Origin of the sequence: Peptoniphilus stercorisuis, from assembly GCF_017874395.1 — a bacterium.
GTDB lineage: Bacteria > Bacillota > Clostridia > Tissierellales > Peptoniphilaceae > Anaerosphaera > Anaerosphaera stercorisuis.
In genome coordinates this window covers 1-45,500 of record NZ_JAGGLJ010000014.1, presented here as the reverse complement: position 1 = coordinate 45,500, position 45,500 = coordinate 1, and the positions used below count along the sequence as shown (strand labels likewise).

Here is a 45,500-nt window from a genome sequence, read left to right as displayed (position 1 = left end):
ACATGTTTTCCCATAAAAAAATAACACCTCCAAAGTTTTCTAAATTAAGTATATTATACTTTTTATTTAGTGTGTACTCTAGAGGTATTATAATCTAGGACCTCTTTTATTTTTTCATCTTTTCTTTTAAATCAAGAGTTGCATATACACATCGTCCAGCAACTCCCATTAAATTAAAATCATTTGATATTTCTACAACATCTTCATTAAAACTTTCCTCTTGAAACCAAACATATTTAATATCTTTTTTATCTACTTCTTCTAAATATTTTTTAGTTAAGTTAGGATTTACTACAAAATTTACAACATCTATATCATCATCTATTTCAAGAAGTGAATGATAAATTTTTTCACCTTCTATTTCATCATAATTTTTATTTACAGGATATACATTATATCCATTTCTAAGTAATATCTTCCAAATTTTATAGCTTATCTTATCAGGATTATTGCTTACACCTATTACTGCCCAATTTTTAAGACTTAACAACTTATCTTCATTATTCATAAAACCACCTCATTTAGTATTTTAAATGTACCCTGTCATTATTTCTTAAATCAAATTAGTGAAAATAAAATGTAAAGGACTTTAGTGCATCTACTATAAAAATTATTCCAACTAAAACATTAAAATTAGATTTTTGAATAAATAAAAGCATAATTGCAAGTCCAAAAACTAATATATTAATAAATAAATTTAAATAATAAGCTCTCCCCTTATATTCATAAAAAACTGATAAATTAAAATCAAAAATAGAAACCATTATAAACCAAATAGCAGTTATGTAAATAATTACACTATTTAAAAGTGTTGATTTAGAAATAAGTAATATACCAAATATTATAGATAAAATTCCAAATACAATATACATTATGTCTTGTAGTTTATAATTTTTAATTAATTTTTCATATATTGTAAAAAATAAAATCCCCCTTACTATTACAGCAAGTCCTAAGACTGAAGATATAATATTAAAATTTTTGTGAGAATAACATACTACAATACAACCTAGTATAATCAAAATAATCGAAAGAATTATATTAATAACTTTTATACTTATTTTTTTCAAATATTACTCCCTCCATTAACTATTAAAAAGGGACAATCTAAAGACTATCCCTTTATTTTTTATTTTATTAATCAATTACCTTTATAGATAAGGACCAAATAATTGATGAAATTCCATCAACTATTAAAAGAAGCCCTATTAAAAGCGACATACTTATTGCAACTGAACTTGGATTAAATAATATTGATACTCCTCCTATAATAAGAAAAATATTCAATATTATATTTAAAATATATAAAGCCTTATTATATTTATAAAATACTGAAAAATTAAATCCAAGTATTGAAAGCATAATAAACCAAATTGAAAGTAAATAAGTTATTATTGCTGCAAAAACACTTGGCTTATAAATAAATAATCCACCAAATATAATAAGTAGAATTCCTGCTACAAGTGTTGTTCCTGCTCTAATTGAAAAATATTCTCTCACCTTAAAGAACATTACAATTAGCATAATTCCCTTTATTATTGATGCTACTCCAAGGATTTTAGACATTGCAATAAAAGAATTTGTCGGATTTTTTAAAAAGATTATGCCTGTTATTGTTAAAATAATACCAAGTATAATTGTCGAAATTTTAATATTTTTAACATTCATAAATATCCTTCTTTTATATAACATCTCTTGTATTTAAAAATATACCCTATTAACCTCTCATAAATCTTTATGTAAAATTTAATCTTTAAAATCTAAGAATTTGTTAAGTTTTTGATTTTTCTTTGAAATTCTTTAAATACTCGGGTATATTAATATTGATTTGAGGTGAAGACATGAAAAATAAAATATTTTTAATTTTTACTATGATAAGTTTACTTTTAGTTTCAGCATGCTCTAATACTAATAATACAAATAATCCAACAATTAATGATGCTAATATGGCTAAAGATCAACTAGAAGATCAATATGAAAGCCTTGGATTTAATCAATTTGATTTTTCTGCAACAGCACTTGATTCAATAGAATACAATAAAAAATACTTCGAAAATTCTAAAGTTACAATGATTAATTTTTGGGGAACATTTTGTGCACCTTGTATAAGAGAGATGCCTGAACTACAAGAACTATCAACAGAATATGGAAAAGAAGATTTTCAAATTTTAGGAGTTATAGTAGATACTTTTGAGGGAACTGATACAAATTTAGACAATGCCCGTGCGATTATTGAAAAACTAGGTGTTACTTACTTAAATATAATACCTAATGAAAATTTATATGAAAATTATCTTAAAAATGTTCAAGCAGTTCCAACTACAATTTTTGTAGATAAGGAAGGTAATTTAATAGGAAATATCGTATCTGGATCAAAGGATAAAGAATATTTCAAAGAAATTATTGATACTTTAATATCTGAACAATAAAAAAAGACCATATAATATGGTCTTTTTAATTTGCTTTTAATCTTTTATATCTTTCTATATTTTCATCACTTAAAAAATCATAGGCATTATTTATTTCTTGGAATTTTTCAGTAGCTCCTTCATCTTTATTTAAGTCTGGATGATATTTTTTTGCCATTTTTTTGTAGGCAAGTTTTATTTCATATTTATCAGCACTTGCACTTACACCAAGTTTATTACAAGCCTCTTCATATTGTGATTCAAAAGATGCTCCTCTAGGAGAACCTTGATATCCTCTTTGTTGAGAACCTCCATAATTTTGGCCATTTTGTGAATAATATCCACCTTGATTTGCATTTCTAAAAAATTCTTCAAAGTCCGAAAAGTCTCCAAAGCTCCAATAAGTTCCTGAGCCTCTATTTTGCTCTTCATATCTCTTTTTCCACTCTTCTTCTCTTCTTTTTCTCTCTTCTGCTTCTTTTCTAAGTCTTTCTGCTTCTTGATCTTTTTTGTATTTTTCGCCATAGTCCTTAATATTTTCATAAGATGCTTTTCTACCTAATAGATAATTATCAGCCTTATCATAAAAATACTCTGTTGCCATATAGTGAATATACTTTAAATAAGATACTGCAATTTTTCCAATAATTGGTATTATTATTGAAAGTGATAATACAGTAACGATAAAAGGATTTCTAAGTATAGGTCCTAAAATAAATGGATTTACTAAAAAAAGTATAATTAAACATCCACCCATTGAAACAATATATCCAAATAATTGTCTTACTGATGAAAATACACTTACTAGCAAATCTACTATGAAAATTACACCTCTTAAAACATAATCTATAATTGTACCTATAAATTTATTTAAGTATCCAAGGAATTTATTCATTTTCTCTCCTTATATATCTTTCAAGTTCTTCTTCATCTTTAATTTCTAATCCACGTTCTCCTGATAAGTACTCTAAATGATGAGTGAATTCATGATATAAAGTATGTTTTATTAATTCTTTAAATTCATCACCTGGTTTATCCCAATACATTTCCATAAAAGAACCATAATACATTATTATACTATTTCCAAGCATATCTCTTTTATATGCTCCCAAACAAATTATATCATCTTTTTTTGACATTGGATGATACATTACTTCCTCTTCTATAATTACCCCACCATTTAAACTTTGAAAAAGTTCCTCTGGTATTTCACTACATAATTCTTCTAAAATCTCTTCAAATTCATCAATTCTATCTATAAACATATTTACCACCTATAAATAAAAAAGCAGCTCTAGCTGCTTAAATATCTAACCCTAACCTTTTCATTTCCCCTTTTAATGTTGGTAAAATCCTTGGTAATAATAAAGGAAGTACTATTAATTTTATTACAAGATTCATCACTTGAAGTGGCACTCTTGAAATAAGTTTAACTATAAAAGGGTTTTTTGTCATTATCGATACCCAAAGTGTATTCATAAGCGCATTTGGAATCAAAGTAACAAGTACTGATGCAATTACTATGTCTTTAATTTTTAGATCATCTTTATGAAGAAAATATCCATAAATAAAACCTGTTACAGCAGCTGTTAATGTAAAACCTGGAAAAAATCCAAACTTACCAAAAAGTCCATTTCCAATAATATCAGAAACTACTCCTGCAAGTGCTGCAAACCAAGGGCCAAACAATGCTCCCATAGTTGCTGTAACTATAAAGGTAAAGCTAAATTTTTTATCAATAAATTCAACTGACAAAAATCTAGATGCAATAATTTCAAGCGCAACAAAAAGCGCCAACATAACTAATCTTTTCGTACTTTGTTTTGTATTCAATTTTATTCTCCTTCTATGCATACAATCAACTTTAAGAAGGATTGTAGCGGATGCGGCAATAGTATCGTGATTTCTCTTCGTCCAAAGACAACACCCCATTCTTTGGCACTTAACGCACTAAGCCTACTCTAAATTTATAACGTTTTTCAAGTAATAATTATATCATAGTTTTATTTCTTGTAAATGATATTACTCCTTAAAAATTTTTACACTAGAAAATCTATCATCAAAAAATTCCTCAGCTGATTTATAAAAAGCTATTCTATAATCACTTGTATAATACTTCACTTTTTGTCTATTAGAAGCTAAATGTCTTAAATCATCTTTTAAATAATCTCCTACATCTTCTAATATAAAATCTTCTAATGAATATACTTTTAAGTTTTTATTATAATTTAAAAAATAATCTTTAAATAATAATAAATTGCTGTCAAAAAGTATTACTTCTTTTTTATCTTTTATATACTCAGAGATAAGTTTCGTAATAATATAATAATTTTTATCTCCATCAGTAGCTAGATTAATAAGCATTTGAGCATCTACTTTATCAATATTAAAACCCAGTCTTTTTTCTAAAAGATTTAAGCTTAATTTTGAACCAAGGACTAATGAATTTTTATAATTTAATTTTTCAATAGATCTATTTATTCCATCTATTATCTTAATATCTTCCTCTTTTAAGGACATACTTATTGCAGGATTTGTAATAACTAAAAGTTTTAAATCTTCTTTGGATATATTTTCAAAAGAATTTTTTGCAAGTTTTTCTGATGATAATTTTTTTAGTCCATAGGGATATTCCTTTAGATCTGCAAAATATATGAAATTTTCATTTGTATATATTTCTTTTAAGGAATTTAGTACTTTAATTCCTCCAATGGAATCATCTAAAATCCCTATCTTTTTAAAATTCATCTTCTCCTCCTACTGTATAAGTTTTATAAGTTTTAGGATATATATTCTTAAAATAATTATAAGCCTTATTTAAATCTTTTTCACTATCAAAAAGTCCAAATACCGTTGCTCCTGATCCACTCATTAATGAAACCGAATTAAATTTTTCCATTTTATTTTTTATTTCAAAAATTTCTTTATGATTAATAAATACAGACTCTTCCATTTTATTATATAAAAGTGATTTTAATTTTTCTGCACATTTATACTTTAAATTTTTAGAAATTTCTACAGTTTTTATCTTCTTTTCACTTAATACTAGATTTTCATAGACTTCTTTTGTAGAAATTCCATATCCAGGATTTACTATTAAAACTAATACATTAGAAAAATCATCAAGTTCTTCTAACTCTTCTCCAATTCCCTTTGCAAGCATAGTTTTTCCTGAAATCATATAGGGAAAGTCAGCTCCTAATTTAAGGGAGATTTTCATTAATTCATCTTTAGTTAAATTTAAATTATAAATTTTATTTAGAGCCTTCATCGTTGTAGCTCCATTACCAGTTCCACCAGCTAGACCTGCTGCTACTGGAATATTTTTTTTGACATTTATTTTAATTGGAAGATCTCTTTTTGTATAATCGCATAATAATTTCCAAGATTTATATATTAAATTATCTTCTAATTTTCCAACTTCTTCATCTATATTTAATACTAAACCACTATGTATTTTTTCAAACTCCATAATATCGTGAAGTTCAATTTTTTGCATTATAGTTTCTATATTGTGATATCCATCTTCTCTTTTTGACAAAACATCTAAAGACAGATTAATTTTTCCATAAGATTTAAGCTTCATATTACACCTCAAACTTATTATAGCATAGTTTAAAACACTAAAAAAAGAGAGCTTATGCTCTCTTAGATAAAATTAAGATATTTTCTTTTTTAAGTCCTGGAAGTTCACGTCGTCATCTAATATTGTAACTTTTACTGTTTTAGTAAGTACATCAGAGTAAGTAAAAGTTGCTGTTGTAATTTCTGATCCGTTTTTCACATCTACCTTAAATAAGCTTGGGTATACTTCTTTTAAGATTCCATATCTAGTTACGAATTTTTTTCTACCTCTATTAGCTTTGAGGATAACTTTCTTTCCTAAATGTTGTTGCAGTTCATTTTTAATAATTTCCATTTGGTTCATATTATTTATCCCTTCCATCTACTACATAATAAAAGCTATCTTCAATATTATACTATTTTTTATAAGAAAAGTCAAATAAACTTATATAGTTTACTATCAAAAAATCAATTTGTCAACCGATTATAAAATTTTTTATATACTTATTTCTTATACTAATGATACAACTATTTGAAATAAAAAAAATAACTAAGAATTAACTTAGTTATCTTATTTTTAAAGCCTGTCTTATTCTTCTATCAGAATCTCTTTTTGCAATAGTTTCTCTTTTATCATAGAGTTTTTTACCCTTTGCAACAGCAAGTTCTACCTTTACCATTCCTCTAGTTAAATAAAGTTTTAATGGAACTAGTGTATATCCCTTTAAAGATACTTCTTTTTCTAGTCTTCTAATTTCACTTTTATTAAGAAGTAATTTTCTAGATCTCAGTGGATCTACATTATATATATTTCCCTGTTCATAGGGGCTAATATGCATATTTTCTATAAAAACTTCTCCATCTCTTATTTCTGCATAGGCATCTGATATATTTGCCTTTCCTTTTCTAAGTGATTTTACCTCTGTACCCTTTAGGACAATACCTGTTTCCATTGTATCTTCTATAAAAAAGTCATGTCTTGCTTTTCTATTTGTTGCAAGTGCGTTATTATCCGTTTTTTTTGCCATTTAATCACCTACAAATTCAAAATCAATAGTTCCCTTCGTAACATTTGTATTTACAACTCTTATATTTACTCTATCACCCATATGATAAATTTTATTTGTGTCTCTTCCTACTGCTGTATATTCATCTTCATTAAATTCAAAATAATCATCCATAGAATTATATCCAATTAAACCTTCTATAGTATTTTCAAGTTGAACAAATATTCCAAAACTTGTAATACTTGAGATTATTCCTTCATATTCTTCGCCAATTCTATCTTTCATATATTCAGCCATCTTTATAGATTCAACAGTTCTTTCTGCTTCTTGAGCAAGTTTTTCTGTTTTTGAAACATGATCTGCAATATTTGGCAGTTCCGATTCTAAATAGTCAACTTTTCTATCATTTAGTTTTGAATGTATTATATCTTTTATTATTCTGTGAATTGTAAGATCTGCATATCTTCTAATTGGAGATGTAAAGTGTGAATAATATTTTGAAGCAAGTCCAAAATGTATATCTTGTTCTGCAGAATATTTCGCCTTTCTAAGACTTCTTAAAACAAGTGTTGATACAAATAGTTCTTCTTCTTTTCCCTTTACTTCATCTATTAGAGATTGAACATCTCTTGAATTCATATTTTGTGTATTTAATTTATATCCAAGATGTCTAATAGTTTTATTTAAGCTATTAATTCTCTCTTCTTCAGGCTCTTCATGAATTCTATATAAAAATGGAACTTCCATCCAAAAATGTTGCTCTGAAACAACTTCATTACATAAAATCATAAATTCTTCAATTAACCTGTTGGCAACTCTTCTTTCTTCCTTTAAAATATTCACAGGATGACCAGATTCATCAACAATTATCTTAGCCTCTGGAAAATCAAAGTCAATAGATCCTCTTGCTTGTCTTTTCTTACTTAAAATTTCTGCAAGTTCTGCCATATTAGTAAGTTCTTCTTCAAGACCTTCAATACTTTTATCCTTAGCTTTATTTTCTATAAAATCTGATACATTGTCATAAATAAGTCTTCTATGAGAATTAATAACAGACTCTACAATAGAATTATTTACAACACTTCCATTTTTATTTACTTCCATAAAGACAGATAGTGTAAGTCTATCTACACCTTCATTTAAAGAACATATACCATTTGAAAGTTCTTTAGGTAGCATTGGTATTACCTTATCTACTAGATAGACAGAATTACCTCTTTTATAGGCTTCTTTGTCAAGTTCATCCTTTTCCTTTACATAATGCGAAACATCTGCAATATGAACTCCTAAATAGAAATTGCCATTTTCTAATATTTCAATAGAAACAGCATCATCAAAGTCCTTAGAGTCTGCTCCATCAATTGTAAAAGTTTTAAGATCTCTTAAATCTGCTCTATGTTCTAACATTTTTTTAGTAACTTCTTGAGGAATTTTTTTAGCTTCACTAATTGTTTTTTTAGTAAAGGACATAGGTAGATTATAAGTTGCTGCAACTGATAATATCTCTACTCCCTTTTCGCCAGGAAATCCCAATATTTCTAAAATTTGTCCTTCAGGTTTTTTGTCTTTTTTAGGCCATTTGTCAATTTTTACTAAAACTTTTTGCCCATTTTTTGCATTTTTCATAAACTTCTTAGGAATGAAAATATCATAGGCAATTTTACTTTCATCTGGAACTACAAATCCAAAATTTCTTTGATCTTGTAATGTTCCAACAATTTTTTCATTTTTTCTTTCAATAATAGCAATTACTTCACCTTCATCACTATTTCCAGAAGATTTATCAAGTAATTTTCCTACTACTGTATCTCCATTCATTGCAGAATTCATATGATCAGCAGATATAAAAATATCTCCATCTTCTTGTAATAAAAATCCAAAGCCTCTTTCGTTACCTTGGATTTTTCCTGTTACAAAATTTTCTCCATCAATTACAAAATATTTACTACTTTGTTTATCTAAGAAAATTTCACCTTCTTCTTGAAGTTCTTCAATTAATTTATAGAAGGATTTTTTTTCTTTATTTTTGATTTCAAATAATTTTGCAATTTGCTCTTTACTCATAGGTTCACTATTTTTAAGAACATCTAAAATTTTTTCTTTTATCATTATAACTTAGCTCCATAAGTAGTCTTTTTTAATAAATCCGAATTATAGGAATATATATTATTAGACTTTTGTTCATATCTTACCTTAGAAAGTTCAATAAGCTTTGTTATTAATTCATCAAATTTAATTCCACTTGCTTCCCAAAGATAAAAAGCTATTGAACCAGGAAGAGTGTTAATTTCGTTCACATATACTTTGTCGCCATCTAGTAGAAAATCTACTCTAGCATCTCCCATTGCATCTATTGCTCTAAAAGATTTCTTAGCAAGAGATTGTATTTCTTCTCTAATATTATCAGGAAGATCTGCTGGTAAATTTTTCTTTTGATTTTTCATTCCAGTTCCCTTAGAATTTTTTCCACCGCTTATATATTTATCTTCATAGCTTAAGAATTCTTTCCAACCAACTGGTTCTTCACATTCTGAAGCTATTAGATCATCTTCATATCCAAGAACTGCAACATTTATCTCACGAGGATCCTCAACTGCTTTTTCTACTAGAACTTTTCTGTCATAGTTAAGTGCAATTTCTACTGCATTTATAAATGAATCTCTATCCTTTGCTTTAGATATACCCACAGATGATCCTAAATTTGCAGGTTTTACAAATAGTGAATATCCAAGCTCTTCTGCACGTTTTATAATCTCTTCTTTATTCTTCCATTCATTCTTATAGAAGTAGAAATATTCAGTTACTGGAATACCTTCAGTTTTGAATATTTTTTTCATAGTAACTTTGTCCATTCCAACAGATGCAGACATAACTCCACATCCAACATAGGCAATATCCATAAGTTCAAATAATCCTTGAATACAACCATCTTCACCATAAGTTCCATGAAGAGCTGGAAATATAACATCTATATTTGCAAATACCTTTACATCTTTTGATTCCTTTGAAAATAATCCAGTCTTTTCCTTTGTAACTGTATATAAATTATGATCCTTTGCATTTGGTTTAAAAAATACTTCAACAGCATCTTTAAAATCATTGCGTTTATATACAGAAAAATCTTTAAGAGCATCTCCTGATAAAAACTTTCCTTCTTTTGTTATATATAAAGGAATTGGATTATATTTAGATTTATCCATATTTTCAATAATTTGCATTCCAGTTATAACTGAAACTTCATGTTCAACACTTCGTCCTCCAAATACAACTGCTATATTTTCCATTAAAACCTCTCCTTATTCTTCACTATATGTGTCAGGTAAGTCATTTTCAAATAATACTACATCTCCAGATCTTGTAATACTACCAAGAACTTCAGTTGCTTCATTTAATGAATTTACTACAAAAGTATTATCTATATTATAAGATGCATCTTTAAGTCCTTTCATTATAGGCTCTGTACGTTTTTTGCCTACAAGAATTACATAATCACAAACTTTTGCAATTTCTTTACCTATTTTATAATTTTCGTCTTCTTCCATATCTCCAAGCTCAACCATTCCAGGAGTTATTATTATTTTTCTGCCATTTTTAAATTCATCTATAACACTTAGTGCCGCTCTAAATCCAACAGGATTAGAATTAAAAGCATCATCAATTACAATTACACCAGTTCCAGAATCAACAATATTAAGTCTATGTTCTACTGGCTCTACTTTTTCAATTCCAGAAGCTAAAGATTTAAGATCCATTCCAAGAACATATCCTGCACTTGCAGCTGCAAGAAGATTTGAAATATTGTGTTTTCCTAGAAGTTTAGTAGAACATTTAACTTCTCCAAGTTCTTTTATTACTAAAGTAAATTCTGAACCTTTTTCTGAAACTTCAATATCCTTTGCATATACATCTAGTTTTTCAATATCTTCCATACCATATCTAATAGTTTTTTTCTCAGTCTTATCAGCAAGAACTTTTACATATTCATTGTCATAATTAAATATTGCAATACCATCTTCTGGTAAATCTTCAATAAGTTCATATTTTGTATTCATTATATTTTCAATTGTCTTAAACATATGCATATGAGTAGGTCCAATTGCTGTAATAATTCCAATATCAGGCTGAACAAGTTGCGCAACCTCATCTATTTCACCCTTCATTTTAGCACCAAGCTCTGCTAAAAATACCTCATGACTTTCATTTAAATCATTATTAATAACCTTTGAAAGTCCCATTGGAGTATTATATGAAGATGGAGTGTTCTTTACATTTAAACTCTCAGATAAAATTGTATCTGCAATAAATTTTGTAGATGTCTTACCAAAAGATCCTGTAATTCCAAGTACTTTTAAATTATTATTTTCTTTTAAATTTTTGATTTTTCCTTGAGCTTCTACAAAAAATCCCATATTGATTTTTTCTTCTCTTGGAACTGAAATTTTATTTGAAATAAGAATTACTCTATATTCAAAATAATATAAAATCAAACAAAGAATAACTAATACAATTGTTGAATAATAACTTTTAGTATTTGCATAAATTATATCTGTAATCATAATAAATCCTACTAAAAAAGCTAAATTCACATGATCATGTATTTTAAAAAGTCTCTTAGCACGATCAGTCCAAACAAGTGGAGTCTTCTCTTCTGTTTTTTTATATACAAACTTACTTACCTTAGATTTGTTGTTTTTAATCCAAGTTTTATAATCTTCATTGTTATACCCTTCAAGTTGTAACATATGAAGAGGATAATTACTTCGTATTACTGAAAAATAATAAGAAGTAGCAACTATTACAAACTCAATAATTAATAAAATTACCATATTATCTCCTAATCTAAAAATGAATTTATTACAGCAGAAAAAGTGCCATAATCATCAATATAACTAAAATGTCCAGCTTTTTCAAAAACAACAAGTCCTGAATTTTTTATTTTACTCTCAAAAACTTTTGCCATATATACTGGAGTTGCATCATCAAGCTCTCCCCAAACTAAGAGAGTTTCTGCATCAATATCCTTAAAACATTCTTCAGTTGATTCATTTACTACCTTTACAAAGGTTTCTCTCATAACACCTTGTGAAGCCTGATAATCATCAGATCCAAACTTCTCATAAAACTTTTTAATACCATCTGTATTATTATTCCAGAAGAAAAGCTTTGTATATAAAAACCTTAAAAATTTAAAAATATAAACTTTAAAATAATAAGAAAAAGTTCTCTTTGGAATAACTCCTGATGCATCAATAAGTACAAGTTTTTCAACCTTATCTTTATTTTTAGCCGCAAAAATACTTAGAGTTTTTCCACCAAAGGAATGCCCTATAAAAGTAGCTTTTCCAATATTTTTCTTTTCTAAAAACTCCTCTAAATAAAGTTCATAATCCCAAGTTGACAAAGCACTTTTAGGCTCATCACTATCTCCAAATCCTGGAGCATCATAGGCATAAATTTTATATCCCTTTGGAATTGAATTTACAATTGGCATAATAGACTCTATATTTGCTCCCCATCCATGTAGAACAACTAAAGGCCTTCCTCCTTCATCTCCAAGTTCAATATATTTTATATTAGTACCTAGAAGATTTATATCTTTTTTTTCCATTTTTCCTCCAACTACTTTAGTTCATTATCATCTATATATATAGTATCATCTTTATTTTCATTGTATTCTGATATTTTATTTATATATCCTGTATAATAGTCATCAGATTCCTTAGAATATGAAGTAAAGTCATCAGTTTTAGTTTTTAGTGCCTCTATTTTTGCAATAGACATATCTATTTCTTTTAGATAATTACTAATTGGTGTGTCTTCACTATCACCTAGTCTTTTGTGAATTTCATAATACTCTTTTCCTATTTTTCTATACAAATCATTTAATTTCTTTTCTTCCTTTGCTAATTCCAATTTTATCTTAGCTTGTTTTTTTATTTCTTTTGAATTTTCAGAAATTTTTGCAGATGCAATTTTTAAATTATCTTTTAAATCAGAAATATTATCTTGAAGCTCATCAAATAAACTCATCTTTTCACCTCTAATCTATGCTATTATACCAAAAAAACACCGAACTTTAAATGTTTAGATAAATACCCTCAGGGTAAAATTATTATATATAGGAGGTTATTATGGCAAATTTAAATTTATATATTGGAACATATTGTCCATTTTGTAGAAAAGTAGAAAACTTTATAGAAGACAACAATATTAGTGGTGTTAATTATATTAATATTGATAAAGATAAAGAAGCACGTGAGCACTTAGTAGAAGTTGGTGGCAAAAAACAAGTACCTTGTTTATTTGTAGATGAAAAGCCAATGTATGAGTCTATGGATATTATTAATTATCTAAAAGAAAATTATCTATAATAAAAAGACCTAAGAAAAAACTTAGGTCTTTTTTTATTTTCTTATTTACACTATTGGCAATAATTTAACTGCTAAGCTAAAGTAAATCATTAAAACAACAGTATCTATTATAGTTGTTATAAGTGCTGATGCCATAATAGCAGGGTCAATATTCACCTTTTTCGCAAAAAGTGGAAGTGCCGCACCTAAAAACTTAGACAGTACAACTGTTATAAACATTGTAAATGAAACTAAAAATGCAATTTTTAATTGTACCTTTGTAATAAATACTATTCTTAAAAAGTTTACAAAGGACAAAATTCCACCAGCAATTATTCCAACTGTCATCTCTTTTACCATTACTTTTAAACTATCAGAAAGTCCAATCTCTCCAGTTGCAAGTGCACGAATAACAGTAGTTGATGATTGTGAACCAGAGTTTCCACCAGTATCTGTCATCATTGGTATAAATGTAGATAGTATTAAGTATTGTGCAATAATATAATTATATCTATCTATAATTCCACCAGTAAGAGTAGCTGAAATCATAAGAACTAAAAGCCATGGAAGTCTATTTTTTGCAAGTTGCCAAGGAGTTTGATCTAAATACTCATCCTCAGAAGGTGCAATAGCTGCCATCTTATGAAAGTCCTCTGTTGCCTCAGATTCAACAACATCCATAATATCATCAAAAGTAATAATACCACAAAGTCTATACTCTCCATCAACTACAGGTAGAGCAATATATCCATATCTTACAAATTTATCTGCAACTTCCTCTTGGTCCTCTAAAGTGTTTACACTTATTACATCTTCAACCATTATATCTTTAATAAGCTTGCTTTCATCTGAAACTACTAAAGTTCTTAAAGATACAAATCCTATTAACATTTTATATTCATTTTCTACATAACAAGTATAAATAGTTTCCTTATCCATACCTATTTGTTTTATATGTTCTAAAGCATCCTTAACATTCATTTCAGGTTTTAAGACTACATATTCAATAGTCATTATAGAACCTGCAGAATCCTCAGGATATCTTAAAAATTCATTTATAAGTTTTCTTTCATTAGCTGGAGTATTACCTAAAACTTTTGTTACAACATTTGCAGGCATTTCCTCCAAAACATCAATCATATCATCAAAATCAAGTTCATCTATAATTGAAGTAAGCTCAGTATCTGTAATAGAATTTATAATTCTAAGTTGATCATATCTTTCCATATAAGAAAAGACTTCAGCACTCATTTCCTTTGGAAGCATTCGAAATACCAAGAGCATCTCTTTATCATCCATGTCCTCTATTATTTCTGCAATATCTACTACATTTAATTCGCTAATTGTCGTTTTAAGTTCTTTTAAATTTTTTGTATCAATTAGTTCTTTAAAATACTCTCTATATCCCTTATATTCTTGATATTCCATACACTCACCTCTTCTTAATAATAACATATATACATATCTATTTAAAATCTTTAGTTTTTATATTTAAATAAATAATTACTCCACTATACTAAGATATCATCTTTAATAACTTTTATAAATACAGATTTCACAAATATGTCTTTATAAATAAAAAATAACACTAATTTTTAGTGTTATTTTTATTTATTTCATCTTCAATTATATCCTTAACAAGATCTTTTGATATCTCTGCACCATTTTTAAATTTTTGCCCTAAATCTTTTAAGTCAATTTCTACATTTAATTTACCATCTTTTAATTTAAATGATTTTTTCTTTAATTCATTTTTTATATCATCATCTTCTAAAACTTTTTTTACAGCTTCTTTTATTTCTTTTTTAGTAAATTCATCTTTTATTTCAAAATATCCATTTTCTTCTAGGATTTTATTTAAAAATTCATCAGTTTTATCTTCACTATTATCTATTTTCATTTCTTCAGCCTTTTGATTTTCTAAAGCAAGTTTTTCCTCTTGTCTTGCATTATATCTATCATAAGCTAAAAACCCAACAGCTATTAAAAGCGCCACTATTAATATATCTTTTATCTTCATTTTTTCCCCTATTTTAGTATTACATAAAATTCTTCATTTTTTCTAAATAGTTTATTAAATTTATCTAAAGAATTATATTACTTTTTAATTTTTCCAATTAACTTGTTTATTTCACTTGGTCTAAAAATTAAAAGTGAAATAATATAAGATATTCCTGCTACAACTATTGCAATTATAAGTGATAAATTTGATCCTAAAGAATTTAATATAGCATTAAATGCAAACTTTGATAAAACCGCCATAATAATAGTAGATATAATTATTTTAAAAATATCATAAGTTGTAGTTTTTGTAATTATAGATCCAAGTTTTTTCTTAAGAGATAATACTATTAAAATAGCACCTACTATAAAAGATACACTTGTTGCAAAGGCAAGTCCTTTAATCCCCCACATTTTCGCAAAACTAATACTAAGTACAATATTTAGTACAACCATTATAACTGAATTTATAACAGGTCTTTTTGCATCCATTATTGTATAAAATACTCTTGAAATTATTTCTCTAATTCCTATTCCTATTATTCCAATTGCATAAAATGACAGTGCCAAAGCTGTAACCTTAGCATCATCAACTGAAAATGCTCCACCTACAAAAAGAAGTTTTACAATAGGTTCTGCAAATATAAAAAGCCCAACACTTGCAGGAATTACAAGAAGTGCCATTGTAAATATTGCCTCTGATGTCTGTTTTCTTAGTCCATTATAATCCTTTAAAGCACCTAGTCTTGCCATTTCTGGATAAACAGCTGTTGTAATTGATGTAATTACAATTCCTGTTACAAAACTTTGAAGTTTGTAAGCATAATTAAGTGTTGAAATTCCACCTTCAAAAAGTGATGATGCAATAGACTTTGAAATAATAAAATTAAGCTCTATTACAGAAGTTGAAATTAATACAGGAACTATAATCTTAAGCATTGCCTTTAAATTTTCATCTTCAAAATCAAATCCAAATTTATGTCTATAACCTGACTTTTTAATATATGGTAAAAATATAATATATTGAAATACAAAGGCTACTAAAATTCCAATTCCAAGATATATATATCCAAACTTTGAACTAATCCACATTGAAATTATAATTATTATATTCATAACTATTGCATGAGCAACTGATACAATAAATTTTCTCTCTATTTGAAGATATGCCTTAAATATTGAAAATACAGAAGTTGCTCCAAGTGATAACATTGCAATTCTTGTAATTAAAACACAAAGTTCAAGTTCCTCAGCCTTAAATCCAATAGCCATTACTTTTACAAGAGGTCTTGCAAAAACAATCCCAATTATAGAAATTATAAAAGATACTACAAAAATTATATTTGTAAGATTACTTGTAAATAAATCAGCATCCTTCTTTGAACTAGATTGTTTTACCTTATCATATATTGGAATATATCCATTTGCTGTTGCTCCACTTATTACATTTGTAAAAGTCATTGGAATTTGAAAGGCAACTAAAAAAACATCAGCTAAAATTGCCGTTCCGAAAAAATAAGCAAGAGCCTTTTCTCTTAAAAGCCCAAATAATTTTGCAACAATTGTTACAATCATAAGTATATAAGATGTTTTCATTATCAATCCTCTTTTTCTTTTTAATAATTCTATTATATCAAATTAATGGACATTTAAGAATAATTCTAAGTTTTCTTAACTAAATTTTAACTTTTACAAAAAAGAGATGGATTTCTCCACCTCCTTTTATTATTTAAATACTGCTACAATTTCGCCATAATATCCTTTATAAAAACTTTTATATTTACTGATTTAAAGTTATCTTATGTATTAAACTCATAATTATTAGAAATTTCTATATTATTTTTAAATTAATGACATTATAAAATAAAAAAAGAAGTAGAATTCAATCTACTTCTTAATTATTATTATATTTCTAAAATATGAATTGAACCTCTACTTATATTTAATAATTTTTTAGTTTTATCATATATTGCCTGTGATATATAGGGCTCATGAGTTACTAATATATAAGCATTACAATTATCTTTTTTAAGTTCTTTTTCTAGTTCTTCTATTGAAAATCCTGCAAGATAATCTTTTATTTCAAAGTCTTCTCCTAGTTTATTTGAAAGAATTTCTGCGCTTTGTACTGCTCTTACAAGAGGTGATGAGTATATTAAATATTCTTCTTCATCAAAAATTTTTGCAAATTCACGAAAAGTGTCATTTAATTTAATCTTTCCCTCTAGTGTAAGTTCTCTTTGAAAGTCAGAGTCTGCAAAGGCTTCAGCTATTCCATGTCTTATAAAATATATTTTCATTATTTTAAGTTATATAAACTTTTAATTCCATTATATTTTGCAAGTTTTCCAAGAGAATCTTCTATTCTTAAAAGTTCATTGTATTTTGCAACTCTTTCTGATCTTGCTGGAGCTCCTGTTTTAATAAGTCCTGCATTTGTTGCAACTGCAAGGTCAGCTATAAATGAGTCTTCAGTTTCACCTGATCTATGAGATATAACTGCAGTCATATTATGTCTTTTAGCAAGTTCAATAGCATCTAGAGTTTCTGTTAATGTTCCTATTTGATTAAGTTTAATTAAAATAGAATTTGAAACTTCTTTTTCAATTCCCTTTTGAAGTCTTTCTGTATTAGTTACAAAAAGGTCATCTCCAACAAGTTGAATTTTATCTCCAAGTTTGTCAGTTAGTTTTTTCCAGCCGTCCCAATCATCTTCATCAAGACCATCTTCTATTGAAACAATTGGATATTCTTCTACTAAATTTGCATAGAATTCTATCATTTCATCAGCGCTGTATTTTACACCCTCGCCCTTTAGATTGTAGATTCCATCTTCATACATTTCTGAAGCTGCTACATCTAGTGCAAGAACTACATCAGCACCTGGTTTATATCCTGCTTTTTCAATTGCATTTACAATTACATCAAGAGCTTCTTTATTTGATGAAAGATTTGGAGCAAATCCACCTTCATCACCTACTCCTGTTGCAAGAGATTTTTCTTTTAGTACATTTTTAAGATTATGATATACTTCTGCGCCCATTCTAAAAGCTTCTTTAAAAGTTTTTGCACCAACTGGCATTATCATAAATTCTTGAATATCTACATTATTGTCTGCATGTTCTCCACCATTTAAAATATTCATCATAGGAACTGGAAGAGTTTTAGCATTTACACCACCAATATATTGGTAAAGATTAAGTCCAAGCTCATCAGCTGCTGCTCTTGCTACTGCTAGTGAAACTCCAAGAATAGCATTTGCACCAAGTTTTCCCTTATTATCTGTTCCATCTAAGATTTGTAAATATTCATCTACACCTACTTGATCAAAACAGTCAAAATAAATAAGTTCTTCTGCAATTATACTATTAACATTATCTACTGCTTTTTCTACACCTTTTCCAAGATATCTTTCTTTATTTCCATCTCTAAGTTCTACAGCTTCATGAGCTCCAGTTGAAGCACCACTTGGTACAGCTGCACGACCAAATCCACCTGCTTCAGTTTCTACTTCAACTTCAACTGTTGGATTTCCTCTTGAATCTAAAATCTCTCTTGCATATACATTATTAATTAAACTCATATTTCCTCCCTTATTTTATTAAGCTTTCTCCAGTCATTTCTTTCGGTTTTTCTATATTCATAAGATCAAGTATTGTAGGAGATAAATCACAAAGTTTTCCATCTTTTAACTCTACATTTCCTGCTCCATATAAAAATAATGGAACTGGATTTGTACTATGACTTGTAACAATACTTCCATCTTTATTTCTCATAAGTTCACAGTTTCCATGATCTGCTGTAATAAGAGCTGCTCCACCTACTTCATCAAGTGATTTAAGAATATCACCTAGACAAGTATCTACTGTTTCTACAGCTTTTTTTGCTGCTTCTATTACTCCAGTATGCCCTACCATATCTGGATTTGCAAAATTCAAAATAATACAATCATATTCTTCTGATTTTATTCTTTCAATTACATTTTCTGTCACTTCTATAGCAGACATTTCAGGTTGTAAATCATAAGTTGCAACCTTAGGAGATGGTATTAAAACCCTATCTTCTTTATCAAACTCATCTTCACGTCCACCATTAAAGAAAAATGTAACATGTGCATATTTTTCAGTTTCTGCAATTCTAAGTTGTTTTTTGTTATTTTTTGCAAGAACTTCTCCAAGAGTATTTTCTGGAATATTTTCACCAAAGGCAATATGAGTATTTGGAATAGTCTTGTCGTATTCAGTCATAGTTGCTATATATAGTTTTGGTGATGATTTTCTTTCAAATCCATTAAAATCTGGATCTGCAAAAGCTCTTATAATTTGTCTTGCTCTATCTGGTCTAAAGTTAAAGAATATTAAAGAGTCATTGTCCTTAATTTTTCCAATAGCTTCATTGTTTTTTGTAATAACACCTGGAATTACAAACTCATCAAAAATCTTTTTATCATAATTTGATTTTATTAAGTCACTAGGATTTTCAAACTTCTCTCCCTCGCCTAAAGTATAAGCGTCATAGGCTTTTTCTGTTCTATCCCATCTTTTATCTCTGTCCATTGCATAATATCTTCCTGAAACTGATGCAATTTCTCCAATTCCAATTTCTTGTAATTTTTCTTCAAGTTCTTTTACATCTTTAAGTCCAATATCAGGAGGAACATCACGTCCATCTAAAATAACATGAACAAATACTTTTTCTACATTTTCTTTTTTCATAAGTTTTAATAGTGCAATTAAATGATCAACATGTGAATGAACTCCACCATGAGATAAAAGTCCCATTAAATGAACAGCTGAGTTATTCTCTTTTGCATTTAAAACAGCATCATTAAAAGCCTTATTATTATAAAAATCACCAGTTTTTATAGATTCTGTAATTCTTGTTAAGTTTTGATATACTACTCTTCCTGCTCCAATATTTAAATGTCCCACTTCAGAATTTCCCATTTGTCCCTCAGGAAGTCCAACAGCAAGACCAGAAGCTTCAAGTTTTGACTTTGGCATATTTTTACATAAATTATCAATTACAGGAGTATTTGCAATAAATGCAGAATTTGTATCTACTTTCTCTCCAATACCAAATCCATCTAAAATAATTAACATTACAGGTTTCATTTTTTTATTCTCCAAAATTAACTAAATCCCTAAAATCCTCTGCTTTAAGGCTTGCTCCACCTACAAGAGCTCCGTCAATATTTTCATTTTGCATAAGTTCTTTTACATTTGCAGGTTTTACAGAACCACCATAAAGGATTCTAATTTCATTAGATTTTTCTTTATCAAAAATATCACTTAATATTTCTCTAATAAATAGACACATTTTTTCAGCATCTTCAGGATTACAAGTCTTTCCAGTACCTATTGCCCAAATAGGCTCATAAGCAACTACAACTTTTTTATAATCCTCAATATCTTTTAGAGATTTTCTAAGTTGATTTTCTACAACTTTTTCGTGATTGTTTTCTTCTCTATCTTTTTCTTCCTCACCAACACAAAGAATAGCTACAAAATCTTCATCAATAGCTCTTTTTATTTTGGCATTTACTATTTCATTACTTTCATTATAGTAAGTTCTTCTTTCAGAATGGCCTAGAATAATATACTTAACATCTAAATCTCTTAGCATATTAGTAGATATTTCTCCAGTTCTTGCACCATCTTCATATTCACTTACATTTTGAGCTCCTAATAAAACATTAGAATCTTTTAAAATTTCCATTGCAGGATATAGTGAAGTAAAAGTTGGGCAAATTAATGCATCAACCTTATTATCTAAATCCATTTTAACAAGTTCATTTAACATTTCTTTTGTGTCAGTAACATTTAAGTTCATTTTCCAGTTACCTGCTATGAGTGGTTTTCTCATATATCCTCCTATTTATCATTAATACATGCTATTCCAGGAAGAACTTTCCCTTCAAGCATCTCAAGACTTGCTCCGCCACCAGTTGAAATATGTGACATTTTATCACTAAGACCAGCTTGTGCTATTGCAGAAGCAGAATCTCCTCCACCAATAATTGTAATAGCATCTAAATTTGATAATGTCTTAGCTATTTCAAAAGTTCCATTTGCAAAAATCGGAATTTCAAATACTCCAGCAGGGCCATTCCAAATTACAGTCTTAGCATCTTTTAACTCTTCATTAATAAGTTTTACACTCATAGGTCCAATATCAAGACCTTCAAGATTTGTTGGAATATTCATAGCAGGAACAACTGCAGTTCTAGCATCCTTTGAAATCTCCTCAGCAACAACAAAATCAATAGGAAGAATAATTCTTACATTTTTTTCATCTGCTTTTTTAAGAATATCTCTAGCTACATCAAGTTTGTCATTTTCAACAAGAGACTTTCCAACAGCTATACCTTGAGATTTTAAGAAAGTATAAGCCATTGCTCCAACAATTATAATCTTATCTACCTTATCAAGTAAATTGTCAATTACACCAATTTTGTCAGATACCTTAGCTCCACCTAGAATTGCAACAAAAGGTCTCTTTGGATCTTCTAAAGCACCTTCAATATATTTAACTTCCTTTTCAATTAGAAGACCTATTGCAGATGGAAGATAAGCTGAAACACCAACATTTGAAGCATGAGCTCTATGGCTAGTTCCAAAAGCATCATTTACATAAATATCAAAGTTTTTAGCAAGTTCTTTAGAAAAATCTTCATCATTTTTCTCTTCCCCTGCAACAAATCTAGTATTCTCAAGAAGAGCAACCTCTCCTGATTTTAAATTTATTATTTCCTCTTGAACCTTATTAGAAATAACAGACTCATCATCTAAAAATTTAACATCTTTATTTAAAAGTTCAGAAAGTCTTTTAGATACAATTTCTAAAGACATATCCTTATTATATTGTCCCTTAGGTCGTCCAAGATGAGACATTAATACAACAGATCCCCCATTTTCTAAAACATAATTTATAGTAGGAAGACTTTCAACTATTCTATTGTCATTAGTAATAACTCCATTTTGAATTGGCACATTAAAATCAACTCTAATTAAAACCTTTTTATTACTAAAATCATAATCCTTTAATGTTTTTTTCATAATACCTCCAATTAAAGACTAAGCGAAAACCCAATATGAGTTTTCGCCTAATATCTTATAGTGATTTTGCTACTTTGTTAGTTAGGTCAACAACTCTTTGTGAATAACCCCATTCGTTATCATACCAAGATACACATTTAACAAGTCTGCCATTTACAAGAGTAAGTTTAGCATCAAAGATTGAAGAATGTGGATTAGCAATAATATCTGAAGAAACAAGATCTTCTTCTGAATATTCTAATACACCTTTAAGTTCATTTTCAGCTGCTTTTTTCATAGCTGCATTTATTTCTTCAACAGTTGCATCTTTTTCAATTTCAAAAGTAACATCTACAATAGATCCAGTAATAACAGGTACTCTCATAGCCATACCAGTTAAAATTCCATTAACTTCTGGAATAACTTTACCAACAGCTTCAGCAGCACCAGTAGTAGTTGGAATAATATTTTCAGCTCCAGCTCTTGCACGTCTTAAATCTTTGTGATTAGCATCATGGATTTTTTGGTCATTAGTATAAGCATGAACAGTTGTCATAAGACCTTTTTTAATACCAAAGTTTTCAAGAATAACCTTAGTAACAGGTGCTAGACAGTTTGTAGTACATGAAGCATTTGAAATAATATTATGAACTGCAGGATCATAATTTTCATCATTAACTCCAAGAACAACAGTTAAATCTTCTTCCTTAGCAGGTGCTGAAATAATAACTTTTTTAGCACCAGATTTAATATGTCCTTCTGCAGCATCTCTTTTTGTAAATACACCAGTAGATTCAATAACAATATCTACACCAAGTTCTTTCCAAGGCATTTTGTCAGGAGTAGCTCCATTTATAAATGTAACTTTTTTACCATTTATAGTAAATCCATCTTCAAGTTCTTCAATTTCACCAGGGAAAGTTCTGTAAATTGAATCATATTTGAATAAATGAGTAAAAGCATGAACATTGTCTAAAGCATTTAATTCAGCTACATAAGCAATTTCATAATCCTTATCATCTCTTAAAGCCCATCCACGTAATACATCTCTACCAATTCTACCAAAACCATTAATAGCAACTTTAACTGTCATATTAAATTGACCTCCTAATATTTAAAATCTCATTTGCTGCACTCTCATCTATTACAAGAATCATGTCCTGCCTTAAAGATGAAATACTAATAATACTATCAGCCTTTTCACATCCCCCAGCAACACCAATAATTCTTGGAATCTTTTTAAAATCTTCTATAGTAATCCCAATACTTTGAGATCTATAAACCTCATTACCCTCAATATCAAAATAATGTCCAAAAGCTTCAGCAACAGCCTTATTATCTAAAATCTCATCCTTAATATCATCACTAATCCTACGCCTATCAAGCATAACATCAGCCCTTCCAATACCAAAAATTAAAATATCTAAAGACTTAAGCATATTATAAGCTTCCTTTACCTCTTCATTTTCCATTAACATTTTCATAGCTTCAGCAGAAGCAGTATCAGGAACAGGAAGAAGTTGGTACTCACCATTTAGCTTTGTTGCAATCTTTGATGCAATAGAATTTGCCTGAAACTTAGCACTTCTGCCAAGAGAACCCCTAGCAGGAATCACAGTAATATCTAAATCCTCTTTAGATTTTTCCATCTCATCACCAATAGAACTTAAAGTTCTACCACCAGTAACACCTAAAATATCTCCCCTAGAAACAACATTTTTAATAATTCTAGCCGTTTCAGCACCAAGATTAATATAAGTGTGTTCAGACTTTTTCGTATCACCTTTTACAACAAAGACATCATTGACATTAAGCATTAAAGCAATTCTCTTTCCTAAATCAGTTAGATTATTTAAATCTCTATAAATAGTTGAAAGATCCTTTAACTTTATTTTACCCTCTTTTGTAATACTTATTCCTGCAGCGGAAACATCTACGCAGTCCATATCTCTTAAAATAGATATCTCATCTCTAATAATTCTCTCTGAAATATCCATCTTACTAGAAAGAGTCCTTCTGCCCAAAGTTCCCTCTTTATTTAGAAACTCTAAAATCTCATATCTTCTTATGAAAATATCTCTAAACTCAGGAACAAAATTAGTAATATTCTCTATATTCATAAAATCACCTGTGGACTATTTCTATCCCATAGTACAGTTTTTGTTCCCACTGTAATAAAAAATTTTTCTTACACTTAAAATATACCCCTTATTAGACCATTTGTCAAATCTATATTTTATAAATAGTATAACATTAATATTATATGATATATCACTTATATATTAAAACTTTCCCATAAAATAGCCATTATTTCAATTTATTTTATTACATTAATTAAATATATACATAATAAAATTAAAAAAAAGTAGATATTTCTATCTACTTTTTTATTATTATCTTAAGTTTTCTGCTTCATCTAATCTTTTTAAAATTTCTTCTTTTCCAAGTAGACAAATTATATTTTTAAGTTCTGGTCCATGAACATTTCCAGATATTGCTGCTCTTACTGGCATATAAAGATTTTTACCTTTTATACCTGTTGCCTTTTGGATTTTTTTCATTACTCCTGATGCAAAGTCCATATCAATTTTTTCAACTGAGTTTAGTTCTTCTTTAAAAGCTTTTATAAGTTCTGGAACTTGTTCTTTTTTAAGTTCTTCTATTGCTGCTTCTTCTGTAATTTCAAGATCTCCAAATAGGAAAGAAACTTTTTCTGGAACTTCTTCTAGTCTGTCTAGTGAATCTCTTACTGTGTCTATTAGCATTAGATATTTATCTTCATCTGCTTTTATTTCTTCTTCTGTTATAAGTCCTGATTTTACCATATATGGTATTGATAGTTTTGCTATTTCTTCTAGTGAATATTTTTTGATGTAATGAGAGTTAACCCAATCAAGTTTTTCTTTATCAAATATTCCTCCAGCTTTGCCAACTCTATCAAAGGTAAATTTCTCTATTAAGTCTTTCATTTCCATTATTTCTTCGCCATCTTCTGGTGACCATCCAACTAATGCAAGATAGTTTACTAGTCCTTCTGGTAGATATCCTCTTTCTCTAAAGTCTTCTACTGATACATCACCTTGACGTTTTGAAAGTTTTTTTCTGTCTTTGTTTAGTACTGTTGGAAGGTGGACAAATGTTGGTGCTTCCCATCCAAAACATTCATATAAATATACATGTTTTGGTGTTGATGGTAGCCATTCTTCTCCTCTTACTACATCTGTTATTCCCATTAAATGATCATCTACTACTACTGCCATGTGATATGTTGGGAATCCATCAGATTTCATTAATACTTGATCGTCCATTTCATTAGTATTAATTGTAACTTTTCCTCTTACTGCATCATCAAAGGATATATCTCTATTGTGAGGAAGTTTAAGCCTTACTACATATTCTTCACCATTTGCAATTCTTTTTTTAGCTTCTTCTAATGGGATTTCTCTACATAGTCCATCATATCTTGGTATTTGACCTTTTATTTTTTGTTCTTCTCTTACTGAGTCAAGTCTTTCTTTTGTACAGAAACAATAATATGCTTTTCCACTTTCTATTAGTTCATCTACATATTTTTTATAGATATCTAGTCTTTGAGATTGAATATATGGTCCATCTTCACCTTTTTCTACGATTTTTCCATCTTCTACAAAGACACCTTCATCATAGTCTATTCCTGCCCATTTTAATGATTCAATTAAGTTTTCAATTGCTCCATCTACATATCTTGTTCTATCTGTATCTTCTATTCTAAGTATAAATTTTCCATTGTTTTTTCTTGCATATAAATAATTGTAAAGTGCTGTTCTTAGTCCACCTATGTGTAAAAATCCAGTTGGACTTGGTGCGAAACGAACTCTAATATCGCTCATATTATCCTCCTATATTATCTCTTTTACTATTTTTTCAAAAAAAGATACTATTAAATTATTTATTATTAATAATACAATTGTAATAGTATTTCTTTTATGTAGGTAAAAATATATACTAAGTAATAAAAATATTATTCCTATTACTACTTTTATTTCTAATATCTTTATATATTCATCTTTTTTATCTTTGGATATTTTCTCTAAAAAACCTTTATTGTTTTTATTTACATAATTTGAAATTATTAAAAATACATCTACTATCAGTGACAATATTCCCATTATAAAAAATAGTTTTATAAAAATTCCCATAAATCACCTATATAATTATATTAGAAAAGAAAAAAATTGTAAATATGGCTATTATCCAATATATTTATATACTGATAGCACAAGTGCTATTATAAACCATCTTACAGTGCTTTTTACTCTTTTTGAGTTATATTTTCTATATGTGAATACTACTAAAAATAAAAGCACTACTATTATTGATATTCTAATTTTACTAATTATATCTGTATTTAATGCTTCTACAAAGTTTGATATAATAAGCAAAACTACTGGAACCATAAATAGGTCATTTTTTTCTATCCAGTTATTTACTTTCAAAAGAAATTCATCTGTTTTCTTCATATTGCTCCCCCTAAAACTTTGATTATATAATAGTATATACAAAATTTACATATTTTAAAACAAAAAAGACGCCTTATAGACGTCTTTTAATTTAGTTAAAGTTTTTTTGTTCTTCTAAGGCTTTTTTCAAAGCTTTTTGAATTTCAGGATTTTTTTGCATTTCTTTCATTTTTTTAATATGTTTTAATTTTTCCATATCTGATAGTTCATCAAATTTAGATTTTCCTGAGCAAGATGTTGAAAATGAACAACTAGAACATCCTCCTCCACAAGCTCCATTTATTACTACATATTTAATTGCAAAAATCACTGCTATTACAAGTATTAAAAGCACTATTAAAGTAGCCATTTAATCACCTTTTTCTGATTTAATATCTGAACAATGTCCACAATTACAAGTTCCTTTATTTTTAATACGTCTAATTGCAAGTATTACTACTATTAAAAGTATTGCGCCAATTATATAATTAGCCATTTAATCACCTATCCTTGTAAACCCTCTTTTAAAACTTCTTTTTCTTTATATTTATCTTTTCTAAATATTAGATATAGATATATAAAAAGTACCACTCCTGCTATTGCAGTCCAAATTGTTGGTGCTTCGTGAAGCACTAAGATTCTACCAAACTGATATATCATAAGTGATATTGTATAGGAGAATATCATTTGATATGCCATTGCAAATCCAAACCATTTTTTATCTCCCATTTCTTGTTTTATAGCTCCAACTGCTGCAAAACAAGGAATTGTAATTTGATTAAAGAATACAAAGGATAGTGCTGAAACTGCATTAAATTGATTTGCAATAAATTGGTTTAAGTTTGGATCTCCAAGTTCTGCACTTCCTATTCCTGCAACTACTCCATAAGTTCCTACTACAAGTTCTTTAGCTCCAAGTCCTACTACTGTAGCAACTGTAGCCATCCAGTTTCCAAATCCAAGTGGAACAAATATCCATTGAAGTTTTTTACCTATAAATGAAAGTATTGAGTCTGTTGCATCACTTTCAAATTCTACAAATTGTCCTGTTACTGAAATATTTTGTAAAAACCATATTACTATTGTAAATAACATGATTACTGTTCCTGCTTTTATAATGAAAGATTTACATCTATCATATGTTGCTTTAAATATATTTCTCATACTTGGTGCATGATAGTCTGGAAGCTCCATTATAAATGGTGATGTATCTCCGTGGAATCTCTTAGTTTTCTTTAAAATAAGTCCTGATAAGATTACTGCAAGTATTCCTCCAAAGTACCAAATAGGTCCATACCACCATTTGCCTGATAATACTACTGCAAAAAGTGCAATTATTTCCGTCTTAGCACCACAAGGCATAAAAGATGCAACTGTTATTGTCATTCTTCTATCATTGTCATTTTCAATAGTTCTTGTTCCTATAATTCCTGGAACTGAACATCCTGTTCCTACTAAAATAGGAATGAAAGATTTACCACTTAGTCCAAATCTTTTAAATACTCTATCTAATATAAAGGCAATTCTTGACATATATCCTACATCTTCAAGTATTGATATTAGGAAAAATAGTGTTGCTATTACAGGTAAAAATCCTACAACTGATCCTACTCCACCAATAATACCATCAGATATTAAGCTTGTTAGCCAAGGTGCTACTTCGTGATTCGCCAAAAATCCTGCAACATGAGTTGGAACTACTTCTCCTAAAAACTCATCAGCCCACCAATCATTTACAGGTCCACCAACTACAGTAACTGCAATATAATAAACTCCAAACATTATAAGTGCAAATATTGGTATTGCCAAAAATCTATTAGTTACTATTTTGTCTATTTTATCTGATGTAGATAGTCCAACTACACCTTTTTTTATATTACCTTTAGTTATTTTAGTTACAAAATTATATCTTTGATCTGTGATTATTCCCTCAGCATCATCATCAAATTCTTTTTCTGCTTTAATTCTTATTTCATCTATTAAAGATTTTTCTTCTGCTGTAAGAATAAATTCTTTTTCTATTTTTTCATCATCTTCAAAAAGTTTTATTGCAAGCCATCTCTTTGATGGATGATCTTTTATTGATTCTACACTATTTTCTATAGTGTCAATGTATTCTTCTAAACTACTAGAAAAAGATTTAATTTCTTTTATATCTTTGTCATTTGCTTTTTTAATAGCTGCTTCAACTAAGGCATCAATATTTTCATTTTTAATTGCTGAAACTTCTACAACTTCACAATTAAGAGATTTTGCTATTTCTTTTGTGTTGATCTTATCTCCATTTTTTCTTACTATATCCATCATATTAAATGCAAGTACAAGTGGAATTCTAAGTTCTGATAATTGAGTTGCAAGATATAGATTTCTTTCTATATTTGTAGCATCAATTACATCTATAATTACATCTGGTCTTTCATTTAATAGATAATCTCTAGATACAACTTCTTCTAATGTATAAGGTGATAACGAATAAATTCCAGGTAAGTCTGTGAATTTTATATTTTTATCTTTTGTATATTCTCCTGTTTTTTTCTCTACTGTAACTCCAGGCCAGTTTCCAACATATTGATTTGAGCCTGTTAATTTATTAAATAATGTTGATTTACCACTATTGGGATTTCCAGCAAGAGCAATTGTTATTGCCATTTTATTCCTCCTATTAGTTTAATTCTTCTACTTCTATTAAGCTTGAGTCTTCTCTTCTTAAACTAAGTTCATAGTTTCTAATATTAAATTGAACTGGATCTCCTAAAGGTGCAACTTTTCTTACAAAAATCGGTGTTCCCCTTGTTATTCCCATATCCATTATTCTTCTTTTCAATGGACCATGCCCATGTATTTTAAGTACCTTATAAATTTTACCAACTTTAGCATCTTTTAATGTCATATTATCACTCCTATATTTTTATAATAGACAATTCTAAGCTAAATTATAGTGAAATAATTTTATGTAATTTTAAAATTGTCAAAATTAATCATTTTTTAAACGATAATCATTATCATATCAACTTATAAAAAAAGAATTTTTTAAGTTCTTCCTCTAATTAATAACGATTATCTCTTAGTACGTTTTTATTATAACACAGAATATACAGATTTTTTAAAAAAGTTACGATAATTTATAAAAAACTTTTATTTTCAAAAAAGCATAAAAAAAAGAGAGCTTCTGCTCTCTTAAAATATGTAGCCGTGAACCCAACTTCGAAAGTAAATTTCCACACGGTACCCAAATAGTTAACTCAGACTAGGCACTCCCACGGCACACGTAAAATCCTGCTTAGTGCTGCTTCCGTCAAGACCTGACACGGTTCACAGGCATACGTTGCGTAGGACCCAATCCTCAACGCCACACATTTGGGGCAGACTGCACAAATCACTACCTCAGTTGGGAATTCAACCCTACTACAGCGAATCGTAGGTTACAAGACATCGCTAATTCCCCGTCTATCACGGCATATGGCGGAGAGAGGGGGATTCGAACCCCCGAAACGTTGCCGTTTACTCGCTTTCCAGGCGAGCTCCTTCAACCACTCGGACACCTCTCCATATGCTTAGGTTTTAATTTTACATTTTTTTTAATAATTTGTCAATATTATGGTCCTTATATATTCTACAACATATTACTTTAACTATCAACTTTAATTTTACACTATGTTTACTATTATTTTAATATATAGTAGAATATTTAAGAAGAGGTGAAAACATTGAGTACTAAGGAAATTATATTAAAAAAACTTGAAGAAAATCGAGATAAATTTATCTCTGGTGAAGATCTTGCTACAGAACTTAACCTTTCAAGAACTGCTATTTGGAAAGCTGTAAACTCTTTAAAAGATGAGGGCTTTATTATAAATAGCTCTACTAATAAGGGATATAAATTAGATGATAGTTGCGATAAAATTTCTAAATATGGAGTTTTATTTAATTTAAGAGATGAATTAAAAAATAGCGATATTATTGTATATGATAGTATTGATTCTACTAATACTGAAGCAAAAAGACTTTTATACAGTGAAAATCTTAAAAACTTTACAATTTTAATTTCAGATGAACAAACTATGGGACGTGGCCGTACTGGAAAAAGCTTTGCATCTCCTAAGGGCACTGGAATTTATATTTCAATTGTACTATTTCCTGATGAAAGATTTAACTTCAATGCCTTTGATCTTATTACAGTAAAAGCTGCTGTTGCAGTTGTAAATGCTATAAAAAATAAAACTAATAAAAATCCAGAAATTAAATGGGTTAATGATATATTCTTAAACCATAAAAAAATCTGCGGTATTTTATCAGAAGCCGATGCTGATTTTGAATCACATGAAATTAAATCAGTAATAGTTGGAATTGGACTAAACTTCAAAACTAAAGATAAAGATTTTGGAAAAGATTTAAAAGCCATTGCAGGTTCACTTCTAAAGGATAAGGAATCCTCTTTACTTAGAAATGAAATGGCTGCTGAAATTATAAATGAATTTTATGATTCTTATTATAATTTAAGTGATGAAGAAGTTTTAAAAATTTATAAAGATAATTCCCTACTTCTTGGTAGGCAAGTATCCTTTGAAAAAAACGGCGTAAAATACGAAGCAAAAGCAATAGATATAAATGATAAAGGAAACTTAGTTGTAGAACTTGAAAATAAGGAGATAATGACCTTATTAAGTGGCGAAGTTTCTGTTAAAGGTGAATTCTAAGCACTTCTTAAAAGAGGTGCTTTTTTTCTTGTAAGAATTTAAATAAAGTGTTAAAATAGCACTTGCATTAATCTTAAATCTAAACTTTATGATTAGGACTTGTTCGAGAACTCCAAGTATAAAAAACTATGATTGATGTTTTTTACTTAAAGTTCTCCTTATTTAAGGAGGTATTATATGAAAAAAATAATAATTGACTGTGACCCTGGAATTGACGATACTCTTGCACTTAGTCTTGCGATTAATAGCCCTGAGTATGATATTCTTGGAATCACTCTAGTATCAGGAAATGTTGAAGCAACATTATGTTATAAAAATGCGCTTAAATTACTTAATTTTGAACAAACTTCCATTCCTCTGTACATTGGTGAAGAAGTTCCACTTGTTAGGGAACTTGTAACTGCTAAAGAAACTCATGGGGAGGATGGGCTAGGAAATTCAAATCTTGTCTATAATTATATCCCACCACAAAAAAATGCAGTAGATTTTATATTAAATAGTCTAAATAAAGAAAAAAACATTAAGATTTTTGCATTAGGACCTCTTACAAATATTGCAACTGCTTTAAAAAAAGATAGAGAAACTTTTAAAAATGTTGAACTAATTTGTATGGGAGGAGCCTTTAAAAGTCATGGCAACTGCTCGCCTGTTGCAGAATTTAACTTCTGGGTAGATCCAGATGCTGCTGATTATGTAATTAAAAATTATCCTGGAATGGTTAAAATCCTTCCTCTTGATGTTACTAGAAAGTTTCTATTTACACCAAATATGCTTTCTTACTTAAAACATCTTAATAAAAAAAGAGCAGATTTTATAGAATCAATTACTAATTTTTATATGGATTTTCACTATGAATATGAAGATATTATTGGCTGTGTTATAAATGATCCACTTACATTTATTGCAGATCTTAGAGAAGATTTGTTTGAAAAAAAAGAATATTACTGCGAAGTTGCTCTTAGTAGTCAAGCTATGGGACAACTTATAGTTGATGAATATGATTTTTATAAAAAGAAAAAAAATGTAATTTTATATACAGATGTAGATAATGAAACTGCCATGAAAGAATTTCTCTCAAGACTTTTTAAAGATCATAGAGATGAAATTTTTGCAAGGAGTGATTTATATTAAAAATTTAAACAATACAAAAAAAATCACTATTATTTCAATTGCAATGGCTATAAATATAGTTGGAGGGTTTATTGCCCTTGGGCTTCGTCTTCCCCTATATTTAGATGGTCTTGGAACTGTTCTTATAGGATTTGTACTTGGTCCAAAATACGGTGCCTTAGCTGGGCTTTTAAGCGCTACAATAAATGGAATGTCCTTTGATATATATTCTTTTTATTTTTCACCAGCTCAAATTTTACTTGGATATTTTTCAGGTATAATTCCAAAACTTAAAACAGGAACATTAAAAGAGAAAATACTATTAAACTTTATAGTTGCAATTCCAATATGTCTTGTAAGTTCCTTTATATCTGCTAAACTTTTTGGAACTGTAACTAGTTCTGGATCTTCTTATTTTGTTCAGATTTTAAGAGCAATTGGTGTAAATGATATAATGTCTGTTTTTTTAATACAATTTATAACAGATTATTTTGATAAATTATTTGCTATTTTAATAGTTTCAAAAATCGTAAATTCTAGAGGATTTAAAGAAATTTATAGTTGATTTTTATCTAAATAAATATTATAATGAAGTTCAACCCTTGGGGTGTTCTAGTAGTGGACGACTAGAACATCTAAAAAGCGACTACTATGTAGTCGCTTTTTTTTATATATTTTTGCAATAAAAAGGACCTAAATTAAATTTAGGTCCTTTGAAAAAACGTATAAAACGTAAAAAGAGCCTAAGGCTCTTTTTATGTATAGCTGGGAAGAAAAAAGATGATTGAAGAATATCCACTTTCGTGGAAATATTCACAACTACATAGTACCACGTTTTCCTCATTTGTGCAACTTTTTAAAGTTTATTTTTAGAGTTTTTTCTGTAATATTTATAATTTACTATATTTTTAGCCATTTTAAGCCATTTACTAGCCCTAATTATTTTTTAAAATTATTTATGAAAGTTTTGTGAAATCATTTTCTAGTAAGAATATATATTAATTTAATCTAATTTTATGAATTTTAATCATTACTTTTCAATATTTTATTATCTTTTATCCCTGATAGATTAAAACTTGGAATAAAACTCTCATCTACTGTGTCACCTTCTTGAATAAAGGCATTTTCAACACCTAAAGAAATCGCATAATCTATTAATTTATCATAGTCTTTTATACTAATTTTTTTATTTAAATTTTCATATTTTACTTTTCTAACTGGGGTAAATTGATTCATTAAACTTAAATAAATATTATCTTTATATTCAGAATATAAATATTTAACTATTTTTTTACTATCTTCTAAGTGATCTGGAAGCATTAAATGTCTTACTATTACTCCACTTTTCATCATTTCATTTTCATCAAATTGATTTATTCCAACTTGATTATACATTTCTTTAATTGCACTTTTTGCAACTTCTACATAGTCTTTTGCATTAGAGTATTTTTTTGAAATATCATCATTAAAATATTTAAAATCTGCAAGATAAATATCTACAAGTCCCCTTAAAGTTTTTAAACTATCTACATTATCATAGGAAGATGTATTATATACTACTGGAATATTTAGTCCCATTTTTTTTGCAATTATTAAAGATTTTCTAATAGTTGGAATATAGTGACTTGGCGTTACAAGATTTATATTGTGGACATTGTTTTTTTGTAAGTTTAAATAAATATCTGCAAGTTTTTCTGAATTTATTTCTTCTCCATAACTTCCAAGTGCTATTTCATAATTTTGACAATATATACACTTTAAGTTGCATCCTGTAAAAAATACTGTACCAGAACCATTTTCTCCTGATATAGGTGGCTCTTCCCACATATGAATTGATGCTCTTGATGCATATAATTGTGCTGGCATTTTACAATATCCTACACTTTTATATCTATTTATATTACAATTTCTTGGACATATATTACAATTTTCATACTCTATAAATTTTTCCATTTTATTACTCTTTTCTATTTTTACTTTTAATATATTTTATCAAAATTTATTTGATTATGGTACAATTATCTTGAGGTGATTTAATTGTTAAAAGAAATCATTAACAGTAGAAGAAGTGTTAGAAAATTCAAAGAAGATAAGGTAGATCATGAACTACTTGAAGAGTTACTTAAATACTCTTTAATGGGACCTTCTTATGGAAACGCTCGTCCTGTTCAATTTGTTATAGTTGAAGATCAAGAAACTCTAAATACTTTATCAAATATTGAAACTTTTGGAACGAAATACATTGCAGATGCACCTGCTGTAATTATCATTATGGCAGATAGGGATCTTTCTGAAACTTGGGTTGAAGAATGCTCTATTGCTGCAAGTTATTTCCAATTACTTGCTCAAGAAGCAGGATTAAATACATCTTGGGCTAATCTAAAAGAAGGAACTACTAAAGATGGTGTTGAAATTCAACAATTTGCAAGAGAACTTTTTAATCTTCCAAAGAATATGAGCACTCTTTGTATGATTCCTGTTGGTTATGGCAATGATAAAATCAGAAAAAGAGTTGATTTTGATCCATCACCAAAAATTCACTACAATAAATATTAATACTAAAAAAAGACTGCCTAGCAGTCTTTTTTCACTTTAAAATATTTACTATTTCTCTATTAAAATCCTCTAAATCTGCAGGAGTTCTACTTGTAATAAGATTATTGTCTATTACTACTGATTTATCTTCTACAATTGCACCTGCATAATATAAATCTTGTTGGATAGATAGATAAGCTGTCATTTTTCTACCCTTTGTAAGTCCTGTTTGTATAAAGATTTGCGCTCCATGGCATATTGCAAAAGTTGGCTTATTATATAATAAAAAATTTCTTACAAATTTTACAAATTCTTCCCTTGCTCTTAATATATCTGGTGAAAATCCACCTGGAATTAAAATAGCATCAAAATCTTTTTCAGATACTTCATCTATTCCATAATCAGCCACAAAGGTCTCGCCTTTTTTCCCCTTTATTTTTACTCCTTTTTCTGTTCCTACTATAAAAGTTTCATGCCCTTCTTTATTTAGAGCATCTCTTGGAGAACTAAGTTCAATATCTTCTACATAATCTGTTGCTATTATTGCTATTTTACTCATAATATACTCCTTTCTAAAACTTCCTATAATTAAGTCTTACCCATTTATATATATTTAAAAAAAAGACTGCTATTTCTAGCAGCCTAATTAATTATTTCTTTAAAATAACAAGTTCATTGTCTTTTGCATCTATTAAAATAGTATCTCCATCTTCTACAATTGATCTAATAATCATCTTAGAAATATCAGTTTCTACTGTTGATTGAATAAATCTCTTAACTGGTCTTGCACCATATTGAACATTATAAGATTTATTTAATATTAGATTTAATGCATCTTCTGTTGCCTCTACTTTAATATTTCTATCTGACAATCTATTTTCAATATCTTTTATATTTACTTTAATAATCTTAAATATTTCATCTCTTGCAAGAGGTTTAAACATTACAATTTCATCAACTCTATTTAAAAACTCTGGTCTAAATCTAAGTTTCATTTCAGAATTTACATGTTCTCTTGCATCTAAAGTAATATTTCCATCTGCTCCAATTCCCTCTATTAAATAAGATGAACCAATATTTGATGTCATAATAATTACTGTATTTTTAAAATCTACTGTTCTTCCTTGATTGTCTGTAAGCCTACCATCATCAAGGACTTGTAGAAGTATATTAAATACATCAGGGTGAGCTTTTTCTATTTCATCAAAAAGTATTACAGAGTAGGGTTTTCTTCTTACTGCTTCTGTAAGTTGTCCACCTTCATCATATCCAACATATCCTGGAGGAGATCCAACAAGTCTTGATACTGAATGTTTTTCCATATATTCAGACATATCAATTCTTATCATATTTCTCTCATCATCAAATAGTGATTCTGTAAGAGCCTTTGCTGTTTCTGTTTTACCTACTCCTGTAGGTCCTAAAAATATAAATGAACCAATTGGTCTATTCTCACTTTTTAGTCCTGCTCTTGCACGAAGAACAGCGTCTGATACAGCTTCTACTGCCTCGTCTTGACCTATTACTCTTTCATGAAGAATACTTGATAGATTTAAAAGTTTATCTCTTTGAGATTCATTTAATTTATCTACTGGAATTTTTGTCCAACGAGATACAACCTCTGCAATTTCTTCATCAGTAACTTCTTCTTTTACCATTGAATTTTCATCTTTTGTTGTTTCTTCAGCATTTTTTAGTTCTTCTTCAAGTTTTGGAAGTTCTCCATATTTAAGTTGTGATAATTTTTCAAGATTATAATTTCTTTCAGCTTCTTCTATTTCATGATTTACTCTTTCAATTTCTTTTTTAATATCTTTTACTTTATCAAGATCTTTTTTCTCTGATTCCCATTTTGCCTTTAAAGAATCAAAACTTGATTTTTCTTCTGAAAGTTCTTCCTCAAGTACATTAAGACGTTTTTTAGAAGCTTCATCTTTTTCTTTTTTAAGGGCTTCTCTTTCAATTTCAAGTTGTAAGATTTTTCTTCTTACTTCATCTATTTCTGTAGGCATAGAATCTATTTCAGTCCTAAGCATTGCACAGGATTCATCCATTAAATCTATTGCCTTATCTGGTAAAAATCTATCTGAGATATATCTATCAGAAAGTGTTGCTGCTGCAATTACTGCAGAATCTGCAATTCTAATTCCATGATATATTTCATATTTTCCCTTTAGACCTCTTAATATTGAAATAGTATCTTCAACATTTGGTTCAGAGATTAAAACCTTTTGAAATCTTCTTTCAAGAGCTGGATCTTTTTCAATATATTTTCTATATTCATCAAGAGTTGTAGCTCCTATTGCATGAAGTTCTCCTCTTGCAAGCATTGGTTTTAAAAGATTTGATGCATCCATTGCACCTTCTGTCTTTCCTGCTCCTACAATATTGTGAATTTCATCTATAAATAATAAAATTTCTCCATCAGATTTTTCAACTTCAGAAAGTACAGCTTTAAGTCTTTCTTCAAACTCTCCTCTATACTTTGCTCCTGCTACAAGAGCACCCATATCAAGAGAGAAGATAGTTTTATTTTTCAGTCCTTCTGGAACATCTCCATTGATAATCCTTTGAGCAAGACCTTCTACTATTGCAGTCTTACCTACACCTGGCTCACCAATTAAAACAGGATTATTTTTAGTTCTTCTTGATAAAATTCTAATTACATTTCTTATTTCATCATCTCTACCTATTACAGGATCCATTTTTCCAGCACGAGCTTCTTTTGTTAAGTCCCTACCATATTTAGATAATGCATCATAGGTATCTTCTGGATTGTCTGTTCTAACATGTTGATTTCCACGAATTTTTTTAAGTGATTCTAAAAATCCTTCCATACTTAAATGAAATTTTTTAAAAACACTTTCTGATTTAGTTCCCTTTTGTGCAAGAAGAGCCATATATAAATGCTCTACTGAAACATAATCATCTCCAAATTGAGTTGCATATTTCATTGCAGAATCAAGAGCCATTGTAAATTCTCTTGATGAATAGGTACTTCCCCCTTGTTGCTTAGGAAGTTTTGAGATTTCATCATCTATATCCTTTTGAATCATCTCAACACTTACTCCCATATATCTTAATACCTTTGGAATAAGCCCATCTTTATCTTGAAGCAATGCCTTATTTAAATGTATATCTTCTAATTGTGGGTTGCCATTTGACATTGCAATATTTTGTGCAGCTTGAACTGCCTCTATTGATTTTTGTGTGAATTTTTCAAAATCCATAATATCACTCCCAACTTTTTAATTAATCAAAACTTTTTTGTAATTCTTCGTATAATTTTATTTGCTTTTCATCTAGTTTTGTAGGATTTACAATATTAAACATTATATATAAATCCCCAGTATTACCCTTCATATCCTTAAATCCCTTTTTAGGAATTCTCATTTTACTTCTTCCCTTATACCCCTTTGGAACTTGAATTTTTATCTTACCATGTAAAGTTTCTATGGTTTTTTTAGTACCAAGTGCTGCATCCCAAGGATAAATCTCCTCTTCTTTTACTATATTTATTCCATCGAGTTTTTCAGTTGTAGAAGCATAAATATCTATTTTAAATAAAACATCAGCAGTAACACCATACTTATCAGCTTTCATCTTAATCTTTTTGCCTGGTGTAATTCCCGCTGGAATTTTTACATCTAATTCAACATTTTTTCCATCTAAATTTAATGAAAGTTTTCTATTAGTTCCCTTAAAAGCTTCCTCTAAGGATATTGATAAATCTGTTTCATAGCTTTGTCTATTACTAGATCTCTTCTTGGACTTTCTTCCTCCAAAATCAGAGAAAATATCAGAAAAACTAAAATCTCCTCCACTTGAAGAAAAACCTCCAGCAGAACTAGGATCTGCTCCACCAAAAAACATATTAAAGAAATCAGAGAAATCTCCACTTCCTCCATTTCCAGAGTAAGAATATCCATATTGTGATGGATCAAAATTTGCCCCATCATAAAAACCACCTGAAGAACCAAAAGTATCATACTTTTTCTTTTTATCCTTATCAGATAGCACTTCATAAGCTTCATTTATTTCTTTGAACTTTTCCTGTGCACTTTCATTATCGGGATTTAAGTCTGGGTGATATTTTTTTGCAAGTTTTCTATAGGCTGATTTTATTTCCTTTTCACTTGCACTTTTATCTACACCTAGAGCTTCATAATAATCTTTATATTTCATTTAATCCCTTCCTCCAAAATTATTTAGTCTTTTTGACCTTCTTTGACCTTAATTTATTATACATTGTTTTTGTGATTAAATCAACTATTTAAAGAATTTTTTAAAAAAAGATGTAATTTCTTACATCTTATAAAAACATCATATATTCGCCTACTAAATATACTCCAATTAATATTAAAAAATCATATAATACATGGGCAATATATGAAACAGTTAGGTTTTTAGTTAAAATATAGGAAATACTCATTCCCATTCTCACAGTTCCAATAACTATAAAGGCCTGATAAAAATTAAAAGAATATGTTGGAAGATGTAATGCTCCAAAAAATAATGAAGATATAATCCAAGCTACTATAATAGATATTCTCTTACTTTTTTTAATTTTCATTTTATTGTAAACATATAAAAATGGAATAACAAATAAAATCTCCTCACCTATTAGCTGAATAGCTGTTACTATTAATATTTTTACAATATTACTTTTATTTATTATTCCCGTTATTGGATTTTCAACAAGATCTGTCTTTCCAAGAGAACTTATAAATCCCATTCCATAACATATTACAAGTGTAAAAATAATTATCAATAAATCTTTAGAGTTTATCTTTTTAAATATTTTATTAAAAAACTTATTATCTAATATAGATAAAGCTACAAGACAAAAAAATAAAAATAAAAATGATATAAAATATTCATTTACTAAAATTTTAGGTAATGTCCATATTCCAAAAGATATATAAAAGAACCCTCCAATTGCAACTAAAAGCGATAGTGCCCAGTTTTTATTTGGTACATCTTCAAATGGAAAGTCTGTTAGGTCTTTTTTTCTTATATTGTTTTTTTCCATATTAACTCCTTTAATTTTACTCTATTATAAATATACCAAAGATATACTTTGATTAAACTAATTAATAAAATAAAGTCTCTTAATGAGACTTTATCTTATTTTTAATATTTAAAAATCTTTATTTTTTAATACTTTAATTGCACTAAAATAACTTACTAAATTTATTGTTAAAGCAATTAAAAGACTTCCTATTACAACTTTTATTTCCGAAATACTTTCAAGAGTATTTTCTATATTAAGACCAAATAATTTAAATAACTTTGCAATTAATACTCCAAGAAAAATTATAATTATTACTAATATAAAAATCATAATTGGAGCTTTTTGTGGTGAATATTTATATATTAATGGAATATATATTGAATACATTGAATGCATTATAATAATAGATAATATTAATCCAAATACATCTTCTGCACTTATACTTTTTCCAAATATATTCATTACTAAATATATTAAAAGAGAAAAAACTAGTCCAATTAATGAAAATATTCCATTTAGTAAAAACTTTTCTTTTACCAATACACTTTCTTTTATGGGAAGTGTTTTATAATATTGTAAAAATCCTGATCTTTCATCTTCTGAATGTATTCCAAAGGGTATAGACAAAAGCATTACACTTGCCATTATTCCCGTTGCTTCTTTTCCAATTATAAAGCTAAATACTATAATAAATACAATTATAAATATAAGATTTTTTCTATAACTCGAAGTCTTTTTTATTATATTTAAGTCTTTTTTCAATAGAGATTTCAACATTTTTCTTCCTCCATTTTTACTGTTTTGTTCATAAAAATAATAAATACTATAATACTAATTATTAAAAATACAAAGGGGAAAAACTTCATATAATATATACTTAATAGACCTATACTTAATAATCCCATTCCAAGTTTTGTAAAGGCAAGTAGTATTAAAAAACTCATCATAAATAAACTTGTTGAAATAAATCTAACTTTTTCTTGTCCATATTTAAAAAATATATTAATTATAATTCCGCCTGTTAGTATTTGAGCAGATATTAATACAATTGGAACTTTCAATGTTTCTAAATTAAAAAGAAATATTGCAATTAATATAAATATTATAAATTCTATAAAATATATTATTCCTGCAAAATAATATTTTGATTTTACATAATCCTTTATATTTATTGGAAGAAATTTTACATATTCATAAAATCTAGATCCATCATCTATATATAATGACGAATAACTTAGTGAAAATAATAAATAAAATACACTAATTAAAACTATATATATACTTATATTGTTTTTAGAACTACTTTTAATTGTTGAAACTATTGATATTAAGAAGAATAAAGACATTAGTAGTATTGATTTTTTGTAAATTTTTAGAAGTATAAAGTCTTTTTTCAGTAATGATTTAATATTTTCTTTTTCTTTAATCTTATTCATATTTATTTCCCTTTGCATAAAACACCATCATTTCATCAAGATCTAGTTTATCTACTATTAAATTTGGATATTTTATTTTAAATTTTTCTACATTTGTAATTAATGCCTCAGTATTGTATTTATTTATTTTATATCTTTCTACAAAGGACCTATCAACATTTTTAAAATCCTCTTCTGATGTTCTCAATATTGCATAGTTTTCTAAAAGTTCATACTTATCCTCTGAAAATATCAATCTTCCATCTTCTACAAAAGTTATATAATCAGCTATTTTTTCAAGATCATTTGTTATATGTGAAGATATTAAAACAGAATTTTCTTCATCTTCTACAAATTCTAAAAGTATATCAAGGATTTCATCTCTTACTACTGGATCAAGACCTGCTGTTGGTTCATCAAGTATTAAAAGTTTTGGTTTTGATGAAAGTGCTGTTGCAATTTTAAGTTTTACTTTCATACCTTTAGAAAAATCCTTAATATCTTTTTTAATATTAATCTTAAATTTATCTAAAAGCTCAAAATAATAATTACTATCCCAATTTTTATATATTCCAGATAATATACTTTCTATTTCATAGGGATTTAAATACTCAGATAAAAAAACATCATCTAAAACTGCATTTATATTCTCTTTTGTATTAATATTTATCTTTTCTCCTAATACAAGTATTTCTCCATCATATTTTGAAATTGATAAAATACATTTTAAAATTGTAGTTTTTCCAGCTCCATTTTCTCCAATAAGTCCCATAATACTTCCCTTTTTCACATTTAAGGAAATATCTTTAAGTTCAAAATTATCATATTTTTTATTTAAATTTTTTATCTCAATTGCATTCATTTTATTCACCTCTATAAAGTATTTCTAATATTTCTTTTAATTCATCTAGAGATATATTTACAGGACTTGCAAGTTCTACTGCACTTTGTAATTTTTCCTCTATTAATTTTAATTGTTCTTCTTTTAAAAACTCTCTATTCATATTTGCTACAAAGGATCCCTTACCTTGATTTGTAATTATATATCCTTCTTTTTCCAGTTCATTATAGGCTCTTTTTGTAGTTATAACAGAAACCTTTAAATCCTTTGCTAGAGTTCTCATGCCAGGAAGTCCCACACCTGATTTTAATCTTCCATCAATAATCATATCTCTTATTTGATTTTTAATTTGTTCATATATTGGGACCTCACTGGAGTTTGAAATAATAATATTCATATTTACCCTCCAATGTACATACTGTATATACTGTGTATATACATACTATACCCTTTATAATTTTTGTCAATAGTTTTTTTATTTCTTTTAAAGGTATATATAATATATAAAGGAGGAAATTATGATTGGCGTATTAGAAAATATAAAAGTATTAGATTTTACAACGGTTTTACCTGGACAGTATGCAACTTTAATGATGGCAGATATGGGAGCTGATGTTTTAAAAATTTCTTCTCCTTCTAAAAAAGATGTAATTTTAGAACAAGAACCCTACTTTGAAGATAGCGATATTTCAATATCTCAAATGTGGCTTCTTAGAAATAAAGACACTATGGCTCTTAATCTTAAAACTAAAGAGGCAGTAAATATAGTTAAAGAACTTATTAAGGAATATGATGTTTTAATTGAGGGATTTAAACCTGGAACTATGGAAAAATTTGGATTATCCTATGAGGAACTAAAAGAGATTAACCCCTCTTTAATTTATTGTTCTTTATCATCTTATGGAGAAACTGGACCTATGAGTTCCTATGCTGGTCACGATATAAATTATCTAGCTAAGTCTGGGCTTATGTCTATTTCTGGAAAAAAAGATTCAGGACTAAGTCTTTTAAATGCTCAAATAGGTGGTATGTCCGTAGGCTCTAATAATGCAGTAATAGCAATACTATCTGCTATTATCTACAGAATGAATACTAATAAAGGACAGAGAATAGACATTTCAATGCTTGATGGATTAATCTCTTATAATACCTTTGAAGGGCTTAATTATTTATATAGTGGAAATATTCCAAGTAGAGAAGAATCTCTTTTAAATGGAGGATCTCTATATGATTTTTATGAAACTAAAGATGGTAGATTTTTCTCAGTAGGTGCTATTGAAGACAAATATTTTAGTGGTTTTTGTAAAATCATTGGTCGTGAAGATTTAATTAGTGGAGGAATTTATCCTGAAAATATTGAAATAGTAAAAAAAGAAATAAAAGAAATTTTTAAATCTAAAGATTTTAATGAATGGAAGGAAATTTTCAAAAATAAGGATTTATGTATTGAACCTGTTCAAAATTTAGAAGAAGCTCTTCTTTTAGATGAACAAATTAAAGAAAGAAATGTAATAGTTGAATTAGATTATAATGGAAATAAAGTTAAACAATATAAACTTCCCATAGAGTTTTCTTGCTCAAAGGCTGTATATAATCATGTAGGCAAAAAAATTGGAGCAGATACTGAAAAAATTCTCCAAAAACTTTCTTATTCTAAGGAAGAAATAAATGAATTAAAAAACAAAGGAGTTTTTAAATAGATATTTTATATTGCTTTAATTTGTTATAATAGAATTAAGATAATGTATTAAGTATGGGAGGTAATAAATATGAAAGGTGCTCTTTCAAATGTTAAAGTACTAGATTTCACAACACTTCTTCCAGGGCCTTATGCAACTTTAATGATGGCTGATATGGGAGCTGATGTTTTAAAAATTTCTTCTCCTTCTAAATTAGATTTAGTTTTGGAGAAAGAACCTTTTTTTGAGGATACTAATAAGTCTGCCAATTTACTTTGGCTAAATAGAAATAAAAATACTATGGCTCTTAACCTTAAAACTAAAGAAGGTATAGATATAGTTAAAAAACTTGTTAAGGAATATGATGTTTTAGTTGAACAATTTAGACCAGGAGTTATGAAAAGCCTAGGTCTTTCTTATGAAGATTTAAAAGAAATAAACCCAGCTTTAATCTATTGCTCTATTTCATCTTATGGACAAACTGGACCTATGAGTAAGCGTGCAGGACATGATATAAATTTCCTTGCAAAATCTGGAATTATGTCACTTTCTGGCAGAAAACAAACTGGACCTATTCTTACAAATACTCAAATTGGTGATCTTGCAATTGGAGCTAATAATGCAATTATTGGTATTCTTGCAGCACTTAATTATAAAAATGCAACTGGAGAAGGTCAATATATTGATATATCAATGCTTGATGGACTTATCTCTTATAATACCTTTGATGGTGCTGGATATTTAGTTGATGAAAAACTTCCAAATAGAGAAGAAGGAATGTTAAATGGTGGATGTGCCTATGATTTTTATAGAACACTTGATGGAAGATACTTATCTGTTGGTTCTTTAGAGCCTAAATTTTGGAAGGCTTTTTGTGAGGCAATAGACAGACCTGAGTTTATAAATAAAACTGTTTGGCCTGAAGATGTAAGAGATTTAAAAGACGAAATCTCAAAAACTATAGGTGCTAAAAATTTATCTGAATGGATTGAAATCTTTAAGGATAAGGACTGCTGTGTTGAGCCAGTTCAAAATCTAAAAGAAGCCCTTAGTGAAGATGAACATATTAAAGCAAGAGAACTTGTAATTGAAATGCCTGTTGGCGACAAAAAAGTAAGACAGTTTTCTATGCCAATTAAATTTTCAAAATCAAAAGCAGAATATAAACATGTTGGTAAAACCATAGGAGAAGATACTAATAGTATTATGAAATCTCTTGGATATTCTGATGAAGAAATAAAAAATCTAAGTAATAAAAATGTTTTTAAATAATAAATATCCACCGGCCTAGCCGGTGGTTTTTAATTTACGGGCACAAGGCCCTTTTTTACTTGCTACGCCTCAAAAGGCGTAAAAAATGAGCC

Annotated in this window: 49 protein-coding genes, 1 tRNA gene, 1 other RNA gene and 1 riboswitch; of the genes, 8 read left to right on the top strand and 43 right to left on the bottom strand. The window is 28.1% G+C overall.

What is annotated here, in order from left to right; all coding sequences use genetic code 11:
• Positions 1 to 106: 106 nt before the first annotated feature.
• The 3 genes from J2Z71_RS07230 to J2Z71_RS07220 all read right to left on the bottom strand — a co-directional run bounded on the left by J2Z71_RS07230 (position 107) and on the right by J2Z71_RS07220 (position 1,668).
• The gene (locus J2Z71_RS07230; RefSeq protein ID WP_210061609.1) at positions 107 to 508 is read right to left on the bottom strand and encodes a CoA-binding protein; all 402 of its coding nucleotides are present in this window, start codon (positions 506 to 508) and stop codon (positions 107 to 109) included.
• 55 nt (positions 509 to 563) lie between these two features.
• A complete protein-coding gene (locus J2Z71_RS07225) occupies positions 564 to 1,070 on the bottom strand; it encodes a DUF308 domain-containing protein (RefSeq protein WP_210061607.1) in 507 nt (168 codons plus the stop codon).
• Between the two features lie 67 nt (positions 1,071 to 1,137).
• On the bottom strand, positions 1,138 to 1,668 hold the full coding sequence (locus tag J2Z71_RS07220) for a DUF308 domain-containing protein (protein ID WP_210061605.1): 531 nt from the start codon (positions 1,666 to 1,668) through the stop codon (positions 1,138 to 1,140).
• Between the two features lie 173 nt (positions 1,669 to 1,841).
• Between J2Z71_RS07220 and J2Z71_RS07215 the strand changes: the two genes are divergently transcribed.
• Entirely contained in the window at positions 1,842 to 2,429 is a 588-nt protein-coding gene (locus tag J2Z71_RS07215) for a TlpA family protein disulfide reductase (RefSeq protein WP_210061603.1), read from the top strand.
• A gap of 25 nt (positions 2,430 to 2,454) precedes the next feature.
• Here J2Z71_RS07215 and J2Z71_RS07210 read toward each other — a convergent pair whose 3' ends face one another.
• From J2Z71_RS07210 to J2Z71_RS07155, 12 genes are all read right to left on the bottom strand, one after another.
• Positions 2,455 to 3,303 carry a DnaJ domain-containing protein gene (locus J2Z71_RS07210; protein WP_210061602.1) on the bottom strand — a complete coding sequence of 283 codons (849 nt, stop codon included), beginning with the start codon at positions 3,301 to 3,303 and terminating at the stop codon, positions 2,455 to 2,457.
• A complete protein-coding gene (locus J2Z71_RS07205) occupies positions 3,296 to 3,673 on the bottom strand; it encodes a metallopeptidase family protein (RefSeq protein WP_210061594.1) in 378 nt (125 codons plus the stop codon). The genes J2Z71_RS07210 and J2Z71_RS07205 overlap by 8 nt, the downstream gene beginning before the upstream one ends.
• 37 nt (positions 3,674 to 3,710) lie before the next feature.
• Positions 3,711 to 4,241 (bottom strand): folate family ECF transporter S component, encoded by a 531-nt coding sequence (locus tag J2Z71_RS07200; RefSeq protein ID WP_210061592.1) that lies wholly within the window; start codon positions 4,239 to 4,241, stop codon positions 3,711 to 3,713.
• 42 nt (positions 4,242 to 4,283) lie between these two features.
• A riboswitch (THF riboswitch) is annotated at positions 4,284 to 4,374 on the bottom strand.
• A gap of 56 nt (positions 4,375 to 4,430) precedes the next feature.
• Positions 4,431 to 5,156, bottom strand: coding sequence for a hypothetical protein (locus tag J2Z71_RS07195; RefSeq protein ID WP_210061590.1), 726 nt, complete (start codon positions 5,154 to 5,156; stop codon positions 4,431 to 4,433).
• The gene (gene ispE, locus J2Z71_RS07190) at positions 5,146 to 5,994 is read right to left on the bottom strand and encodes a 4-(cytidine 5'-diphospho)-2-C-methyl-D-erythritol kinase (RefSeq protein ID WP_210061588.1); all 849 of its coding nucleotides are present in this window, start codon (positions 5,992 to 5,994) and stop codon (positions 5,146 to 5,148) included. Before ispE ends, J2Z71_RS07195 begins: the two co-directional genes overlap by 11 nt.
• A 72-nt stretch (positions 5,995 to 6,066) precedes the next feature.
• Positions 6,067 to 6,336 (bottom strand): Veg family protein, encoded by a 270-nt coding sequence (locus J2Z71_RS07185; RefSeq protein ID WP_210061585.1) that lies wholly within the window; start codon positions 6,334 to 6,336, stop codon positions 6,067 to 6,069.
• 202 nt (positions 6,337 to 6,538) lie between these two features.
• Positions 6,539 to 7,000: an SsrA-binding protein SmpB gene (gene smpB, locus J2Z71_RS07180; protein ID WP_210061584.1), complete on the bottom strand. Its 462-nt coding sequence runs from the start codon at positions 6,998 to 7,000 to the stop codon at positions 6,539 to 6,541.
• Positions 7,001 to 9,088, bottom strand: coding sequence for a ribonuclease R (gene rnr / locus J2Z71_RS07175; RefSeq protein ID WP_210061575.1), 2,088 nt, complete (start codon positions 9,086 to 9,088; stop codon positions 7,001 to 7,003).
• On the bottom strand, positions 9,088 to 10,263 hold the full coding sequence (locus J2Z71_RS07170; RefSeq protein ID WP_210061566.1) for a D-alanine--D-alanine ligase family protein: 1,176 nt from the start codon (positions 10,261 to 10,263) through the stop codon (positions 9,088 to 9,090). The genes rnr and J2Z71_RS07170 overlap by 1 nt, the downstream gene beginning before the upstream one ends.
• 12 nt (positions 10,264 to 10,275) lie before the next feature.
• Positions 10,276 to 11,805 (bottom strand): UDP-N-acetylmuramoyl-tripeptide--D-alanyl-D-alanine ligase, encoded by a 1,530-nt coding sequence (locus tag J2Z71_RS07165; RefSeq protein ID WP_210061564.1) that lies wholly within the window; start codon positions 11,803 to 11,805, stop codon positions 10,276 to 10,278.
• 8 nt (positions 11,806 to 11,813) lie between these two features.
• Positions 11,814 to 12,587, bottom strand: coding sequence for an alpha/beta fold hydrolase (locus tag J2Z71_RS07160; protein ID WP_210061562.1), 774 nt, complete (start codon positions 12,585 to 12,587; stop codon positions 11,814 to 11,816).
• Between the two features lie 11 nt (positions 12,588 to 12,598).
• On the bottom strand, positions 12,599 to 13,009 hold the full coding sequence (locus J2Z71_RS07155) for a hypothetical protein (protein WP_210061560.1): 411 nt from the start codon (positions 13,007 to 13,009) through the stop codon (positions 12,599 to 12,601).
• Between the two features lie 101 nt (positions 13,010 to 13,110).
• Here J2Z71_RS07155 and J2Z71_RS07150 point away from each other — a divergent pair, with 101 nt between their 5' ends.
• Positions 13,111 to 13,350, top strand: coding sequence for a glutaredoxin family protein (locus J2Z71_RS07150; protein WP_210061558.1), 240 nt, complete (start codon positions 13,111 to 13,113; stop codon positions 13,348 to 13,350).
• A 45-nt stretch (positions 13,351 to 13,395) separates the two neighbouring features.
• Here the strand turns inward: J2Z71_RS07150 and mgtE are convergent, their stop codons facing one another.
• The 19 genes from mgtE to J2Z71_RS07055 form a co-directional block, all read right to left on the bottom strand.
• A complete protein-coding gene (gene mgtE, locus J2Z71_RS07145; RefSeq protein ID WP_210061556.1) occupies positions 13,396 to 14,757 on the bottom strand; it encodes a magnesium transporter in 1,362 nt (453 codons plus the stop codon).
• Between the two features lie 160 nt (positions 14,758 to 14,917).
• Positions 14,918 to 15,349, bottom strand: a complete 432-nt coding sequence (locus J2Z71_RS07140) for a hypothetical protein (RefSeq protein WP_210061554.1) — start codon at positions 15,347 to 15,349, stop codon at positions 14,918 to 14,920.
• 77 nt (positions 15,350 to 15,426) lie between these two features.
• On the bottom strand, positions 15,427 to 16,926 hold the full coding sequence (gene murJ, locus J2Z71_RS07135) for a murein biosynthesis integral membrane protein MurJ (protein WP_210061552.1): 1,500 nt from the start codon (positions 16,924 to 16,926) through the stop codon (positions 15,427 to 15,429).
• A 308-nt stretch (positions 16,927 to 17,234) separates the two neighbouring features.
• Positions 17,235 to 17,630: a SixA phosphatase family protein gene (locus J2Z71_RS07130; RefSeq protein ID WP_210061551.1), complete on the bottom strand. Its 396-nt coding sequence runs from the start codon at positions 17,628 to 17,630 to the stop codon at positions 17,235 to 17,237.
• Positions 17,630 to 18,913 carry a phosphopyruvate hydratase gene (eno, locus tag J2Z71_RS07125; protein WP_210061550.1) on the bottom strand — a complete coding sequence of 428 codons (1,284 nt, stop codon included), beginning with the start codon at positions 18,911 to 18,913 and terminating at the stop codon, positions 17,630 to 17,632. The genes J2Z71_RS07130 and eno overlap by 1 nt, the downstream gene beginning before the upstream one ends.
• A gap of 10 nt (positions 18,914 to 18,923) precedes the next feature.
• Positions 18,924 to 20,444, bottom strand: a complete 1,521-nt coding sequence (gene gpmI, locus J2Z71_RS07120; protein ID WP_210061549.1) for a 2,3-bisphosphoglycerate-independent phosphoglycerate mutase — start codon at positions 20,442 to 20,444, stop codon at positions 18,924 to 18,926.
• A 4-nt stretch (positions 20,445 to 20,448) separates the two neighbouring features.
• Positions 20,449 to 21,195 (bottom strand): triose-phosphate isomerase, encoded by a 747-nt coding sequence (gene tpiA, locus J2Z71_RS07115; protein ID WP_210061548.1) that lies wholly within the window; start codon positions 21,193 to 21,195, stop codon positions 20,449 to 20,451.
• 8 nt (positions 21,196 to 21,203) lie between these two features.
• Positions 21,204 to 22,391, bottom strand: a complete 1,188-nt coding sequence (locus J2Z71_RS07110) for a phosphoglycerate kinase (RefSeq protein WP_210061613.1) — start codon at positions 22,389 to 22,391, stop codon at positions 21,204 to 21,206.
• A gap of 52 nt (positions 22,392 to 22,443) precedes the next feature.
• A complete protein-coding gene (gene gap / locus J2Z71_RS07105; protein WP_210061547.1) occupies positions 22,444 to 23,460 on the bottom strand; it encodes a type I glyceraldehyde-3-phosphate dehydrogenase in 1,017 nt (338 codons plus the stop codon).
• 1 nt (position 23,461) lies between these two features.
• Positions 23,462 to 24,487, bottom strand: coding sequence for a sugar-binding transcriptional regulator (locus J2Z71_RS07100; RefSeq protein ID WP_210061540.1), 1,026 nt, complete (start codon positions 24,485 to 24,487; stop codon positions 23,462 to 23,464).
• A 273-nt stretch (positions 24,488 to 24,760) separates the two neighbouring features.
• Positions 24,761 to 26,236 carry a glutamate--tRNA ligase gene (gltX, locus tag J2Z71_RS07095; protein ID WP_210061538.1) on the bottom strand — a complete coding sequence of 492 codons (1,476 nt, stop codon included), beginning with the start codon at positions 26,234 to 26,236 and terminating at the stop codon, positions 24,761 to 24,763.
• Between the two features lie 9 nt (positions 26,237 to 26,245).
• The gene (locus J2Z71_RS07090; protein WP_210061536.1) at positions 26,246 to 26,545 is read right to left on the bottom strand and encodes a hypothetical protein; all 300 of its coding nucleotides are present in this window, start codon (positions 26,543 to 26,545) and stop codon (positions 26,246 to 26,248) included.
• A gap of 51 nt (positions 26,546 to 26,596) precedes the next feature.
• Positions 26,597 to 26,866, bottom strand: a complete 270-nt coding sequence (locus tag J2Z71_RS07085; RefSeq protein ID WP_210061533.1) for a hypothetical protein — start codon at positions 26,864 to 26,866, stop codon at positions 26,597 to 26,599.
• A gap of 91 nt (positions 26,867 to 26,957) precedes the next feature.
• Complete coding sequence (locus J2Z71_RS07080; protein WP_210061531.1) at positions 26,958 to 27,215, bottom strand: FeoB-associated Cys-rich membrane protein; 258 nt, start codon at positions 27,213 to 27,215, stop codon at positions 26,958 to 26,960.
• Positions 27,216 to 27,341 carry a FeoB-associated Cys-rich membrane protein gene (locus J2Z71_RS07075; RefSeq protein WP_210061529.1) on the bottom strand — a complete coding sequence of 42 codons (126 nt, stop codon included), beginning with the start codon at positions 27,339 to 27,341 and terminating at the stop codon, positions 27,216 to 27,218.
• An 8-nt stretch (positions 27,342 to 27,349) separates the two neighbouring features.
• The gene (gene feoB, locus J2Z71_RS07070) at positions 27,350 to 29,494 is read right to left on the bottom strand and encodes a ferrous iron transport protein B (RefSeq protein ID WP_210061527.1); all 2,145 of its coding nucleotides are present in this window, start codon (positions 29,492 to 29,494) and stop codon (positions 27,350 to 27,352) included.
• 13 nt (positions 29,495 to 29,507) lie between these two features.
• Positions 29,508 to 29,735 carry a FeoA family protein gene (locus J2Z71_RS07065; RefSeq protein WP_210061525.1) on the bottom strand — a complete coding sequence of 76 codons (228 nt, stop codon included), beginning with the start codon at positions 29,733 to 29,735 and terminating at the stop codon, positions 29,508 to 29,510.
• A 300-nt stretch (positions 29,736 to 30,035) separates the two neighbouring features.
• Positions 30,036 to 30,301, bottom strand: an RNA gene (gene ffs / locus J2Z71_RS07060) — signal recognition particle sRNA large type.
• Between the two features lie 4 nt (positions 30,302 to 30,305).
• Positions 30,306 to 30,393, bottom strand: a tRNA-Ser gene (locus J2Z71_RS07055).
• A 150-nt stretch (positions 30,394 to 30,543) separates the two neighbouring features.
• Between J2Z71_RS07055 and J2Z71_RS07050 the strand changes: the two genes are divergently transcribed.
• From J2Z71_RS07050 to J2Z71_RS07040, 3 genes are all read left to right on the top strand, one after another.
• Positions 30,544 to 31,542, top strand: coding sequence for a biotin--[acetyl-CoA-carboxylase] ligase (locus J2Z71_RS07050; protein ID WP_342590811.1), 999 nt, complete (start codon positions 30,544 to 30,546; stop codon positions 31,540 to 31,542).
• 177 nt (positions 31,543 to 31,719) lie between these two features.
• Positions 31,720 to 32,673, top strand: coding sequence for a nucleoside hydrolase (locus tag J2Z71_RS07045; protein ID WP_210061521.1), 954 nt, complete (start codon positions 31,720 to 31,722; stop codon positions 32,671 to 32,673).
• Positions 32,642 to 33,217, top strand: coding sequence for an ECF transporter S component (locus J2Z71_RS07040; RefSeq protein WP_210061519.1), 576 nt, complete (start codon positions 32,642 to 32,644; stop codon positions 33,215 to 33,217). Before J2Z71_RS07045 ends, J2Z71_RS07040 begins: the two co-directional genes overlap by 32 nt.
• Before the next feature lie 458 nt (positions 33,218 to 33,675).
• On the opposite strand, the gene J2Z71_RS07035 is transcribed toward J2Z71_RS07040, so the two are convergent.
• Positions 33,676 to 34,605: a radical SAM protein gene (locus J2Z71_RS07035; protein WP_210061512.1), complete on the bottom strand. Its 930-nt coding sequence runs from the start codon at positions 34,603 to 34,605 to the stop codon at positions 33,676 to 33,678.
• 84 nt (positions 34,606 to 34,689) lie between these two features.
• On the opposite strand from J2Z71_RS07035, the gene J2Z71_RS07030 reads away from it, so the two are divergent.
• Positions 34,690 to 35,208, top strand: coding sequence for a nitroreductase family protein (locus J2Z71_RS07030; protein ID WP_210061500.1), 519 nt, complete (start codon positions 34,690 to 34,692; stop codon positions 35,206 to 35,208).
• 31 nt (positions 35,209 to 35,239) lie between these two features.
• Here the strand turns inward: J2Z71_RS07030 and J2Z71_RS07025 are convergent, their stop codons facing one another.
• The 8 genes from J2Z71_RS07025 to J2Z71_RS06990 all read right to left on the bottom strand — a co-directional run bounded on the left by J2Z71_RS07025 (position 35,240) and on the right by J2Z71_RS06990 (position 42,854).
• A complete protein-coding gene (locus J2Z71_RS07025; protein WP_210061498.1) occupies positions 35,240 to 35,746 on the bottom strand; it encodes a type 1 glutamine amidotransferase domain-containing protein in 507 nt (168 codons plus the stop codon).
• 91 nt (positions 35,747 to 35,837) lie between these two features.
• On the bottom strand, positions 35,838 to 38,417 hold the full coding sequence (gene clpB, locus J2Z71_RS07020) for an ATP-dependent chaperone ClpB (protein ID WP_210061496.1): 2,580 nt from the start codon (positions 38,415 to 38,417) through the stop codon (positions 35,838 to 35,840).
• Positions 38,418 to 38,439: 22 nt separating this feature from the next.
• Positions 38,440 to 39,372: a DnaJ C-terminal domain-containing protein gene (locus J2Z71_RS07015; protein WP_210061487.1), complete on the bottom strand. Its 933-nt coding sequence runs from the start codon at positions 39,370 to 39,372 to the stop codon at positions 38,440 to 38,442.
• A gap of 127 nt (positions 39,373 to 39,499) precedes the next feature.
• Positions 39,500 to 40,219 carry a CPBP family intramembrane glutamic endopeptidase gene (locus tag J2Z71_RS07010; protein ID WP_210061484.1) on the bottom strand — a complete coding sequence of 240 codons (720 nt, stop codon included), beginning with the start codon at positions 40,217 to 40,219 and terminating at the stop codon, positions 39,500 to 39,502.
• Positions 40,220 to 40,327: 108 nt separating this feature from the next.
• Positions 40,328 to 40,978 carry an ABC-2 transporter permease gene (locus J2Z71_RS07005; protein WP_210061482.1) on the bottom strand — a complete coding sequence of 217 codons (651 nt, stop codon included), beginning with the start codon at positions 40,976 to 40,978 and terminating at the stop codon, positions 40,328 to 40,330.
• Positions 40,972 to 41,637 carry an ABC-2 transporter permease gene (locus J2Z71_RS07000; RefSeq protein WP_210061480.1) on the bottom strand — a complete coding sequence of 222 codons (666 nt, stop codon included), beginning with the start codon at positions 41,635 to 41,637 and terminating at the stop codon, positions 40,972 to 40,974. The genes J2Z71_RS07005 and J2Z71_RS07000 overlap by 7 nt, the downstream gene beginning before the upstream one ends.
• Positions 41,630 to 42,478, bottom strand: coding sequence for an ABC transporter ATP-binding protein (locus tag J2Z71_RS06995; RefSeq protein WP_210061478.1), 849 nt, complete (start codon positions 42,476 to 42,478; stop codon positions 41,630 to 41,632). Before J2Z71_RS06995 ends, J2Z71_RS07000 begins: the two co-directional genes overlap by 8 nt.
• A 1-nt stretch (position 42,479) precedes the next feature.
• On the bottom strand, positions 42,480 to 42,854 hold the full coding sequence (locus J2Z71_RS06990; RefSeq protein ID WP_210061476.1) for a GntR family transcriptional regulator: 375 nt from the start codon (positions 42,852 to 42,854) through the stop codon (positions 42,480 to 42,482).
• A 121-nt stretch (positions 42,855 to 42,975) separates the two neighbouring features.
• On the opposite strand from J2Z71_RS06990, the gene J2Z71_RS06985 reads away from it, so the two are divergent.
• Both J2Z71_RS06985 and J2Z71_RS06980 read left to right on the top strand, forming a co-directional pair.
• Entirely contained in the window at positions 42,976 to 44,157 is a 1,182-nt protein-coding gene (locus J2Z71_RS06985; RefSeq protein ID WP_245311204.1) for a CaiB/BaiF CoA transferase family protein, read from the top strand.
• Between the two features lie 69 nt (positions 44,158 to 44,226).
• Positions 44,227 to 45,408, top strand: a complete 1,182-nt coding sequence (locus tag J2Z71_RS06980; protein ID WP_210061474.1) for a CaiB/BaiF CoA transferase family protein — start codon at positions 44,227 to 44,229, stop codon at positions 45,406 to 45,408.
• The last annotated feature ends 92 nt before the right edge of the window (positions 45,409 to 45,500 follow it).

Bases quoted from the DNA above. Each gene is read 5' to 3' on its own strand.
- J2Z71_RS07025 (WP_210061498.1), bottom strand. From the start codon at position 35,746: ATGAGTAAAATAGCAATAATAGCAACAGATTATGTAGAAGATATTGAA.
- J2Z71_RS07150 (WP_210061558.1), top strand. From the start codon at position 13,111: ATGGCAAATTTAAATTTATATATTGGAACATATTGTCCATTTTGTAGA.
- J2Z71_RS06990 (WP_210061476.1), bottom strand. From the start codon at position 42,854: ATGAATATTATTATTTCAAACTCCAGTGAGGTCCCAATATATGAACAA.
- J2Z71_RS07140 (WP_210061554.1), bottom strand. From the start codon at position 15,349: ATGAAGATAAAAGATATATTAATAGTGGCGCTTTTAATAGCTGTTGGG.
- J2Z71_RS07090 (WP_210061536.1), bottom strand. From the start codon at position 26,545: ATGGGAATTTTTATAAAACTATTTTTTATAATGGGAATATTGTCACTG.
- mgtE (WP_210061556.1), bottom strand. From the start codon at position 14,757: ATGGAATATCAAGAATATAAGGGATATAGAGAGTATTTTAAAGAACTA.
- murJ (WP_210061552.1), bottom strand. From the start codon at position 16,926: ATGAAAACATCTTATATACTTATGATTGTAACAATTGTTGCAAAATTA.
- J2Z71_RS07080 (WP_210061531.1), bottom strand. From the start codon at position 27,215: ATGGCTACTTTAATAGTGCTTTTAATACTTGTAATAGCAGTGATTTTT.
- J2Z71_RS07065 (WP_210061525.1), bottom strand. From the start codon at position 29,735: ATGACATTAAAAGATGCTAAAGTTGGTAAAATTTATAAGGTACTTAAA.
- clpB (WP_210061496.1), bottom strand. From the start codon at position 38,417: ATGGATTTTGAAAAATTCACACAAAAATCAATAGAGGCAGTTCAAGCT.
- J2Z71_RS07160 (WP_210061562.1), bottom strand. From the start codon at position 12,587: ATGGAAAAAAAAGATATAAATCTTCTAGGTACTAATATAAAATATATT.
- J2Z71_RS07085 (WP_210061533.1), bottom strand. From the start codon at position 26,866: ATGAAGAAAACAGATGAATTTCTTTTGAAAGTAAATAACTGGATAGAA.
- smpB (WP_210061584.1), bottom strand. From the start codon at position 7,000: ATGGCAAAAAAAACGGATAATAACGCACTTGCAACAAATAGAAAAGCA.
- J2Z71_RS07005 (WP_210061482.1), bottom strand. From the start codon at position 40,978: ATGTTGAAATCTCTATTGAAAAAAGACTTAAATATAATAAAAAAGACT.
- J2Z71_RS07040 (WP_210061519.1), top strand. From the start codon at position 32,642: ATGAAATTTTTGCAAGGAGTGATTTATATTAAAAATTTAAACAATACA.
- J2Z71_RS07045 (WP_210061521.1), top strand. From the start codon at position 31,720: ATGAAAAAAATAATAATTGACTGTGACCCTGGAATTGACGATACTCTT.
- J2Z71_RS07220 (WP_210061605.1), bottom strand. From the start codon at position 1,668: ATGAATGTTAAAAATATTAAAATTTCGACAATTATACTTGGTATTATT.
- J2Z71_RS07170 (WP_210061566.1), bottom strand. From the start codon at position 10,263: ATGGAAAATATAGCAGTTGTATTTGGAGGACGAAGTGTTGAACATGAA.
- J2Z71_RS07155 (WP_210061560.1), bottom strand. From the start codon at position 13,009: ATGAGTTTATTTGATGAGCTTCAAGATAATATTTCTGATTTAAAAGAT.
- J2Z71_RS07210 (WP_210061602.1), bottom strand. From the start codon at position 3,303: ATGAATAAATTCCTTGGATACTTAAATAAATTTATAGGTACAATTATA.
- J2Z71_RS07015 (WP_210061487.1), bottom strand. From the start codon at position 39,372: ATGAAATATAAAGATTATTATGAAGCTCTAGGTGTAGATAAAAGTGCA.
- gltX (WP_210061538.1), bottom strand. From the start codon at position 26,236: ATGAGCGATATTAGAGTTCGTTTCGCACCAAGTCCAACTGGATTTTTA.
- J2Z71_RS07130 (WP_210061551.1), bottom strand. From the start codon at position 17,630: ATGAAAATATATTTTATAAGACATGGAATAGCTGAAGCCTTTGCAGAC.
- J2Z71_RS07165 (WP_210061564.1), bottom strand. From the start codon at position 11,805: ATGGTAATTTTATTAATTATTGAGTTTGTAATAGTTGCTACTTCTTAT.
- J2Z71_RS07035 (WP_210061512.1), bottom strand. From the start codon at position 34,605: ATGGAAAAATTTATAGAGTATGAAAATTGTAATATATGTCCAAGAAAT.
- feoB (WP_210061527.1), bottom strand. From the start codon at position 29,494: ATGGCAATAACAATTGCTCTTGCTGGAAATCCCAATAGTGGTAAATCA.
- J2Z71_RS06985 (WP_245311204.1), top strand. From the start codon at position 42,976: ATGATTGGCGTATTAGAAAATATAAAAGTATTAGATTTTACAACGGTT.
- eno (WP_210061550.1), bottom strand. From the start codon at position 18,913: ATGAGTTTAATTAATAATGTATATGCAAGAGAGATTTTAGATTCAAGA.
- J2Z71_RS07100 (WP_210061540.1), bottom strand. From the start codon at position 24,487: ATGAATATAGAGAATATTACTAATTTTGTTCCTGAGTTTAGAGATATT.
- J2Z71_RS07000 (WP_210061480.1), bottom strand. From the start codon at position 41,637: ATGAATAAGATTAAAGAAAAAGAAAATATTAAATCATTACTGAAAAAA.
- J2Z71_RS06995 (WP_210061478.1), bottom strand. From the start codon at position 42,478: ATGAATGCAATTGAGATAAAAAATTTAAATAAAAAATATGATAATTTT.
- J2Z71_RS07075 (WP_210061529.1), bottom strand. From the start codon at position 27,341: ATGGCTAATTATATAATTGGCGCAATACTTTTAATAGTAGTAATACTT.
- J2Z71_RS07010 (WP_210061484.1), bottom strand. From the start codon at position 40,219: ATGGAAAAAAACAATATAAGAAAAAAAGACCTAACAGACTTTCCATTT.
- J2Z71_RS07215 (WP_210061603.1), top strand. From the start codon at position 1,842: ATGAAAAATAAAATATTTTTAATTTTTACTATGATAAGTTTACTTTTA.
- gpmI (WP_210061549.1), bottom strand. From the start codon at position 20,444: ATGAAACCTGTAATGTTAATTATTTTAGATGGATTTGGTATTGGAGAG.
- gap (WP_210061547.1), bottom strand. From the start codon at position 23,460: ATGACAGTTAAAGTTGCTATTAATGGTTTTGGTAGAATTGGTAGAGAT.
- J2Z71_RS07205 (WP_210061594.1), bottom strand. From the start codon at position 3,673: ATGTTTATAGATAGAATTGATGAATTTGAAGAGATTTTAGAAGAATTA.
- ispE (WP_210061588.1), bottom strand. From the start codon at position 5,994: ATGAAGCTTAAATCTTATGGAAAAATTAATCTGTCTTTAGATGTTTTG.
- rnr (WP_210061575.1), bottom strand. From the start codon at position 9,088: ATGATAAAAGAAAAAATTTTAGATGTTCTTAAAAATAGTGAACCTATG.
- J2Z71_RS07195 (WP_210061590.1), bottom strand. From the start codon at position 5,156: ATGAATTTTAAAAAGATAGGGATTTTAGATGATTCCATTGGAGGAATT.
- tpiA (WP_210061548.1), bottom strand. From the start codon at position 21,195: ATGAGAAAACCACTCATAGCAGGTAACTGGAAAATGAACTTAAATGTT.
- J2Z71_RS07230 (WP_210061609.1), bottom strand. From the start codon at position 508: ATGAATAATGAAGATAAGTTGTTAAGTCTTAAAAATTGGGCAGTAATA.
- J2Z71_RS07185 (WP_210061585.1), bottom strand. From the start codon at position 6,336: ATGAACCAAATGGAAATTATTAAAAATGAACTGCAACAACATTTAGGA.
- J2Z71_RS06980 (WP_210061474.1), top strand. From the start codon at position 44,227: ATGAAAGGTGCTCTTTCAAATGTTAAAGTACTAGATTTCACAACACTT.